The 57,671-nt window shown below is 70.8% G+C and carries 51 protein-coding genes and 1 tRNA gene (2 of these 52 cut by a window edge); 25 read left to right on the top strand and 27 right to left on the bottom strand.

From position 1 onward, the window contains the following. The 4 genes in view from egtD to egtA are tightly spaced (at most 52 nt apart) and all read right to left on the bottom strand, a layout consistent with a single transcriptional unit that may run on beyond the window. Positions 1-808: the 5' portion of an L-histidine N(alpha)-methyltransferase gene (gene egtD, locus E7742_RS02185; RefSeq protein WP_137797429.1), read on the bottom strand. It extends 164 nt beyond the left edge of the window; the window shows 808 of its 972 coding nt (coding positions 1-808); its start codon is at positions 806-808; its stop codon lies off the left edge, out of view. A gap of 52 nt (positions 809-860) precedes the next feature. Next, complete coding sequence (gene egtC / locus E7742_RS02180; protein WP_137797428.1) at positions 861-1,589, bottom strand: ergothioneine biosynthesis protein EgtC; 729 nt, start codon at positions 1,587-1,589, stop codon at positions 861-863. Next, positions 1,589-2,881, bottom strand: coding sequence for an ergothioneine biosynthesis protein EgtB (egtB, locus tag E7742_RS02175; protein WP_137797427.1), 1,293 nt, complete (start codon positions 2,879-2,881; stop codon positions 1,589-1,591). Before egtB ends, egtC begins: the two co-directional genes overlap by 1 nt. Beyond that, on the bottom strand, positions 2,878-4,095 hold the full coding sequence (gene egtA, locus E7742_RS02170) for an ergothioneine biosynthesis glutamate--cysteine ligase EgtA (RefSeq protein WP_137797426.1): 1,218 nt from the start codon (positions 4,093-4,095) through the stop codon (positions 2,878-2,880). The genes egtB and egtA overlap by 4 nt, the downstream gene beginning before the upstream one ends. Positions 4,096-4,182: 87 nt before the next feature. Between egtA and E7742_RS02165 the strand changes: the two genes are divergently transcribed. From E7742_RS02165 to nrfD, 8 genes are all read left to right on the top strand, one after another. Continuing rightward, complete coding sequence (locus E7742_RS02165) at positions 4,183-5,355, top strand: aminotransferase class V-fold PLP-dependent enzyme (protein ID WP_137797425.1); 1,173 nt, start codon at positions 4,183-4,185, stop codon at positions 5,353-5,355. A 137-nt stretch (positions 5,356-5,492) separates the two neighbouring features. Beyond that, positions 5,493-6,023: a hypothetical protein gene (locus tag E7742_RS02160; RefSeq protein ID WP_137797424.1), complete on the top strand. Its 531-nt coding sequence runs from the start codon at positions 5,493-5,495 to the stop codon at positions 6,021-6,023. A gap of 166 nt (positions 6,024-6,189) precedes the next feature. Continuing rightward, a complete protein-coding gene (locus E7742_RS02155) occupies positions 6,190-7,665 on the top strand; it encodes an FAD-dependent oxidoreductase (RefSeq protein ID WP_137797423.1) in 1,476 nt (491 codons plus the stop codon). A gap of 269 nt (positions 7,666-7,934) precedes the next feature. Further along, entirely contained in the window at positions 7,935-8,522 is a 588-nt protein-coding gene (locus tag E7742_RS02150; RefSeq protein WP_137797422.1) for a 50S ribosomal protein L25/general stress protein Ctc, read from the top strand. Between the two features lie 88 nt (positions 8,523-8,610). After that, positions 8,611-9,189 (top strand): aminoacyl-tRNA hydrolase, encoded by a 579-nt coding sequence (gene pth / locus E7742_RS02145; protein ID WP_137797421.1) that lies wholly within the window; start codon positions 8,611-8,613, stop codon positions 9,187-9,189. 90 nt (positions 9,190-9,279) lie between these two features. Continuing rightward, positions 9,280-12,522: a formate dehydrogenase gene (gene fdh / locus E7742_RS02135; protein WP_175420385.1), complete on the top strand. Its 3,243-nt coding sequence runs from the start codon at positions 9,280-9,282 to the stop codon at positions 12,520-12,522. A 2-nt stretch (positions 12,523-12,524) separates the two neighbouring features. Continuing rightward, a complete protein-coding gene (locus tag E7742_RS02130; RefSeq protein WP_137797418.1) occupies positions 12,525-13,472 on the top strand; it encodes a 4Fe-4S dicluster domain-containing protein in 948 nt (315 codons plus the stop codon). Continuing rightward, complete coding sequence (nrfD, locus tag E7742_RS02125; RefSeq protein WP_137797417.1) at positions 13,469-14,467, top strand: NrfD/PsrC family molybdoenzyme membrane anchor subunit; 999 nt, start codon at positions 13,469-13,471, stop codon at positions 14,465-14,467. The genes E7742_RS02130 and nrfD overlap by 4 nt, the downstream gene beginning before the upstream one ends. Here nrfD and selB read toward each other — a convergent pair. The 3 genes from selB to E7742_RS02110 all read right to left on the bottom strand — a co-directional run bounded on the left by selB (position 14,452) and on the right by E7742_RS02110 (position 17,637). Further along, positions 14,452-16,203, bottom strand: a complete 1,752-nt coding sequence (selB, locus tag E7742_RS02120) for a selenocysteine-specific translation elongation factor (protein WP_175420384.1) — start codon at positions 16,201-16,203, stop codon at positions 14,452-14,454. The genes nrfD and selB overlap by 16 nt on opposite strands. After that, entirely contained in the window at positions 16,203-17,456 is a 1,254-nt protein-coding gene (gene selA, locus E7742_RS02115) for an L-seryl-tRNA(Sec) selenium transferase (RefSeq protein ID WP_254699135.1), read from the bottom strand. Before selA ends, selB begins: the two co-directional genes overlap by 1 nt. Positions 17,457-17,541: 85 nt before the next feature. After that, positions 17,542-17,637: transfer RNA gene (locus E7742_RS02110), tRNA-Sec, on the bottom strand. Positions 17,638-17,661: 24 nt separating this feature from the next. Here E7742_RS02110 and selD point away from each other — a divergent pair. Next, positions 17,662-18,666, top strand: coding sequence for a selenide, water dikinase SelD (selD, locus tag E7742_RS02105; protein ID WP_137797414.1), 1,005 nt, complete (start codon positions 17,662-17,664; stop codon positions 18,664-18,666). Positions 18,667-18,809: 143 nt separating this feature from the next. Here selD and E7742_RS02100 read toward each other — a convergent pair whose 3' ends face one another. Next, complete coding sequence (locus tag E7742_RS02100; RefSeq protein WP_137797413.1) at positions 18,810-20,438, bottom strand: fatty acyl-AMP ligase; 1,629 nt, start codon at positions 20,436-20,438, stop codon at positions 18,810-18,812. Between the two features lie 264 nt (positions 20,439-20,702). Between E7742_RS02100 and E7742_RS02095 the strand changes: the two genes are divergently transcribed. From E7742_RS02095 to E7742_RS02075, 5 genes are all read left to right on the top strand, one after another. Continuing rightward, complete coding sequence (locus E7742_RS02095; RefSeq protein ID WP_441346903.1) at positions 20,703-22,310, top strand: peptide chain release factor 3; 1,608 nt, start codon at positions 20,703-20,705, stop codon at positions 22,308-22,310. Then, on the top strand, positions 22,307-22,975 hold the full coding sequence (gene pnuC, locus E7742_RS02090) for a nicotinamide riboside transporter PnuC (protein WP_137797411.1): 669 nt from the start codon (positions 22,307-22,309) through the stop codon (positions 22,973-22,975). Before E7742_RS02095 ends, pnuC begins: the two co-directional genes overlap by 4 nt. A gap of 28 nt (positions 22,976-23,003) precedes the next feature. After that, positions 23,004-23,879 carry an LLM class F420-dependent oxidoreductase gene (locus E7742_RS02085; protein WP_137797410.1) on the top strand — a complete coding sequence of 292 codons (876 nt, stop codon included), beginning with the start codon at positions 23,004-23,006 and terminating at the stop codon, positions 23,877-23,879. Between the two features lie 169 nt (positions 23,880-24,048). Continuing rightward, positions 24,049-24,387 carry a hypothetical protein gene (locus E7742_RS02080; RefSeq protein WP_137797409.1) on the top strand — a complete coding sequence of 113 codons (339 nt, stop codon included), beginning with the start codon at positions 24,049-24,051 and terminating at the stop codon, positions 24,385-24,387. Positions 24,388-24,661: 274 nt separating this feature from the next. Further along, complete coding sequence (locus tag E7742_RS02075; RefSeq protein WP_217497519.1) at positions 24,662-25,129, top strand: DUF4383 domain-containing protein; 468 nt, start codon at positions 24,662-24,664, stop codon at positions 25,127-25,129. Between the two features lie 70 nt (positions 25,130-25,199). Here the strand turns inward: E7742_RS02075 and E7742_RS02070 are convergent, their stop codons facing one another. The 5 genes from E7742_RS02070 to E7742_RS02050 all read right to left on the bottom strand — a co-directional run bounded on the left by E7742_RS02070 (position 25,200) and on the right by E7742_RS02050 (position 30,385). Beyond that, positions 25,200-26,255: an enoyl-CoA hydratase/isomerase family protein gene (locus E7742_RS02070; protein WP_137797408.1), complete on the bottom strand. Its 1,056-nt coding sequence runs from the start codon at positions 26,253-26,255 to the stop codon at positions 25,200-25,202. Positions 26,256-26,279: 24 nt separating this feature from the next. Then, positions 26,280-26,984: a pyridoxine/pyridoxamine 5'-phosphate oxidase gene (locus tag E7742_RS02065; protein WP_137797407.1), complete on the bottom strand. Its 705-nt coding sequence runs from the start codon at positions 26,982-26,984 to the stop codon at positions 26,280-26,282. A 47-nt stretch (positions 26,985-27,031) separates the two neighbouring features. Next, positions 27,032-27,526, bottom strand: a complete 495-nt coding sequence (locus E7742_RS02060) for a nuclear transport factor 2 family protein (RefSeq protein WP_137797406.1) — start codon at positions 27,524-27,526, stop codon at positions 27,032-27,034. Positions 27,527-27,659: 133 nt separating this feature from the next. Next, entirely contained in the window at positions 27,660-29,450 is a 1,791-nt protein-coding gene (locus E7742_RS02055; protein ID WP_137797405.1) for an ABC-F family ATP-binding cassette domain-containing protein, read from the bottom strand. Further along, positions 29,450-30,385 (bottom strand): 4-(cytidine 5'-diphospho)-2-C-methyl-D-erythritol kinase, encoded by a 936-nt coding sequence (locus tag E7742_RS02050; protein WP_137797404.1) that lies wholly within the window; start codon positions 30,383-30,385, stop codon positions 29,450-29,452. The genes E7742_RS02055 and E7742_RS02050 overlap by 1 nt, the downstream gene beginning before the upstream one ends. Before the next feature lie 138 nt (positions 30,386-30,523). Between E7742_RS02050 and E7742_RS02045 the strand changes: the two genes are divergently transcribed. Further along, complete coding sequence (locus tag E7742_RS02045) at positions 30,524-31,492, top strand: helix-turn-helix transcriptional regulator (protein WP_137797403.1); 969 nt, start codon at positions 30,524-30,526, stop codon at positions 31,490-31,492. Here the strand turns inward: E7742_RS02045 and E7742_RS02040 are convergent. After that, a complete protein-coding gene (locus E7742_RS02040) occupies positions 31,477-31,956 on the bottom strand; it encodes a nuclear transport factor 2 family protein (protein WP_137797402.1) in 480 nt (159 codons plus the stop codon). The two genes, E7742_RS02045 and E7742_RS02040, sit on opposite strands and share 16 nt — an antisense overlap. A 146-nt stretch (positions 31,957-32,102) precedes the next feature. Next, a complete protein-coding gene (gene cspE / locus E7742_RS02035; protein ID WP_137723532.1) occupies positions 32,103-32,306 on the bottom strand; it encodes a transcription antiterminator/RNA stability regulator CspE in 204 nt (67 codons plus the stop codon). Between the two features lie 338 nt (positions 32,307-32,644). On the opposite strand from cspE, the gene E7742_RS02030 reads away from it, so the two are divergent. The 3 genes from E7742_RS02030 to E7742_RS02020 are packed head-to-tail and all read left to right on the top strand — an operon-like array spanning position 32,645 to position 36,083. Continuing rightward, positions 32,645-32,854 (top strand): heavy-metal-associated domain-containing protein, encoded by a 210-nt coding sequence (locus E7742_RS02030; protein ID WP_137797401.1) that lies wholly within the window; start codon positions 32,645-32,647, stop codon positions 32,852-32,854. 8 nt (positions 32,855-32,862) lie between these two features. Beyond that, positions 32,863-33,822 carry a hypothetical protein gene (locus E7742_RS02025; protein ID WP_137797400.1) on the top strand — a complete coding sequence of 320 codons (960 nt, stop codon included), beginning with the start codon at positions 32,863-32,865 and terminating at the stop codon, positions 33,820-33,822. Further along, on the top strand, positions 33,822-36,083 hold the full coding sequence (locus E7742_RS02020; protein WP_137797399.1) for a heavy metal translocating P-type ATPase: 2,262 nt from the start codon (positions 33,822-33,824) through the stop codon (positions 36,081-36,083). The genes E7742_RS02025 and E7742_RS02020 overlap by 1 nt, the downstream gene beginning before the upstream one ends. A gap of 70 nt (positions 36,084-36,153) precedes the next feature. On the opposite strand, the gene E7742_RS02015 is transcribed toward E7742_RS02020, so the two are convergent. The 5 genes from E7742_RS02015 to E7742_RS01995 all read right to left on the bottom strand — a co-directional run bounded on the left by E7742_RS02015 (position 36,154) and on the right by E7742_RS01995 (position 41,868). Next, positions 36,154-37,755: an ABC transporter substrate-binding protein gene (locus tag E7742_RS02015; protein WP_137797398.1), complete on the bottom strand. Its 1,602-nt coding sequence runs from the start codon at positions 37,753-37,755 to the stop codon at positions 36,154-36,156. Positions 37,756-37,916: 161 nt separating this feature from the next. After that, the gene (gene lppU / locus E7742_RS02010) at positions 37,917-38,543 is read right to left on the bottom strand and encodes an LppU family putative lipoprotein (protein WP_441346902.1); all 627 of its coding nucleotides are present in this window, start codon (positions 38,541-38,543) and stop codon (positions 37,917-37,919) included. A gap of 132 nt (positions 38,544-38,675) precedes the next feature. Beyond that, positions 38,676-39,575, bottom strand: a complete 900-nt coding sequence (gene rsmA, locus E7742_RS02005) for a 16S rRNA (adenine(1518)-N(6)/adenine(1519)-N(6))-dimethyltransferase RsmA (RefSeq protein WP_137797397.1) — start codon at positions 39,573-39,575, stop codon at positions 38,676-38,678. Between the two features lie 29 nt (positions 39,576-39,604). Continuing rightward, entirely contained in the window at positions 39,605-40,732 is a 1,128-nt protein-coding gene (locus tag E7742_RS02000; RefSeq protein WP_137797396.1) for a resuscitation-promoting factor, read from the bottom strand. Between the two features lie 8 nt (positions 40,733-40,740). Beyond that, on the bottom strand, positions 40,741-41,868 hold the full coding sequence (locus tag E7742_RS01995) for a resuscitation-promoting factor (protein WP_137797395.1): 1,128 nt from the start codon (positions 41,866-41,868) through the stop codon (positions 40,741-40,743). Between the two features lie 225 nt (positions 41,869-42,093). On the opposite strand from E7742_RS01995, the gene E7742_RS01990 reads away from it, so the two are divergent. Next, complete coding sequence (locus E7742_RS01990; RefSeq protein WP_137797394.1) at positions 42,094-43,122, top strand: pirin family protein; 1,029 nt, start codon at positions 42,094-42,096, stop codon at positions 43,120-43,122. On the opposite strand, the gene E7742_RS01985 is transcribed toward E7742_RS01990, so the two are convergent. Beyond that, positions 43,105-43,944 carry a TatD family hydrolase gene (locus E7742_RS01985; protein ID WP_137797393.1) on the bottom strand — a complete coding sequence of 280 codons (840 nt, stop codon included), beginning with the start codon at positions 43,942-43,944 and terminating at the stop codon, positions 43,105-43,107. The genes E7742_RS01990 and E7742_RS01985 overlap by 18 nt on opposite strands. 20 nt (positions 43,945-43,964) lie before the next feature. On the opposite strand from E7742_RS01985, the gene metG reads away from it, so the two are divergent. The 3 genes from metG to E7742_RS01970 all read left to right on the top strand — a co-directional run bounded on the left by metG (position 43,965) and on the right by E7742_RS01970 (position 48,216). Continuing rightward, the gene (gene metG, locus E7742_RS01980) at positions 43,965-45,560 is read left to right on the top strand and encodes a methionine--tRNA ligase (RefSeq protein ID WP_137797392.1); all 1,596 of its coding nucleotides are present in this window, start codon (positions 43,965-43,967) and stop codon (positions 45,558-45,560) included. A 48-nt stretch (positions 45,561-45,608) separates the two neighbouring features. Next, positions 45,609-46,811, top strand: coding sequence for a DUF2786 domain-containing protein (locus E7742_RS01975; RefSeq protein WP_137797391.1), 1,203 nt, complete (start codon positions 45,609-45,611; stop codon positions 46,809-46,811). A gap of 88 nt (positions 46,812-46,899) precedes the next feature. Continuing rightward, a complete protein-coding gene (locus E7742_RS01970; RefSeq protein ID WP_137797390.1) occupies positions 46,900-48,216 on the top strand; it encodes an aminodeoxychorismate synthase component I in 1,317 nt (438 codons plus the stop codon). Here the strand turns inward: E7742_RS01970 and E7742_RS01965 are convergent. Continuing rightward, positions 48,137-52,198, bottom strand: coding sequence for an nSTAND1 domain-containing NTPase (locus E7742_RS01965; protein WP_254699133.1), 4,062 nt, complete (start codon positions 52,196-52,198; stop codon positions 48,137-48,139). The two genes, E7742_RS01970 and E7742_RS01965, sit on opposite strands and share 80 nt — an antisense overlap. Before the next feature lie 283 nt (positions 52,199-52,481). Here E7742_RS01965 and E7742_RS23105 point away from each other — a divergent pair, with 283 nt between their 5' ends. Then, on the top strand, positions 52,482-52,655 hold the full coding sequence (locus tag E7742_RS23105) for a hypothetical protein (RefSeq protein WP_175420383.1): 174 nt from the start codon (positions 52,482-52,484) through the stop codon (positions 52,653-52,655). A gap of 83 nt (positions 52,656-52,738) precedes the next feature. Here E7742_RS23105 and rsmI read toward each other — a convergent pair whose 3' ends face one another. Continuing rightward, the gene (gene rsmI / locus E7742_RS01960; protein ID WP_137797389.1) at positions 52,739-53,569 is read right to left on the bottom strand and encodes a 16S rRNA (cytidine(1402)-2'-O)-methyltransferase; all 831 of its coding nucleotides are present in this window, start codon (positions 53,567-53,569) and stop codon (positions 52,739-52,741) included. Between the two features lie 23 nt (positions 53,570-53,592). Between rsmI and E7742_RS01955 the strand changes: the two genes are divergently transcribed. Further along, complete coding sequence (locus tag E7742_RS01955) at positions 53,593-55,152, top strand: dolichyl-phosphate-mannose--protein mannosyltransferase (protein WP_137797388.1); 1,560 nt, start codon at positions 53,593-53,595, stop codon at positions 55,150-55,152. A 21-nt stretch (positions 55,153-55,173) separates the two neighbouring features. On the opposite strand, the gene E7742_RS01950 is transcribed toward E7742_RS01955, so the two are convergent. From E7742_RS01950 to E7742_RS01940, 3 genes are all read right to left on the bottom strand, one after another. Next, positions 55,174-55,602, bottom strand: coding sequence for a DoxX family protein (locus E7742_RS01950; RefSeq protein WP_137797387.1), 429 nt, complete (start codon positions 55,600-55,602; stop codon positions 55,174-55,176). 94 nt (positions 55,603-55,696) lie between these two features. After that, entirely contained in the window at positions 55,697-56,056 is a 360-nt protein-coding gene (locus E7742_RS01945; RefSeq protein WP_137797386.1) for a GntR family transcriptional regulator, read from the bottom strand. A 39-nt stretch (positions 56,057-56,095) separates the two neighbouring features. After that, a complete protein-coding gene (locus tag E7742_RS01940) occupies positions 56,096-56,782 on the bottom strand; it encodes an SDR family oxidoreductase (RefSeq protein ID WP_137797385.1) in 687 nt (228 codons plus the stop codon). Positions 56,783-56,853: 71 nt separating this feature from the next. On the opposite strand from E7742_RS01940, the gene arsC reads away from it, so the two are divergent. Then, positions 56,854-57,219 (top strand): arsenate reductase (glutaredoxin), encoded by a 366-nt coding sequence (gene arsC / locus E7742_RS01935; RefSeq protein ID WP_137797384.1) that lies wholly within the window; start codon positions 56,854-56,856, stop codon positions 57,217-57,219. Here arsC and E7742_RS01930 read toward each other — a convergent pair. After that, positions 57,216-57,671, bottom strand: partial view of an arginine deiminase gene (locus E7742_RS01930; protein WP_137797383.1) — the final stretch only. 783 nt of this gene lie beyond the right edge of the window; 456 of the gene's 1,239 nt are visible here — the last part of the coding sequence; its start codon lies beyond the right edge, outside the window; it ends in the stop codon at positions 57,216-57,218. The two genes, arsC and E7742_RS01930, sit on opposite strands and share 4 nt — an antisense overlap.

Below are 57,671 nucleotides of genomic sequence, written 5' to 3'. Positions count from 1 at the left end.
TCCCCAGATCCGCTATCCGGACGGACATCTCGGTGGTCGCCTCGAGCCGCATCTCGATCCACTCGTTGATCGGATCCCACAGGGCGACGTGCCGGAAGCGGTCGAGGTCGAAATCCGCTCCCAACTGTTTGTTCAACACCGACAGCACGTTGAGGTTGAACTGCGCGGTGACGCCCTCGGCGTCGTCGTACGCCGGCACCAGCACCGCCGGGTCGGTGACGAGCGCGACGCCCAGCAGCAGGTGCTCGCCGGGGTCGAGGACGTCGGCGATGCTCGCGAGAAACTCCCGCCGCTCGTCGGGCACCAGGTTGCCCAGCGTGCCACCCAGGAAGGCGATCATCCGGCGTCCGCCGCTCGGCAAGTGGTGCAGCGACTCCGTGAAGTCACCCACCACGCCGTGCACCTCGATTTCCGGGAACTCGCGGGCGATGCGGTTCGTGGCGTCCCGCAGCGCGCTCTCGGACACGTCCTGGGGTACGTAGCGTTCCAGCGTGCCCCGGGCGCCGAGTTCCTCGAGTAGCAGCCGGGTCTTCTCCGACGACCCGGAGCCGAGCTCCACCAGCACCTGGGGCTCGGCAATGACCGCGATCTCGCGGGCGTGCTCCTCGAGGAGGGACCGCTCGGTGCGGGTCGGGTAGTACTCGGGCAGCTGGGTGATCCGCTCGAACAGTTCGCTGCCGCGGGCGTCGTAGAACCACTTGGGCGGTAGCCGCTTGGGGCTCGACGTCAGTCCGGTGGCGACGTCCTCCCGCAGCGCCGCGGTCAACTGCTCGGGCGCGATGTGGATCTCCAGGGTCGGTGCGCTCATTCCACTCCCATCTCGAGGATCGTTCCGGGGGTACTTGCTCACGATCACGTCGTCACATCGGGGTGACGATCAGGTGGCCGGGCCGCGCCGTGACGATGTGCCCGTCCGGGATCTCCTTCCACTGATGGTTGCGGTCGTAGGGTTCGGAGCTCACGACGGCGCGGTCGTCGTCGACGAGCGTCGACAGTGCGTGGTCCCACGTGGTGGCCCACAACTGCCGGCCGTCGCCGAGCAGCAGGTTGAGCCGCGAGCCGGGTGCGAGGGCGTCGATCTGCGCCGTCACCTGCATCAGCGCCACCTCGGGACTGTTGTCCCGCAGAGCGTGGCGCACGGCCAGCCACAGGAACGCCGAGTCGGTGGGTGCCTCGAGGCCCAGCAGATCGACCACCGGGAGCGTCCGCGCCGCCTCGGCCACGGATTCGGGCCAACCGACGATCCGTCCGTTGTGGCTGAACGCCCAGTGCCCGGAGACGAACGGCGCACAGGCGCTGCGCTCGACGGGCATCCCGACTGTCGCCGATCGCACCGCGGCGAGGATCGCGTGCGAACGAACCTTCGACAGCATCTCGGGCAGTGCGGGGTCGGACCAGACCGGCATGGCGCTCCGGTACCGGGAGATCGTCGGCCCCCACCACGCGGCACCGAACCCGTCGGCGTTGACGGTGCCGCCGCCGCGCATGTCCCGCGGATCCCAGGACTGCCGCAGCAGCGAGAACTCCCCCGCCGTGATCACCTCCCGCACCGACCGGGTGGGGCCGATGTAGCCGAGGTGTCGGCACATCAGAGGTCCCTCGCGCAGCGGAATCCTGCGAAGATCTGCCGCCGGACGGGGTGGTCCCAGTTCCGGAACGTCCCTCGGCACGCAACCGGGTCGGTGCCGAACGAGCCGCCGCGCAGCACGCGGTAGTCGCCGCCGAAGAACACCTCGGAGTACTCACGGTAGGGAAACGCCCGGAATCCCGGGTAGCCGCTGAACGGCGACGACGTCCACTCCCACACGTCCCCGATCAGCTGCCGCACGCCGGACGGCGACGTACCGGCCGGGTAGGAGCCGACCGGCGCCGGCCCCAGGTGCCGCTGTCCCAGATTGGCGCGGGTGTGGTCCGGTTCGTCCTCGCCCCACGGGTACCGGCGCGACCTGCCGCTGGCGGGATGCCAGCGGGCCGCCTTCTCCCACTCCGCCTCGGTGGGAAGCCGTTTGCCCGCCCACCGCGCGTACGCCTGTGCCTCGAACCAGCACACGTGCATCACCGGCTCGTCCGGCGGCACGGGCTCGAGCACCCCGAATCGGCGCCGCCACCAGTTCCCGGACCCGTCACCGGTCCAGAACTGAGGTGCCTCGAGTCCGGCCTCCGTGCGATGCCGCCAGCCGCGCTCGTCCCACAGCTCGCGGCGCCGGTAGCCACCGTCGTCGATGAACTCGGCGTAGTCGGCGTTGCTCACCGGGACGGTGTCGATCGCGAAGGCGTCGACGAACACGGTGTGCGCGGGCCGCTCGTTGTCGAGGGCCCACGGGTCGTCGGACACCCCCATCGTGAACTCGCCCGCGGCGATGACGACTTCACGATCGCGCACGGGGCTGACGGCGACGGGCACCGGCGGCGCGCTCAGCACCGCCGGCCCGGTCCGCAGCTGGTGCGTCGCGAGCATCGTCTCGTCGTGTTGCTGTTCGTGCTGCGCGATCATGGCGAACGCGAAACCGTTCCGCTCGAGCGGGCTACCGCGGAACGTGCTCGCGTCCAGCACGTCCCACGACTTGTCCCGGACCTGCGCGACGTACCGCCGGGCCTCCGCGGGGCCCAGCAACGGAAGTGTCGGACGGGTCGACCGCGCGTGTTTGAACGCGTCGTACAGTTCGTCGATGTCGGCGCGAACCGGGTCACGCCCCCCGACGTCCCGGACGAGCCACAGTTCCTCCTGGTTCCCGATGTGGGCGAGGTCCCACACCAGCGGACTCATCAGCGGCGAGTGCTGAGCCACCAGGTCGCGCTCGTCGACGCAGTCGGTGAGCGCGTCGCTGCGCCGCCGGGCGCGCGCCAGCACGGTCTCGAGCTGTTCGCGAAGGCCGGTCACCAGCACCCCTCCGCCGGCTGCAGGCGGCTACGACATCGCCGTGCCGCCGCACCGAGTTGCTGCGCGAAGCCGGGGTCCGGCGTGTACTCGGCCGCGAGTTCGAGCAGTGCCACTGCCCCGTCGCGCAGGTCGTCGTTCGCGAGTCCGTCACGCGCCGCCTCGTGCCACCGGCCCCGTGTCGGTGCGGCGACGTCGATGGTCCCGGGCGCTCTCGACAACGCGTCGAGTGCTGCCACCGGCAGTCGCCAGCCGTCGCCCGGCTGCGCGTCCAGGTAGCGCACCTCGAGGTGCCCGACGGCCCGCACCGGCGGGAAGACCGTCGTGAGGTGATAGTCGAGGTCCGCCTCGGTGGGGCGCCGGCCGAGTTCGTCGTCGAGCGCGCCGTCGATCCAGTCCGCGAACGTCGCGTCCGGGGGTGCCGTCCAGCACGGCCCGTCCCGCCGGACGCACAGCAGCGGAACGTCGAGCACCCAGCGGGCGTAGTCCGCCACCGGATCGGCGAGTTCGTCACCGGGGCCCGCGGTTCGGGGCGGGTCCAGCTCGAGCCAGGTCCGCATCCGCTGCGACGCCCACTCCCCCGCCGGAATCCCGTACAGCCGGGGTGAGCACGCGAAGGCGGCGACGAGTGCGGGACCGATCGCGTGCAGCGTGTTCCACCGCCGAGCGACGTCTGCGGTGTCGGCCCCCGCATCGACGCTGACCTGCACGGCAGCGGTGTTGCACATCATGAGTCTGCCGTACGGGCCGATGCCGTCGAACCGCTCTTCCATGGCTCGGTAGCGGGGCAGCTCGAGCAGGCGGCGCGGGTCGCGGCGGGTGTCGGCCGCGTGCGCGTGGGTGGTGATCGACTGGGCTGCGAGAAGGGTGCGAAGGGTGCGTTCGTCGGACGCGAGGGCCTCGCACAGTGCGGCGGCATCGGCGTGCGGCGCACTCGAGATCTCGATCTGGCCGCCGGGCTCGACGGTGACGAGACCGCCCGCCGGCAACGGGCGGGCGGGAGAATCCGGGACGATCGATCGCGGAGCATGGGGGCCGAGAGCTGCGGCGACGGCGGCCAGCTCGGGACGAGCGGGTACGGGACCGGCGCCCGCGGTGAGCCATTCGAGCTCGGCACCGATCAGCTGGGGCGGACCCAGCTTGAAGCACACGCCACCTACGTACGACTCGGCTGCGGGACGCGAGCTGAAGCAGGTGGACTCGACTGCGACAACCATGCCATCCTCCCCTCGGGGGCGGTCGAGTGTCGTTGTCGAGACTAAGGCCCAGTCCCCGCCCTGGCTACCGCTCAGGAGGATTTGTCGATGCTCGATCTGGAACGGCTCCGCCACGACACCCCGGGCTGCCTCGAACGGGTGTTTCTCGACAGTGCGGGGTCTTCTCTGCCACCACAACCCGTGCTCGCCACCGTGATCGGACATCTGCGACGCGAGGCGGAAGTGGGCGGATACGTCGCCGCGGCCGAGCGTGCCGACGACCTGGCCGCCGTCCGGGAATCGCTCGCGCGGCTGATCGGCGCCACGCCGTCGGAGATCGCGCTCCTCGACAGCGCCACCCGGGCCTGGAGCGAATTCGTCACCGCACTCCGCTTCGAGCCCGGCGATCGGATCCTCATCTCCCAGGTGGAGTACGCCAGCAACGCGATCACCGCGCTGCGCCGCGCCGCGGCGACGGGTGCGACCGTCGAGGCCGTCCCCAGCGACCCGAGCGGGTCCATCGATCTCGAGGCCCTCGACCGGATGCTCGACGACCGCGTACGACTCGTCTCGCTCGTCCACGTCCCCACCAACGGCGGCCTGGTGAATCCCGTGCGGGAGGTGGTCGACGCCGCGCACCGGCACGGCGCCCTGGTCCTGCTGGACGCGTGCCAGTCGACGGGCCAGGTGCCGATCGACGTCGCGGCGCTCGGCGTCGACGCCCTGTCGGCGACGGGCCGGAAGTGGCTGCGCGGTCCGCGCGGAACCGGATTTCTCTACGTGCGTTCGGAACTCGCGAGCTCCCTGGAGCCGTCGGCCCTGGATCTGCACGGTGCCGAGTGGACCGCCCCGGACGCGTATCGGGCCGCACCGGATGCGACCCGGTTCGAACTGTGGGAGTGCGACGTGGCAGCCCGGCTCGGCCTGGGCGCCGCCGTCGACTACCTATTGGGCATCGGAATCGATTACGCGGCAAACGCTGTCGCGACTCGGGCGGAAGTCGTCCGCGCCGGACTGAGCACCCTGCCGGGGGTCGGCGTCCACGACCTCGGCAAGCAGAGGTGCGGCATCGTCACCTTCACGGTCGACGGCATCGACGCCGCCGACGTCCGAGAAGCCTTGGCGGACAAGCAGATCACGGTGACGGTGAGCGGTCGCTCGTCCACCCTGCTGGACATGACCGGGCGCGGACTCGACGCGGTGGTGCGGGCGTCACCGCACTACTTCGTCTCCGACACCGACATCGACCGATTCCTCGATGCCGTGGCGAAACTGCACTGAATGCACCACCCGCCCCTCCGGTAACGATTCGGACAACTCTTTCGCAAAGCTCACATATCACCTTCGACGCCACTGGTACCCATTTGTCCGGCATGTACCGACCAACCGGCATGTCATGAATGGGGAGGAATCGAGCAATGCGACGTACCAAGGCTGCCGTCATGGGGGCGGGCATCCTCGCGGCAGGGCTCCTGCTGGCCGGATGCAATGACGACGACACGGTCTCCGAGACCACCAGCACCACACCGTCGGCGACGACGACCGCGCCGAGCTCCACGACCACCGCACCGCCCAGCACCCCCGCCGACGCGGGAGACGATTCGGCGCCGTCCGGCGGCGGGACGGGAGGCGGCGCGAACTTCGGCGCCTCCTCGGGCACCGGCGGTGGCGGCGGTGGCACCGGAGGCGGCGGCCAGGCGCCCGCGGCTCCTGCCCCCGCTCCCGCACCGGCCCCGGGCGGCGAGGAGCAGGCACCTCCGCCGCCGGCGGAGGAGAAGCCCGAGGACGACGGGACAGCCAACGAGGGGAACCCGGACGAGAACGGCGGTGACGACGGGACGGACGATGGAACCGACACCGGCGGAACCGACGGCGACGGCGACGGCGGGACGGATGCCGGCGGGGACGACGACGGCGGCAACGACGATGGCGGCGACACGACGGGGTAGCCGACCACCGGTCCGACCGTGCGGTGCGCCCCGGCGCACCGCACGGCCCACCCGCGATTCACGATCTCGGTTCCCGCTGGGCGGGAACTGTGTGCCCCGACTCTCACAGCGCGTGTAGATGATCTGTGTCACACACTTGTTCGCGTAATCGTGAGAGGACGACCATATGGCCGAGGCCACCCCCATTCGCCCTGTTCCTGCCGATCAGATCACCGATTGGACCTATGAGGCCGACGTCGTCGTCGCCGGTTTCGGTGTCGCCGGTGCGGCCGCGGCGGTCGGCGCCGCGCAGGCCGGTGCCGACGTCCTCGTGCTCGAGCGTACGGGTGGCTGGGGCGGGGCCGCCGCGATGGCCGGCGGCTTCATCTACATGGGCGGCGGGACCCCGCTGCAGAAGGCGTGCGGGTTCGAGGACACCGTCGACAACATGAAGGCCTTCATGAAGGCCGCGCTGGGTCCGGGCACCGACGACGCGAAGATCGACGCCTACTGCGAGGGCAGCGTCGACCACTACCACTGGCTGGTCGACGAGTGCGGCGTCCCGTTCAAGATGAGCTTCTGGGGCGAGCCCGGCTGGGAGCCGCCGGGAGACGACGGCCTCCAGTACACGGGCGGGGAGAACGCGGCGCCGTTCAACGCCACCATCCCCCCGGCCCCGCGCGGCCACGTCCCGCAGATGGAGGACAAGCACGTCAGCTCCGAGAAGGGCGGCGGCTACATGCTCATGAAGCCGCTCACCGACAAGGCCGCCGAACTGGGCGTCAAGGCCGAGTACGACATGCGGGTGCAGGCCCTGATCGTCGACGCCGACGGCCGCGTGGTCGGCGTGACCGCCAAGCAGTACGGCAAGGACGTCACGGTGCGCGCCCGCACGGGCGTGGTGCTGGCGACCGGAAGCTTCGCCTACAACAACCAGATGCTCGAGTCGTACGCACCCAAGATGGTGAACCGCCCCGCCGCCTCGATCGAGGAGCACGACGGCCGCTCGATCCGCATGGCGCAGGCGCTGGGCGCCGACCTCGCGCACATGGACGCCGCGGAGGTCGCGTTCTTCTGCGATCCGCAGCTGTTCATCCGCGGCATCCTGGTCAACGGCCGCGGTCAGCGGTACATCAACGAGGACACGTACCCGGGCCGGGTCGGCCAGGCGACGCTGTACGAGAACCACAACGAGTGCTTCCTCGTCATCGACGAGGCCGCGTACGAGGAGGGCATGACCCGCCCGACGTCGAGCCCGCAGCTGCGTCACCAGCCGAAGTGGGTGGCCGAGACCGTCGAGGAGCTCGAGGCCGAGATGGGTCTGCCCGCGGGCGCCCTGCAGGCCACCGTCGACGTCTACAACCGGCACGCCGAGAACGGCGAGGATCCGCTGTTCGGCAAGAAGACCGAGTGGGTCAAGCCGATCGGCTCGCCGGTGGCCGCGATCGACCTGCGCGGCATGACCGGCGGCTTCACGCTCGGCGGACTGCGCACCAGCGTCGACTCCGAGGTCCTGCACGTCTCGGGCGAGCCGATCCCCGGTCTGTTCGCGGCCGGCCGCTGCACCTCCGGCGTGTGTGCGGGTGGCTACGCGTCCGGCACGTCGCTGGGCGACGGCAGCTTCTTCGGCCGGCGTGCCGGCATCAGCGCCGCCAAGAGCTGACGGCGCCGCGCCGGGGCTGCGCGCTCCGACTTCGGGCCCGGTCGACGCCGCCACGCGTCGACCGGGCCCGATTCACTTCCGCGTCGGCGTCCGGTAAGGTCTATCAAGTTGTCTCGGCGAGGGCGATTGCGAGCACCGCGCAGTCACCGTGATCGACGCGACTACGGCTTCGATAGAGCATGCGCTCCGGCCGTTCGTGTCCGTCCGCCCCTCGCCGCGACGAACGACTGTCAACGAATATCTCACGTGAGTTGTAGGAGCCGTTTCACATGTCTGACGAGAATCGCCTCGTAGCCGCAGTCCGCACCGAGTTCGGCAAGGGTGCCGCCCGCCGCGCACGTCGCGATGGCCAGGTCCCCGCCGTCCTGTACGGCCACGGCACCGAGCCGCAGCACCTGAACCTCCCGGCTCGCGACTTCGCCGCCATCCTCCGCGCGCACGGCACCAACGCCGTCGTCAACCTGGACATCGACGGCAAGGGCCAGCTGGCGCTGACCAAGTCGGTCGTCGTCCACCCGATCCGCCGGAACATCGAGCACGCCGACCTGCTCATCGTCCAGAAGGGCGAGACGGTCGCCGTCGAGGTCCCGATCGTCGTCACCGGTGCCGCAGCTCCCGGCGCGCTGGTCACCGAAGAGGTCACCACGATCAAGCTCGAGGTCGAGGCTCTCAACATCCCCGAGTCGGTCGAGATCTCGGTCGAGGGCGCAGCCGTCGGCACCCAGTTCCTGGCCGGCGCGGTGGCGCTGCCCAAGGGCGCGAAGCTGGCCGACGACGCCGAGCTGCTGCTCGTGAACGTCGTCGAGGCCCAGGTTGCGCCTTCTGCCGAGGAGACCGAGGCCGAAGCCGAGGCCTGATCAGCTCCACGCTGAGACGTCGTGCGGCGGCGCGTCGATCCCGTTCGGGTTCGGCGCGCCGCTGTCGTATGGAAAGGACACACCGGCAGTGAGTGACGCGACCGGCACCGCAGTGGTCGTCGGCCTCGGCAACCCGGGGCCGCAGTACGAGAAGACCCGCCACAACATCGGCTTCATGGTGGCCGACGTGCTCGCCGGGCGGGTGGGCGGAAAGTTCAGCGCGCACAAGCGCAGCGGCGCCGAGATCGTGCAGACCCGGCTGGTCGGCCGTCAGGTGATCCTGGCGAAGCCGCGGTCGTACATGAACCTCTCGGGCGGCGCGGTGTCCGGGCTGGCCCGGTTCTTCTCCGTGAAGCCGGAGAACATCGTCGTCGTCCACGACGAACTCGATCTGGACTTCGGCACCATCCGGCTCAAGCAGGGTGGCGGTGAGGGTGGTCACAACGGCCTGCGTTCGATCTCGCAGTCGCTCGGCACCAAGGACTACGTCCGCACCCGCGTGGGTATCGGCCGCCCTCCGGGCCGGCAGGACCCCGCCGACTTCGTGCTCAAGCCGTTCTCCACGGTCGAACGCAAGGAACTGGATCTGGTGTGCGAGGAGGCGGCCGACGCCGTCGAGCTCGTGCTGCAACTCGGCCTCGAGGCGGCGCAGAACCGGCTGCACTGACGGCCGACCTGCGCATCGGTTGCGAATCCCCGCCGGGTGACGTTGCATGGGTGAGACCACTCGATCGACGGAGCGGACAGGGAGCAGCCGATGAGTATTCGTGACTTCGCGCAGCGGTGGCCGGTGTGGCAGCAGATCACCGGGACCGATCCGCTCGGTCGTGGTGCGGCCGCCCAGTCCCGCCGCTCGCTCGAGATCACCCCCCGCACCGAATCTGCCGATCGGGTCGTCAAGAGCGTGTGCCCGTACTGCGCCGTCGGCTGCGGGCAGAAGATCTACGTCCGCGACGAGAAGGTCGTGCAGATCGAGGGCGATCCGGACAGCCCCATCTCGCGCGGGCGCCTGTGCCCCAAGGGCTCGGCCAGCAAGCAGCTCGTGACGAACCCCGACCGGGTCACCACCGTGCTGCACCGTCGCCCGTACGCGACCGAGTGGGAAGAAATCGACCTGGACACGGCCATGGAGATGGTCGCCGACCGGGTGCTCGAGTCGCGAGATCAGTTCTGGCAGTGGGAAGACGACGAGGGCCGACGGGTGCGGCGCACGTCCGGTGTCGCGAGCCTCGGCGGCGCGACGCTGGACAACGAAGAGAACTACCTCATGAAAAAGCTCTACACCGCGCTCGGCGCGATCGAGGTGGAGAACCAGGCCCGTATTTGACACTCCTCCACAGTTCCCGGTCTGGGAACCTCGTTCGGCCGTGGTGGTGCCACGAACTACCAGCAGGACCTCGTCAACGCGGACTGCATCGTCATCCAGGGGTCCAACATGGCGGAGTGCCACCCCGTCGGTTTCCAGTGGGTGATGGAAGCGAAGCTGCGGGGCGCCAAGGTCATTCACGTGGATCCGCGGTTCACCCGCACCAGCGCGGTCGCGGACCTGCACGTCCCGGTCCGCGCGGGCTCGGACATCGCGTTCCTGGGTGGGCTCATCAACTACGTGTTGGCCCACGACGCGTACTTCCACGACTACGTCGTGGCGTACACGAACGCGCCGATGATCGTCTCCGACGACTTCCGGGACACCGAGGATCTGGCGGGCCTGTTCTCCGGGTTCGACGTCGAGGGCCGGGAGTACGACACCAGCAGCTGGCAGTACCGGGACGGTGGGTCGCAGTCCCCCGCGGCCGGTGCGCGTGATGCCGAGTCCGGGGAGACCGAGGCGTCGGGCAGCGGCGGAGCGCTCACCGGAAGCGCGGACGAGGTGCCGCAGCGGGACGACTCGCTGCGGGACCCGCGATGCGTGTTCCAGGTGCTCAAGCGGCATTTCGAGCGGTACACGCCCGAGATGGTCGAGCAGGCGTGCGGTGTTCCGCGCGAGAGCTTCCTCGAGGTTGCCCGGGCGCTGACCGAGAACTCGGGCCGCGACCGGACGTCGGCGTTCTGCTACGCGGTGGGCTGGACCCAGCACACCGTCGGCGTGCAGTACATCCGCACGGCGTCGATCCTCCAGCTCCTGCTCGGCAACATCGGCCGACCCGGCGGCGGAATCATGGCGCTGCGCGGGCACGCGAGCATCCAGGGGTCGACGGACATCCCGACGCTGTACAACCTGCTGCCCGGGTACATCCCGATGCCGCACGCGCACAAGCACATCGACCTGGACTCCTTCGTCGGCGAAAACGCCGGCGCGAAGGGCTTCTGGGGCAACATGCGCGCGTACACGGTGAGCCTGCTCAAGTCGTGGTGGGGCGACGCGGCCACGGAAGAGAACGACTTCTGCTTCGACTACCTGCCGCGCCTGACCGGCACGCACGATTCGACGGACACCATCGAACGGCAGATCAACGAGGGCGGGGGCGGCTACTTCCTGGTCGGCGAGAATCCCGCCGTGGGTACGGCCAATGCCCGCATGCAGCGGGCGGGCCTGGCGAATCTCGACTGGCTGGTGGTGCGCGACCTCGCGATGATCGAGAGCGCGACGTTCTGGAAGGACGGGCCGGAGATCGAGACCGGCGAGATGCGGACCGAGGACATCGGTACCGAGATCTTCTTCTTCCCCGCCGCCAACCACGCCGAGAAGCAGGGCAGCTTCACCAACACCCAGCGGCTGCTCCAGTGGCACCGCAAGGCGCTCGATCCGCCGGGTGACGCCCGCAGCGACCTGTGGTTCTACTTCCACCTCGGTCGCATCCTCAAGGAGAAGGTCGCGGACTCGACCGACGAGCGTGATCGGCCGCTGCTCGATCTCGTGTGGGACTACCCGATGGAGCCCGGCACCGACGAGCCCGACGCGGTCGCGGTCCTGGCCGAGATCAACGGCACGGGCCCCGACGGTCAGCCGCTGTCGATGTACACCCAGTTGCGCGACGACGGATCGACCCGCTGCGGGTGCTGGATCTACTGCGGGGTGTACGGCGACGGCGTCAATCAGGCCGATCGTCGCCGGAGCCGGCACGAGCAGGGCCCGGTGGCGCCGGACTGGGGTTGGGCATGGCCGGCGAACCGGCGCGTGCTCTACAACCGCGCCTCGGCGGATCCCGACGGTAAGCCGTGGAGCGAACGCAAGGCGTTCGTGTGGTGGGATCCGGACGCGAACGACGGCGCCGGCCGCTGGACGGGCCACGACGTCCCGGACTTCGAGGCCGACAAGCCGCCGACGTACCGGGCGCCGGAAGGGGCGACGGCGGAGGATGCGATCAACGGCACCGAGCCGTTCATCATGCAGAACGACGGCCGGGCGTGGTTGTACGCGCCGGTGGGCCTGCTGGACGGTCCGATGCCGACGCACTACGAGCCACCGGAGTCGCCGCTGCCGAATCCGCTCTATCCGCAGCAGTCCAATCCTGCTCGGATGCCGCATCCGGGAAAGTTCAACCGCTACAACCCTGCTCACGGTGCGGCGGGCAGTGAGGTGTTCCCGTACATGTTCACCACGTACCGCCTCACCGAGCACCACACGGCGGGCGGGATGAGCCGCACGCTGCCGTACCTGTCGGAACTGCAGCCGGAGTTCTTCTGCGAGGTGAGCCCCGAGCTGGCGGCCGAGCGCGGTCTCGAGAACGGCGGGTGGGCGACGATCGTCACGGCTCGCACGGCGATCGAGGCTCGCGTCCTGGTCACCCAGCGGATGCAGCCGCTGGTGGTCGACGGTCGACGGCTCCACCAGATCGGTTTGCCGTACCACTGGGGACGGAACGGCATCAGCGTCGGCGACGGTGCCAACGAGTTGCTGCCACAGGCGCTGGACCCCAACGTGTCCATCCCGTCCACCAAGGCCACCAGCTGCGACATCCAGCCGGGCCGTCGGCCCCGGGGTCCCGCACTGCTGGAGTACGTGGCCGAATACCGGCGCCGCGCCGGCGTGACACCCGAGACAGGAACGGAGCTGTAACCGTGTCGGACAATCTGTCGAAACTGGGTCGAGCGTTCTTCGGCCCGGGCGACCCCGCGCGGGAAGCGGGGTACACCGACCCGCCGAGCCGCAAGGGTTTCTTCACCGACACCAGCGTGTGCATCGGGTGCAAGGCCTGCGAGGTCGCGTGCAAGGAGTGGAACGCCGTCCCCGAGGACGGACTCGAGCTGACCGGGATGTCGTACGACAACACCGGGGCGCTGGGCGCCTCGACCTGGCGGCACGTGGCCTTCGTGGAACAGCCGGTACCGCCCGAGCGACGGCGGGAGACCGTCGATCTGGGAATGCCGGGAACGTCGTTGCCCGGCGCCGACTCCGACGTCACCGAACGCACGGACTTCCGCTGGCTCATGGAGTCGGACGTGTGCAAGCACTGCACGCACGCGGCATGCCTGGACGTGTGTCCCACCGGCGCGCTGTTCCGGACCGAGTTCGGCACCGTCGTGGTGCAGAACGACATCTGCAACGGCTGCGGCTATTGCATCCCCGCCTGCCCGTACGGCGTGATCGACCGCCGCGACGGCCCCACCGGGGACCCGGCCGTGGGCCTGGCACAGAAGTGCACGCTCTGTTACGACCGGCTCTCGGGCGGGATGGAACCGGCGTGCGCGAAGGCGTGTCCCACGGATTCGATCCAGTTCGGCGATCTGGACGAGTTGCGCGAGCGCGCCGACCGCCGGCTTGCGCAACTGCAGGACGCGGGCGAGTCGACCGCCCAGCTGTACGGGCGCGACGAGGGCGACGGCGTCGGCGGCACCGGCGCGTTCTTCCTGCTGCTGGACGAGCCGGAGGTGTACGGGTTGCCGCCGGACCCGGTGGTGACCACGCGGGACCTGCCCGGGATGTGGCGGCAGGCCGCGCTCGCGGCTGCCACGCTGCTCGGCGGCGCGGTCGTCGCGTTCGCCGGCCGTCGAAAGGGACACCGATGACCGACCGTACCCGGACACGTCGCCGCGGACGGCGCGGGCGCGGCGAGCAGGCGATGGTGCCCGACGCCAAGTTCGAGAGCTACTACGGCCGCCCCATCGTGAAGGCGTCGCCGTGGCAGGCGGACATTCCCGCCTACCTCTTCCTCGGCGGGCTGGCCGGCGGTTCGTCGCTGCTGGCCGCCGGGGCGGATCTGACCGGGCGCCCGCACCAACGGCGTTCCGCCCGGGTGATCGCCCTCGGCGCCATCGTGGCGAGCATGTACGCGCTGATTCACGACCTGGGCCGCCCGGCCCGGTTCCATCACATGCTCCGCGTCGCCAAGCCGACGTCCCCGATGAGCATCGGCACGTGGATCCTGTCGCTGTACGGCCCGTTCAACGGCCTGGCCGCGGTCGGCGAGTTCGCGGACCTGCTCCCCCGCCCCATCCGGCAGGGCCCGCTGGGTCGGCTGCTGACGTTCGCGACCCGTCCCGCCGGGATCCTGGCGGCGGTCACCGCGCCCGCGGTGGCGTCGTACACCGCCGTGTTGCTCACCGACACCGCGACGCCCAGCTGGCACGAGGCCAAGCGCGAGTTGCCGTTCGTGTTCGTCGGCAGCGCGGCCGCGGCCGCGGGCGGGGCGGGCCTGCTGACGGCACCGCTCGCCGAGTCCGGGCCGGCCCGACGCCTCGCCGTCGGGGGCGCGGCGCTCGAACTGGCTGCGTCGCAGATCATGGAACGGAGCATGGGCATCACCGCTGAACCGCTGCGGACCGGGACCGCGGGTCGTCTGCACTCCGCGGCGACCGCCCTCACCGCGGGCGGCGCGGTGGGAGCGTTGCTCGGCCGACGCAGCCGCGCGGTGACGGCGCTGTCGGGACTGGCGCTGACAGCGGGATCGGCGTGCACGCGCTTCGCCGTCTTCCACGCCGGGCAGGCCTCGGCACGCGATCCTCGGTACACGGTGGTGCCGCAGCGCGAACGGCGCGCCGCTCACGCTCACGCCACGACGTGACCGTCCTCGCCCGCCCGGCGGGTACGCCCCTCGCGGGCGAGGAGCTCGAGCAGCGGCATGATCACCCGACGCGAGGTTCCCAGACGAGTCCGGGCTTCGCTGGGCGTGAAAGGTTCCGGTAGCTCCCGGAGCGCCTCGACGGCGGCGTCCACCGCTCCGGACCCGAGCCAGACACCCCCGCCGAGGGGAGTGACCAGTCCTGCCCGCGCACACGCCGCGAGTTCGCGGTGCCCGAGCCCCAGTTCGGCGAGGTCGCCCGCGCTGGGGGCGACGAAGGGCTCGTCCTCCCACCGCTGCTGCAGTCGGGCGGCCGCCTGCGCGACGGGCTCCGGAAGCCCGGCCTCGGCGTCGCGTCGCACGATCCGGCCGTCGTCCACCGTGAGGGCGCCGGCGTGCTCGAGCACCGCGGCCAGCAGCTGCGGGTCGGGCAGCGCGAGCGCTCGGCGCGCCGCCTCGCCGGGCAGTCCGGGCGCGAGCGGATGCGTGCGAGCGTGCTCGTCGACCAGCTTCCCCAGTCTCTCCGCCGCCGAGCGTGCCGTGTCGGGGTCGAGCAGCCAGTCGCCGGGGCCCGCCGTGTCGGGAACACCGGTCACACCCCACGCCCGCAGATCGCGGGCCCGCGCAAAACCGCGTCGGTGCAACTCCGAGCCGACGTCGGGGGTCGCCGCGGCCAGGACCTCGGCGCGCCGACGGGCATCGCCGCGCCGGCGAAGTTCGGGCGGAGCGGGATCGAGGACCACCGCACCCGACGGGATGAGCCCGGCGTCCGGATCGCGCAGGATCAGCCGGTCGCCGATCCGCAGCGGCAGCGGCTGCTCGAGCGACAACCGGGCGAACGCGTCGGTGAGCGGTCGGACGCGGGCGCCGACCGCAGCGGACCCGCAGTGCACGACGACGTGTTCCCGCAGCGTTCCGGGTGCCGTCAGCCGCACGTCCACCGTGGCGGTCTGGTACCACCGGTCGGGGGTGAGCAGCGCATCGCCGCGTGCGATGTCGGAGTTGGCGACGCCGCGCAGGTTCACCGCCACTCGGGCCGGCGCCGGCACCTCCGCGCGGTCCCGACCGAGCGACTGCAGGCCCCGCACCACCACGCGCGGCCCGTTCACGCCCACGCGCAGCGTGTCGCCGGTCCGCACGGTGCCGGCGCCCAGGGTGCCGGTCACCACGGTGCCCGCCCCGCCGATGGTGAACGAGCGGTCGACCCACAGCCGTACGTCCGCGTCGACGTCCGCCGGGGGGAGCTCGTTCCCGAGTCGTTCCAGCGCCGAACGCAATTCGTCCATCCCGGAGCCGGTGACGGCGGAGACCGCGACCGTCGGGATGTGCGCGAGCGACGTTCCGGCCAGCGCCGCCCGCGCTTCCTCGGCCGCCGGCTCGGGGTCGAGCAGGTCGCTGCGGGTGATCACGAGCACCCCGTGCCGGACGCCCAACGCGGCGAGCGCGTCCAGGTGCTCCTGGGACTGCGGCATCCAGCCGTCGTCGGCCGCGACCACGAACATCACCGCGGGCACCGGCCCGACGCCCGCCAGCATGTTCGGCACGAACCGTCGGTGCCCCGGCACGTCGACGAAGGCGACGGTCCGGCCGTTCGGGAGCGTCGTGGACGCGAAACCCAGATCGATCGTGAGACCACGGCGGCGTTCCTCGGCCCAGCGGTCCGGTTCCTCGCCGGTGAGCGCACGGATCAGCGTGGATTTGCCGTGATCGACGTGCCCGGCGGTCGCGACGACGAACATCACCGCGCCGCCAGGATCGCCCGATACAGGTCGTCGTCCGCGGACGGGCGGACGGTTCGCAGATCCAGCAGGCACCGGCCGTCGAGCACCCGGCCGAGCACGGCCGGACGGCCCGCGCGCAGCAGATCCGCGTACGCCACGGGCAGACTCACCGCGGCGCTCGGCAGGTCCACCCCGGGCGCTCCGCCGCCACCGACCGTGGCCGCCGAGGCGGCCGCCACCGCGTCGACGCCGGACGTACGCAGGCGGTCCGCCATCGTCTCGGCTCGCCGTCGCAGCTCCGCGACATCCGCGGAAAGAGCTGCGGCGGTGGGCGTTTGCGGACCACGCAGGGTCGCCTCGAACGCGGCCAGCGTCAGCTTGTCCACGCGCATCGCACGCGCGAGCGGGTGGCGTCGCAGCCGGTGCACCAGTTCCGCGCGTCCGCCGATCACCCCCGCCTGGGGTCCACCGAGGAGCTTGTCACCGCTCGCGGTCACGAGGTCGGCGCCGGCCCGCAGCGTCGAGGCCATGTCCGGCTCGTCGGGCAACACCGGGTGGCGCGCGAGCAGTCCCGAGCCGATGTCCACCACGAGCGGGCAGTCGAGGCCCGCGAGGTCGTGGACCGCCACGCTCGACGTGAAGCCGGTGATTCGGAAGTTCGAGGGATGCACCTTCAGGACGAACGCCGTCTCCGCGTCGATCGCGCGCACGTAGTCGTCGAGGTGCACCCGGTTGGTGGTACCCACCTCACGCAGTCGCGCGCCGGTCGATTCCAGCAGGTCCGGGAGCCGGAACCCGTCTCCGATCTCCACCATCTCGCCGCGCGCGATGACGATGTTGCGGCGCTCGCCGCCGAGAGCCGTGGCCGCCAGCGCCAGCGCCGCCGCGCCGTTGTTGACGATGTGGACGTCCTCGGCGTCGGGCACCGCCGACCGCAGGGCGTCCAACGCGCCGCGCCCGCGCTTGCCGCGCTGCCCGGACACCAGGTCCAGCTCGACATCGTTGGTGCCGGCAGCCAGTTCGAGTGCTCGGACCGCGGCCGCCGACAGCGGCGCCCGGCCGAGGTTGGTGTGCAGCAGCACCCCGGTGGCGTTGAGCACGGGAGTCAGCGTCACCGGCGTGGCGGGCAGGCCGCCGAGCACGACGTCGACGACGTCCCCCGGTGCCAGCAGCCCTTGCCGCACTTGCTGCTGGGCGGCGCGGACCCCCGCCTTGACGGTCTCGCGGCCCACCGTGTCGATCGCCTCGCGCAACCGCTCGTCCCGGAGCACCGCGTCGGTGGACGGGACGCGCCGGCGCGGATCGGCCTCGCGGGTCTGCTGCTCGGCTATCGCGGTACCTCACTTCTCATGGCTTTGGCGGAGGCGGACGGGAATCGAACCCGCCTGACCGAGATACTCGGCCACGTCGGTTTTGAAGACCGCGGAGACCACCAGGTGCCCATACGCCTCCGCTGAAAGACCTTAGGCTGCCTCCATGGGTTCCGCACAACACACCGACAGACTGACCTCCTACGCGCACGGCGGCGGATGCGCCTGCAAGATTCCGCCGGGAGCGCTCGAGTCGGTGGTGGCCGGTCTGGTCGCGGCCCCCGTCGCCGACCCCGCGGCCCCGCTGATCGTGGGACTCGACAACGGTGACGACGCGGCCGTCGTGCAGGTGCGGGGCGACCTCGCGGTGATCAGCACGGCGGACTTCTTCACGCCCGTCGTCGACGACCCGTACGACTGGGGGCGCATCGCCGCGGCCAACGCCCTGTCCGACGTCTACGCGATGGGCGGCACTCCGGTGGTGGCGATCAACCTGCTGGGGTGGCCGATCGACCGACTGCCCTACGAGGTGGCCGCGGAGGTGCTGCGCGGCGGCCGCGACGTCGCCGCCGCCGCGGGCTGCCACGTGGCCGGCGGGCACAGCGTCGACGACCCCGAACCCAAGTACGGCATGGCGGTGACCGGAACCGCCGACCCCGCTCGCCTGATGCGCAACGACGCCGGACGCGCCGGCATCCCGCTGTCGCTGACCAAGCCGCTGGGCATCGGTGTCCTCAACAGCCGCCACAAGAACACCGGAGAGGTGTTCCCGCAGGCGATCTCGGCGATGACCACGCTCAACGACCGGGCCTCCCGCGACGCCGTCGCGGCCGGGATCACGTGCGCGACGGACGTGACCGGCTTCGGTCTGCTGGGGCACCTGTTCAAGCTGGCCCGCGCCAGCGGGGTGTCCGCCGTCGTCGATGCCGCCGCGGTCGAGTACCTGGACGGCGCCCGCGACGCCCTCGCCGACGGCTTCGTCAGCGGCGGCACCCGGCGCAACCTCGACTGGGTCCGCCCGCATTTGGACGCCTCCGTGAGCGAGGACGAGCTGCTGCTGCTCGCCGACGCCCAGACGTCGGGCGGCCTGCTCGTCGCCGGCGAGATCCCCGGGGCGCCGGTGATCGGCGAGCTCGTGCCCGCCGGGGATGCGGTGCTGATGGTGCGGTGACGTCCGAGGGGTCTCGGCGTCGTCGGTGCTGCCGCGAGCCTTCTGTCGCTGTCGCAGGCCTTCTCCGTACGGAATCGTTCTGCGACAACGCCACACGCCGCGCGACAACCGTCCGCGGCGTCGTCACCGACGACGCGCCGATGTCACAGCAGCCCGAGAGAACTCGACCGCCGCAGCTTGCCGGAGGAGGTCTTGGGCAGCGATCCGGGACCCAGGACGGCGACCGTGCGCGGGCGCACCCCCACCTCCGCCACGACGGCGTGCGCCACCTCGTGTTCGATCCGCCGGACCTCGTCGGGGTCGTCGATTGCGTTGGTCTCCACCGCGACCGCGAAACTCTCCCGCTTGTCGCCCGCGTCGAGGCGGATCGCCGCGGCGTTGCCGGGGCGCACGCCGGCGACCGATCCGGCGGCGCGTTCGATGTCGGTGGGATAGATGTTGCGTCCGCCCATGATGATGACGTCCTTGACGCGGCCGCACACCACGACGAGATCGTCGTCGGTGAAGTAGCCGATGTCGCCGGTGTCGAGCCAGCCGTTCTCGTCCTGCGCCGGGACGGGACCGTCGACCGTGAGATACCCGGGCGTGACGGACTTTCCGCGCAACTGGATCACGCCGACGGCGCGGCGCGGCAACTCGAGTCCGTCGCGCGCGACCACCCGGCCCTCGATCCCCGGCACCAGCGGCCCGAGCGTCGCGAGGGCACGGGCGTTGGACCGGGTGGACCGGACCGCGAGCCCACCGGCCTCGAGCAGGTCCGGATCGACCCGGTCGAGCACCAGACCCTGTCCCGGTTCGGGCACCGACACCGCGAGGGTCACCTCCGCCATGCCGTACGTCGGGGCGAGCGCGAGCGGGTCGAGCCCGAACCAGGCGCCCGCGTCCGCGAGCGCGACCATGGTGTCGGGGTCGACCGGTTCGGCCCCGTTGAGCAGACAGCGCATCGACGACAGGTCGTACTCCCCCGACCGTGCCTGCGCGAGCCGGCGCGAGAGCAGCGAGTACGCGAAATTGGGTGCCGCGGTGATGGTTCCATGGTATTTGGCCATCAACTCGACCCACAGTAGCGGCGATTGCAGGAAGTCCAGCGGCGTGATGTGGACGGTGGTGGCGCCCACCTGCATGGGGACCGTGAGGAACCCGATCATCCCCATGTCGTGGAACAGCGGCAGCCAGCTGATCATCACATCGTGCTCGACGTCGACCTTGACCCGGTCGATCATCGCGTACGCGTTGGCATAGAAGTTGCCGTGCGTGAGCTGCACGGCTTTGGGCGAGCCGGTGGACCCGGACGTGAGCTGCTGCAGCGCGATGTCGGTTTCGGCCGTCTCGACCGGGGCGATGTCGTCGCCGGTGTGCATCGCTTCGATCGTGACGACGTCGATGCCGCGCTCCCGCAGCAGCGGCACCGCCGCGCCGAACGGGTCCCCGACGATCACGGCCTTCGCCGCGATCATCCGGATGATCGTCTCGGTGTCCTGCGCCCAGACCACCAGGTCGCTGCGTGGGGTGGGCTGGTGCAGCATCGTCACCGACCCTCCGCGCATCCAGACCGCTTGGCACGCGGGCGCGATGTCGGCCGGCATCCCCGCCAGCACCCCGATCGCGTCACCGGGGCCGATCCCGGAGGCCGCCAGCGCTCCGGCCATCCGCCGGGCGATCGCGTGCACCTCGCCCCAGCTCTGTCGACGGGGGGCGTCCGGTTCACCCGTGACGAGGGCCTGCGAACTGCTCGCGGCCGTCGCGTACATCTCGTCGGTGAACTTGCTCATGGACAGCTCCCTGCAGGCTCCTGCGGGTCCAGTCCGGACCCTACGACTGCGCGGTGCATCTCCGGAACCGATATCCGTAAGCGGTGCCGAGCTGTTACCCCAGTACAGGGCCCGAGTACGCTGGTAGCGGCCCCGATTCCGAATCTGAGAGGTTCACCGTTGACCAGCACGCCCGACTCGGCCGAGATCACCACCGCCGAGAAGGCGACCTCCCCCGGTGACCCCAGCTCCTCCGGAAACGCCGGTGCCGCCGCGCCCAAGAATTTGGCGGCCGAGGCGGGCCGACGCCGCACGTTCGCGGTCATCTCGCACCCCGACGCCGGTAAGTCGACGCTCACCGAGGCCCTCGCGCTGCACGCGAGGATGATCTCCGAGGCGGGCGCCGTGCACGGCAAGGCCGGCCGCAAGTCCACGGTCTCGGACTGGATGGAGATGGAGAAGGCGCGCGGCATCTCGGTGTCGTCGACGGCGCTGCAGTTCAACTACCACTCGGAGGAAACCCCCGAGGACCAGATCAACGTCGTCAACCTCGTCGACACCCCGGGTCACTCGGACTTCTCGGAGGACACCTACCGCGTCCTCACGGCCGTGGACGCCGCGGTAATGCTCATCGACGCCGCAAAGGGCCTCGAGCCGCAGACCCTCAAGCTGTTCCAGGTGTGCCGCCACCGCGGCATCCCGGTGATCACGGTGATCAACAAGTGGGACCGGCCCGGTCGCGAGCCGCTGGAGCTGCTCGACGAGATCGACGAACGTATCGGCCTCACCCCGACGCCGCTGTACTGGCCCGTGGGCATCGCGGGCGACTTCCGCGGTTTGCTCCGACGCGGGGAGGACGGCGCCCCGAGCGAGTACATCCGTTTCACCCGGACCGCGGGCGGCGCGAAGATCGCGCCCGAGGAGCGGCTGACACCGGACGACGCCCTCGCCCGCGAGGGCTCCGAGTGGGAGACCGCGGCCGAGGAGAGCGAACTGCTCTCCGCCACCGGTCAGGACCACGACCAGGAGATGTTCCTGGCCGGCCAGACGTCGCCGGTGATCTTCGCGTCCGCGATGCTCAACTTCGGCGTCCGCCAGATCCTCGACACGCTGGTCGCCCTCGCGCCCGCGCCGGGACCCCGCAAGGACGTGACCGACAAGCCGCGGGAGGTCACCGACCCCTTCAGCGCCGTGGTCTTCAAGGTGCAGGCGGGCATGGACACCGCCCACCGGGACCGGCTGGCGTTCATGCGCGTGGTCTCCGGCGTGTTCGAGCGCGGCATGGTCGTCACGCACGCGCAGACCGGTAAGCCGTTCGCCACCAAGTACGCGCTGACGGTGTTCGGCCGCGACCGCAACACCGTGGAGAACGCCTACCCGGGCGACATCGTCGGCCTGGTCAACGCCAACGCCCTCGCCCCCGGCCACACGCTCTACACCGACAAGAAGGTCGAGTTTCCGCCGATCCCGTCGTTCGCGCCGGAGCACTTCTCGGTGCTGCGCGCCGAGAGCGCGAGCAAGTACAAGCAGTTCCGCCGCGCCGTCGACCAGCTCGAATCCGAGGGTGTCGTGCAGATCCTGCGCAACGACGTCCGCGGCGACGCCTCGCCGGTCATGGCGGCCGTGGGCCCCATGCAGTTCGAGGTGGTGGCGGCGCGGATGAAGGCCGAGTTCAACGTCGAGGCGCGGATGGAACCGCTCGGCTACGCGCTCGCCCGGCGCACGGACGCGCAGTCCGCCGTCGAGCTGGGCCGCCAGCGCGGCGTCGAGGTGTTCACCCGCACCGACGGCGTCCTGCTGGCGCTGTTCAGCGACAAGTGGCGGCTGCAGTACATCCAGAAGGAGATGCCGGAGCTCACACTCGAGCCGCTCGTCGCCGCAGGCGATCAGTGAGTCTTCTGCAGACACTGTTCGACGCCGAACTCCACATCGGCGGCGCCACGATCCTGTGGCGCGAGATCATCGGCAACGCCTTCGGCATCGCGTCGGCGGTGGGCGGGATGCGCCGCGTGGTGTGGGCGTGGCCGGTGGGAATCATCGGCAACGCCCTGCTCTTCACGGTGTTCATGGGCGCGCTGTTCCACACTCCGCAGAATCTCGATCTGTACGGCCAGGCCGGACGCCAGCTGCTGTTCATCACGGTGAGCGCGTACGGCTGGACCCGCTGGCTGCAGTCGCGGCACGACTCCGGCGACGCGGTACTCCCCCACTGGGCGACGTCCCGCGCGCGCATCGGGATGCTCGCGACGATGGCGATCGGCACGGTCGTGTTCGCGAAGGTCTTCGAGATGCTCGGCTCGTGGGGGCCGTGGCCCGACGCGTGGATCTTCACCGGGTCGATCCTGGCGACGTACGGCATGGCCCGCGGGTGGACCGAGTTCTGGCTCATCTGGATCGGTGTCGACGCCGTCGGCGTGCCCCTGCTGTTCACCGGCGGCTACTACCCGTCGGCGCTGCTCTACCTCGTCTACGCCGGCTTCGTACTGTGGGGATTCACGGTGTGGCTGCGGATCCAGCGCCGCGCCGCGGGGGAGGTCGTCGCCGCACCCGTGGAATGATCCACCGACCGGTCCGGTTGCACCGGGCATGGCACAGGTCACACACGACACGGCGGATACCCCCACGTACGGACGATTCGGCGTCTGGCGGCACGCGCTCGGGCTGCAGCCCGAGGTGGGCGCCGAGATCGAACGGCTCGGTTTCGGTGCGATCTGGGCGGGTGGTTCGCCGCCCGCGGATCTCCAGGTGGTCGAGGACCTTATCGCAGGCACCGAGCAGATCACCGTCGCGACCGGCATCGTCAACATCTTCTCCGCGCCCGCCGACGAGATCGCGAAGTCGTACCACCGGATCGAGTCCCGGCATCCCGGACGCTTCGTCCTCGGCATCGGTGTGGGGCACCCGGAGGTGCCCGGTATGGGCGCCGAGAAGCCGTACGACGCCCTCGTCCGCTATCTCGACGTCCTCGACGACGCGGGCGTTCCGCGCGAGCGGCGGGTTCTGGCCGCACTCGGTCCCAAGGTGCTCGAACTCGCGGCTGCCCGCTCCGCCGGCGCGCACCCCTATCTGACGACGCCCGAGCACACACGGCAGGCGCGCGAGGTGATCGGTCCGGACGCACTCCTCGCGCCCGAGCAGAAGGTGGTGCTGAGCACCGATGCCGAGTCCGCCCGGGCGACCGGCCGTGAGGCGGTCGAGAACCCGTACCTGCACCTGCGCAACTATCGGCGCAACCTCGAACGCCTCGGCTTCCCCACCGCAGAACTCGACAACGGGGGCAGCGACCGCGTCATCGACGCGCTGGTGGCGCACGGGGACGTCGAGACGATCGCGAACCGGCTCACCGCACACCTGGATGCCGGCGCCGACCACGTCGCGATCCAGGTCCTCCCCATGGCGGGCGATCCGCTGCCGGCGTTGCGGGAGCTGGCGGAGGTGCTGCGACTCGGCCACGCCGAGTAGCCCGCGCGGATGGGCGTCCGTGCCCGTTCTCCTTCTGTCGCAGGGGAACACGGGGCACAGGGCGTGCCCCGTGCCGCCTCGGACGGGACCGCTCCGCACGATTCGGCCCACTCGTATCCGGGTAGTCGACGACACATGACGACATCCCGGATCGAGTCGGCCGAAGGCAGTGCTCTCGCGCGCACAGGGCATCTTCAACGTGGTGGGCGGCCTGTGGCCCCTGATACATCGGAGGAGCTTCGAGGCCGTCTTCGGCGCCAAGTACGATCGCTGGCTGCAGTACACCGTCGCCGGTCTCCTCACCGGGAACGGTGTGGTGCAGCTCCTCGCCGACGACACTCCGTCCGGACCCCGAGGCGCCCGTAATGTCGGAATCTCCACGGCGGTCACACTGCTCGCCGTCGACCTCGCCTACGCGCCGAGCGGACGAATCCGGAAGACCTACCTGCTGGACGCGGCGATGGAGGCCGGATGGCTGGCCGCGTGGGCGAGGCAACACCTCCGGTAACCGGTGGAATCGCGCCGAACCTCAGGGCGCACAACGCGATCGGCGAGACGCCGTTGTCGGAGCGACCCGGCTGGTGTGCGTATCACGTGACATTCGTCGACCGGGCCGCGCTCTCGACGCTACGCGGATCCCGCTGAGACGGGAAGTGCCGGTCGCGACCGCGTCGGCGGGAACGGACATTTCGCAAGAGGTTGTCCGCCGGGCGTTTTCCGGGGTGGCGTTCGGGGTATCCGTCGGTGCCAGGCTCGGACCCTTCAGCACGGAAGGTGTACCCATGACGAACAGTTCAGGCATGTTCACCCGCCCGAGGACGCCAGTGCAGCTCGCGGCACTGGTCGTCGGCGCGGTGTTCCTTCTCGTCGGAATACTCGGATTCATTCCCGGCATCACGACCGACTACGACATGCTCGAGTGGGCCGGACACGAATCGGGCGCGAAGCTTCTCGGCATCTTCGAGGTGTCCGTGCTCCACAACATCGTCCATCTCCTGTTCGGTGTCGTGGGCATCGCAGCGGCCCGCGCCGTGGCCAGTGCCAGGTGGTACCTGATCATCGGCGGCATCGTCTACCTGGTGTTGTGGCTCTACGGGCTGGTGATCGACAAGGACTCGGACGCCAATTTCGTCCCCCTCAACACCGCGGACAACTGGCTGCACCTCGTGCTCGGGGTCGTCATGATCGCGCTGGGCGTGGCGCTGACCCGACGGGCCACCGACTCGCCGCTGCGCGAGCCGCGGTACTAGGCGCGAGCCGCGGTCCCACGGGGCACCGCCGAGCGGAGCGAGAGCTGCTCGGCGGTGCCCGGCCGCGGGGTCAGCGGCTGTGTGAGGCCTGGGATTCCACGACATCCGCGGTGATCTCGGTGAACAGTGCCTCGATCGCCTCGGAGTCGATGTCGTCGATCGCCGGCGGATTCCACGACGGGCTGCGGTCCTTGTCGACGAGAACGGCCCGCACCCCCTCGATGAAGTCGGCATTGCGGGTGACCTCGGCGCCGAGGACCAGTTCCAGGTCGAGGCACTGCTCGAGCGTCAGGTCGGCGCCCCGCCGAATCAGCTCGGCGGTGATCCACAGGCTGCTGGGGGCCAGCGTCGTGAGGGCCTCGCGGGTCTGCTTCGACCATTCGTCGTCCGCGGTGAGCCGCTCGACCATGTCGGTGACGGTGCCGGTACCGAAGACCCGGTCGATCTCGCCGCGGCGCTCCTCCAGTTCGGAGGCGGGCGCCGTGGTGGTGTGGCGCGCGAGCACCGCGTCGAGGTCGTCCCCGCTCATGGACCGGATGTCCCCGGCGAGAGCGTCGAGCTTGTCGCTCGGGACGAAGTGGGTGGCCAGCCCGCAGGCGACGGCGTCGGCGGCGGACGCCCGGGCGCCCGTGAGCCCCAGGTACATCCCCGTCGCTCCCGTCAGCCGGGGCAGGAAGTAGCTGGCACCCACGTCGGGGAAGAAGCCGATCGCCGTCTCCGGCATCGCCAGCACGGCATTCTCCGTCACCACCCGTACGGTGCCGTGCACCGAGATGCCCAGTCCGCCGCCCATCGCGTGACCGTCGATCAGGGCGACGTACGGCTTGGGGTAGTTGGCGATGAGCGCGTTGAGTTTGTACTCGGCCGCGAAGAAGCCGTGGACCGCGTTGTGGTCACGGTCGAGGGCGGACTGCCGCACCGACTTGATGTCACCGCCGGCGCAGAAGGCCCGGTCCGATGAGCTGGTCACCAGCACCGCCACGACGGCGTCGTCTTCGCGCCACTTCTCCAACGCAGCATACATGTCGCGAATCATGCTGCCGTCCAAGGCATTGAGCGCCCTCGGGCGATCGAGCACGATCTCTGCGACGTTTCCGTGCACATGGGTCTCGATGAACGACGCCACCGCGACTCCTTCCTGTCGAACTGTTCACGGCCACAACGCGTCGATGCACCAGGCGGCCGCCTCCGAGGGAGGGCGGCGCCGGTAGCGGACACGCAGGTGCCGTCGGCCCGGATCTGCATGCCAGAACTCGACTGTCGCCGGAACCAGACACCAAGCCTGCCAGGTTGCCGAAACGAACGATCGGTCGCCCTCCACCTCCGCTGTCGCCGCCCGGACGGCCCCGTCGTATTCGTCGACGTCGGTGAGGATCTCGCTCTGCCGGCTCGCGGCGGCGACCGCGCGGGCGGTCACCGAGCGGTCGCGGAAGTCGCGGGCGCTGACGTCGGCGCCGCCGCGTTCGGCGACGCCGCGCACCCGGATCTGGCGGCCCTGTTCGCGCCAGTAGAACGTGAGCGCGGCACCGGGGTGCGCCTCGAGCTGACGCGCCTTGGGCGAACGAAGATCGCTCGAGAACCACCACCCGTGCTCGGTGACGTCCTTGAGCAGAAGTGTGCGAGCGTCGGGTTCCCCGGCTGCGTCGACCGTCGAGAGGGTTGCGACCTGCGGTTCGACGACGCCGCTCGCGACCGCCTCCCCGAGCCACGACACGAACAACGTGACGGGATCCGGCGGCAGGCCGGGCTCCCCGGGCATCGGCAGGCCACTCGCCGGCGTCGCCGTCCTCGCACCCGGAACGGCACGGATCCACGCTCGGGTGTCGGGGTACTCGGCACGGGGCGGAACGGTCACCGACCGACCCTATCGGCCACTGTTGCGCCTCGCCGGACAGCCGTCCGTCACGGGGCCACCCCGGGCACACCGTGCTGCGGGGACCCGATCAGCGCCCACCGGTTGGAGGTGAGCCGGAAGCTGGGCACGTCGGCCAACGAGTACACCGACTCGTAGGTCCGCTCGTACGCGGTGTGCGCGATCCGCCACCGTCCCGTGGCGTCGCGCACATAGCGGTCCTGGTAGAACGCCGCGCCGTGCATCATCATCCGGTCCGCCGGCACGACGACGGTGTCGGAGAGGTACCAGATTCCCGTGGCGGTGTCGCCGTCCACGTCGATCTCGGGGTGCCCGCAGTGGTGCTCGGTGATGACGTGGGGCCCGAGCGTGTCCTGCAGGAACGACACGAACGCGTCCCGGGAGTCGAACCGCAGGTGCTCGGCGTAGGTGGCCGTGGCGTCCGGCAGCAGTGTGTCCGCGAAATCCACCCACGACTTCGTGTCGAGCGCACGGACGTACCGGTACTTGAGCCGACTGATCTCGGCTATCGCCTCCAGATCCACGATGCCCGCCCTCCACCCCGCGCGTAAGGTACACGTGCAGGCTAACCGCCCCGCACCCGATTGGGTGGAGTAGTGCGATTATCGTTGCACGGCAGCGACACCGGAGCGATTCGGTGGATTCGGTCGGCGCCCGTCAGTCGAGTTCGGCAGCGAGTTCCATCCACTGTTCCTCCGCGGCTTCCTTCTCTGCCACGACCTGCTTGAGTTCGGCGTCGAGCGTCATCAACCTCGCCGGGTCGGTGGCGGCCTCCGCCAACTGGGCGTGCAGCTTCGCCTCACGCTCGTCGAGCTTGGCCACCGTGCGTTCGAGACGGGACAGCTCCTTGCGGGCAGCCCGATCCGCGGCGCCGTCGCGCGCCGTCCTGGGCGCGGCGGCCCCGGCGCTCGACGCCACCGATTGCGCCACGTTCTCGGGCTGCTGCGCGAGGACCGCACGCCGGCGCAGGTACTCCTCGATGCCGCCGGGCAGGTTGGTGAGCTTGCCGTCCCCGAACAGCGCCCACGTCGAGTCGCAGATCCGCTCGATCAGGTAGCGGTCGTGGGAGATCACCACCATCGTTCCGGCCCACCCGTCGAGGAGGTCCTCGAGCTGCTGGAGGGTGTCGATGTCGAGGTCGTTGGTGGGCTCGTCGAGCAACAGGACGTTGGGCTCTGCCATCAGCACGCGCGTGAGCTGCAGTCGGCGGCGCTCGCCGCCGGACAGGTCCCCGACGGGCGTCCGCTGCCGGGCCGGCGCGAACCCGAGCCGCTCGGCGAGCTGGCCTGCCGAGACCTCCTTGTCGCCCAGCGTGATCCGCTCGGCGACGTCCTTGACGGCCTCGAGAACGCGCATGTCGGTCGGGAGGTCGTCGAGTTCCTGACGCAGCCATCCGATCTTGACGGTCTGGCCCTGGATGCGCTTGCCCTCGGCCGGCTCGAGCTCACCTGCGAGCGTGCGGAGGAGCGTCGTCTTGCCGGAGCCGTTCACGCCGACCAGACCGACCCGCTCCCCCGGAGCCAGCCGCCACGTCAGGTCGTGGACCAGTTCCCGGCCGTCCGGCGTGGTGAGCTTCGCATCTTCGAGTTCGATGACGACACGGCCCAGGCGGCGCTTCGCGAACGAGGCGAGCGCAATGCTGTCCCGGGGTGCGGGCACGTCGGCGATGAGCGCCTCGGCCGCCTCCACCCGGTACTTGGGCTTGGACGTGCGGGCCTGCGGGCCGCGGCGCAGCCACGCCAGTTCCTTGCGCGCCAGGTTCTGTCGCCGCTCCTCGGCGGCGTCGGCCTGGCGGGACCGCTCGGCGCGCGCGAAGATCCAGTCGTTGTAGCCGCCCTCGTAGCTCTCGACCTTGCCGCCCACCACTTCCCACGTACGGGTCGCGACGGTGTCGAGGAACCAGCGGTCGTGGGTGACGACGACGAGCGCCGAACGTCGTGAGACCAGGTGCTCGGCGAGCCACTGCACACCCTCGACGTCGAGGTGGTTGGTGGGCTCGTCGAGGACCAGCAGATCGAGATCCTGCACCAGCGCGGCGGCCAGGGCCACGCGGCGGCGTTCACCGCCCGAGAGTCCGTCCACCCCGGCGTCGAGACCGAGGTTGTCGATACCGATACCCGCGAGGATCCCGCGAATCCGCGCGTCACCGGCCCATTCGTGGTCCGCGACACCCAGCGGGCCCAGGACCACGTCGCCGACGGTCGATCCCTCCGGCAGCACACCGCGCTGCGTCACGACCGCCATCCGCAGTCCGCCGACACGGCTCACCCGTCCCGAATCGGGTTCCTCGATCCCGGCGAGCACCTCCAGCATCGTCGTCTTGCCGCCGCCGTTGAGGCCGACGACGCCGATGCGATCGCCTTCCTGCACGCCGAGCGAGACGGAGTCGAGCAGCGGCTTGATGCCGAAGGACTTCGAAACCTGTTCGAGATTGATCAAATTCGCCATCAGTGGCTGCCCTCCGGCTCGTGGTCGATCACGCGTGCGCCGGGCACCGGCCCGCTCGCGACGCGTACGGTGCGGCAGACTCCCGCACCCGAGAGTTCCGCACCCACGGCGACGGCGGACTCGGCGTCCGAGCACAGGAACGCGCACGTGGGACCCGAACCCGACACGATGCCCGCCAGCGCCCCCGCGGTCACGCCGGCCCGCAGGGTGCGGCGCAGTCCGGGCGCCAGCGACAGCGCCGCCGACTGGAGATCGTTGCCGAGCAGTGGGGCGAGGGCGTCCGCGTCACCCGAGGCGAGCGCGTGCATGAGGTCGGCCTCGTCACCGACGCGCGGCGGGTGTCCCTCGGCGCGCAGCCGGTCGAGTTCGCGGAACACCGTCGGCGTCGACAACCCGCCCTTCGCGAGCGCGAGCACCCAGTGGAAACTGTTGCGGGACAGGACGGGCAGCAGCTTCTCCCCGCGTCCGGTCCCGACCGCGGTACCGCCGTGGAGACTGAAGGGGACGTCGCTGCCGAGCCGGGCGGCGAAGGCGGCGAGGCTGCCGCGGTCGAGGCCCAACTGCCACAGCTCGTCGAGCGCCACCAGCGCGGCGGCCGCGTCCGCGCTCCCGCCGGCCATGCCGCCCGCGACCGGGATGCCCTTGACGATGGAGATCTCGACGTCGGGCGCGATCCCCGCCTCGGCGGCGAGCATCTCCGCTGCCTTCCACACCAGGTTGGCGCTGTCGGTGGGAACCGCGTCGGCGCCCTCGCCGCGCACCCGCACGGTGAGCGTCTCGGCGGGAACGACGGACACGTCGTCGGTGAGCGACAGCGCCTGGAAGACGGTTCTCAGCTCGTGGTAGCCGTCCTCGCGCAGATCACCGACCGCCAGGTGCAGGTTGACCTTGGACGGTGCCCGGACGGTGACGGGGCGAGGAACGACGGACAGCACAGGTTCCCACAATAGGCGGTGCGCCCGAGGTGGCGAAAACGCACCTCAGACGGCACATCCCCGGGGCAGGGACCGGACGGCGACACCACGAACCATTGCGGACACCCGGCGTCCGCAATCGGTGAGATGCTCTGAGGCATGCGGGAAACTTCGGCACGGCTGCTCCGGCTGCTCTCCCTGCTCCAGACCCGGCGGGACTGGTCCGGGGTGGAGTTGGCCGAGCGCCTGGACATCACTCCGCGCACGGTCCGGCGGGACGTCGACAAGTTGCGCGGGCTGGGCTACCCCGTCGACGCGACCGTGGGCGTGGGCGGCGGCTACCGCCTCGGTGCGGGCGCGGAGATGCCGCCCCTGCTCCTCGACGACGACGAGGTGCTCGCCGTGGCGCTCGGACTGCAGTCCGGGGCGACGGGGTCGGTCGTCGGGATCGGTGATTCGTCGGTGCGGGCGCTGACGAAGTTGCGGCAGGTGATGCCGTCGCGGCTGCGCCATCGGCTCGAAGCCCTGCAGGTGGACGTGGTGCCCCGCGAACCGGCACGCAGCGCCGTCGACGCGCGGGTGCTGTCGGCGATCGCGTCGGTGTGCCACGCCCACGAGCGGCTTCGCTTCGACTACCGCGCGCACGACGGCAGCGAGAGCCGACGCGAGGTGGAGCCGTACCGGCTGGTGCGGTCGGGCTGGCGGTGGTACCTCGTCGCGTGGGACACGCAGCGCGACGACTGGCGGTCGTTCCGCGTCGACCGCATGGACCCCAAGATCCCGACCGGGCCGCGCTTCGCACCGCGCGAGCTTCCACCCGGAGGCGCCGCGGAGTTCGTCGCGCGCGGCGTCGATCGCGCGGTGACCCGGGTCCGCGCACGCGTACTGCTGCACGCGCCGATCGAGGACATCGCACCGATGGTCGACGCGGCGTGGGGAACCCTCGAGGACGGGCCCGACGACCACTGCGTCGTGGCCCTCGGCGGCGAGTCGCTGCGGTCGATCGCCCGCTGGCTCAGCGCTTTCGACGTCGACTTCACCGTGCTGGATCCACCCGAACTGCGGGAGGAGTGCCGGCAGGCGGCGCAGCGCCACGCCGTGCTGGTCCGCCGTTACGGCGACGCCTGACCCGGCACCGGCATCCAGCCGCCGCCGGTGTCGTTGCGGATCCAGTCGACCTCGATCCGCCGGTCCGCGATGGCCCACCGGCCGTCACGACGCTCGAAACGGTCGAGATACCGCAGCCAGACGACCAGGAAGTTGCGGGTCGGGTTGCCGGCGTCGGCCGCGCTGGTGTGCTGCGCCATCGCGTACGTCTCCGCCTCGGCGGTGTCGCCGTCCAGTTCGATCAATTGGTTGCCCGCGAAGTGGAAGGTGCGGTCGAACAGGCCGAACCCGCCCGGGTCGGCGAGGAACTGCATGAACTCGTCCAGCCCACCCTGGTAGAACGGCGCGTAGTCGTTGTGCGCGTCCTCGAAGAAGCATCCGCGCACCAGGTCCCAGTCGCGTCGGTCGACGCCCCGGAAGTAGCGGAGCAGCACGTCGCCGATCTCCGCTCGGTCACCGAGTGCGCGGACGTCCTGAGGTGTCACCTGGGCCTCCCTGTCGTCGAGTGTTGCCGAACCCTAACGCCGAGAAGCGCAGGCGGAAAGACGAATCGACGGCGAGCCGGGCCGGATACGCGAAACGGGGCCCCGCTCTGTCGAGCGGGGCCCCGTTCACATCACGTCAGCGGATGTCAGATGGCGGTGACGTCCGTGGCCTGCGGGCCCTTGTTGCCCTGGCCGATCTCGAAGCGAACGCGCTGGTTCTCCTCGAGGGTGCGGAAGCCGTTGGTCTGGATGGCCGAGTAGTGGACGAAGACGTCGGCGCTGCCGTCGTCGGGCGCGATGAAGCCGAAGCCCTTTTCAGCGTTGAACCACTTCACGGTGCCTTCTGCCATGTTTCTTTCTCTCTCTTACGAAGTGCAAAACTCGGGAAACTCCAGGTCAGGGGTTCCCGGGCCGATGTCACACGGCGGCTTCTTCGATTCCCGAGGAGAGAATCCATCCGCCCGCAACTTAAGGATTTGCGAGCGTGGACTAACACAAACACAAAAACTACGACCGAGACCCAGTCAACCACATGTGAGCGCGAAGCGCCCCAGGACCCTCGTCACACCCGCGGGGAGTGGTGCACGTCTCACGCGACCGCTTGCCAACACATACCCCCCAGGGGTACCTTTCGAAGTGTTGAGCCAGTACCCACACGGGGTACTGGTAACTACACTGGGAGGCAGACATGAGCACCGCCGAATACACCGTCACCGGAATGACCTGCGGGCACTGCGTCGCCTCGGTCAAGGAAGAGGTCGGCGCCATCGACGGTGTCTCCGATGTGGCCGTGGACCTGCAGTCGGGCCGCCTCACCGTCACGTCCGCCACCCCGCTCCCCGAGTCCGCGGTCACCGCGGCCGTCGAGGAAGCGGGCTACACGGCACAGCCGATCTGAGGAATCCGATGCGCACGTCCACCACGCTCATCGCCTACACCGGGGGGCTCGCGGTCGTCTTCGCCGCCGCCCTCGGCGTGGGCGCCGTCACGGGAAGTCCGATCGACATGACGAGCACACACACCGACAGCCACGCGACCGCGGACCCCTCCGCGGGGTCCTCCGCGCAGCCCGGGGCAGGGTCCGTAGCAGGGTCCGTACCCGCGGGGCTGCAGGTCGCACAGGACGGCTACACCCTCGGCGAAATCAGCGCACCGGCACGCGCCGGGGAATCCGGCCGGCTGAGCTTCAGCATCCGGGACGCCTCCGGCGATCCGGTCCGCGCATACGACGAGTTGCACGAGAAGCAACTGCACCTGATCGTCGTCCGCTCCGACACCAGCGAATTCCGGCACGTGCACCCCACGCTCGGCTCCGACGGCCGGTGGTCCATCGACTGGATCTGGCCCACCGGTGGCACCTACCGCGTCTTCGCCGACTTCCAGGCGTCCGGCGCGCCCGGGCAACTCACCCTCGGCCGGAACGTCGACGTCGCCGGCGACCTGCAGCCGGCTCCATTGCCGCCGCCGTCGCGCACCACCACGGTGGACGGCTACACCGTCACCCTGACCGGCGACCTCACCACCACCGGTGGCCCGCTGACACTGCGGGTGTCCCGCGACGGCGTCCCCGTCACCGATCTGGACCCCTACCTGGGGGCGTACGGTCATCTGGTGGCGCTGCGCACCGGCGACCTGGCCTACCTGCACGTCCACCCCGAGGGTGCCCCGGGCGACGGCGTCACCACGCCCGGCCCCGACATCTCGTTCCACGCCCAGGCGCCGAGCGGCGGCACGTACCGGCTGTTCCTCGATTTCCGGCACGAGGGAACCGTCCGCACCGCGGAGTTCACCGTGCCGGTGGGCCCGGAAGACGCGCCTGCGCCCGGGTCCGCCCCCGCCCACGACGGTCACGAAGGAGGACACTGATGACTGCCGCCGATCTCACCACCGGCCGTAGCGACACCATCGAACTCGCGATCGGCGGAATGACGTGCGCCTCGTGCGCCGCGCGGGTGGAGAAGAAACTCAACAAGATCGACGGAGTCACGGCCACCGTCAACTACGCGACCGAGAAGGCGAAGGTTGCCTTCGACGACACGGTCAGCACCGACGACCTGGTCGCGGCCGTCGAGAACGCCGGCTACACCGCGACCCTGCCCACACCCCCGTCCGCCGGCGGCGCCGACACCGCCGCCGAGGATCCGCGGGACCGCGAACTGGCGGCCCTGCGCACCCGGCTGATCGTGTCGGCGGTGCTGTCGATCCCGGTGATCGCGATGGCGATGATTCCGGCCCTGCAGTTCACCAACTGGCAGTGGCTTTCGCTCACGCTGGCCGCCCCGGTCATCGTGTGGGCCGGCCTGCCGTTCCACCGCGCAGCGTGGACCAACCTGCGGCACGGCACCGCGACGATGGACACGCTGATCTCGCTCGGTACGTCGGCGGCGTTCGCGTGGTCGCTGTACGCGCTGTTCTTCGGCAGTGCCGGCGAGCCCGGGATGACGCACGCGTTCGAGCTGACGATCAACCGGATGGACGGCGCCGCCAACATCTATCTCGAAGTCGCGGCCGGCGTCATCACGTTCGTGCTGGCCGGCCGGTACTTCGAGGCCAAGTCGAAGCGAACCGCCGGTGCGGCGCTGCGCGCGCTCCTCGAACTCGGGGCCAAGGAAGTCTCGGTCCTGCGCGACGGCGTCGAATCCCGCATCCCGGCAGACCGGTTGCGGGTCGACGACCTGTTCGTCGTCCGCCCCGGGGAGAAGGTCGCCACCGACGGCGTCGTCGTCGAGGGCAGCTCGGCCGTGGACATGAGCATGCTCACCGGCGAATCGGTACCCGTCGAGGTGGGAGTGGGCGACGACGTCGTCGGCGCCACCGTCAACGCCGGTGGCCGCCTCGTCGTGCGGGCCCGGAGGGTCGGTAGCGACACCCAGCTCGCCCAGATGGCCGCCCTGGTCGAGGACGCCCAGAACGGCAAGGCGGAGGTCCAGCGCCTCGCCGACCGCATCGCCGGTGTCTTCGTCCCGATCGCGATCGCGATCGCGGTGGCCGCACTGGGTTACTGGATCGGAACCGGCAACCCCCTGCAGGTGGCGTTCACCGCCGCCGTCGCGGTGCTGATCATCGCGTGCCCGTGCGCGCTGGGCCTGGCCACTCCGACGGCGCTGCTGGTCGGCACCGGCCGCGGCGCCCAGCTGGGTGTGCTGATCAAGGGACCGGAAGTGCTCGAGACGACCCGCGGCGTCGACACCATCGTGCTCGACAAGACCGGCACCGTCACCACCGGCCGGATGACGCTGGTCGACCTCGTCACCGCCGAGAACGTCGACCGCGACGAGGCGCTGCGCCTGGTGGGCGCGCTCGAGAACGCGTCCGAGCATCCGATCGCGCAGGCCGTCGCCGCCGGCGCCGCGGACCGCGTCGGGAGCCTGCCCGCGGTTGCGGATTTCGTGAACGTCGAGGGCAAGGGCGTCCAGGGCGTCGTCGACGGCCACGCGGTGGTCGCCGGGCGCGAGAGCCTGCTCGCGGACTGGTCGCTGCGCCTGCCCGACGAGCTCGCCCGGGCGAAGCAGGAAGCCGAGAAGCTGGGCCGTACCGCGATCGCGGCCGGCTGGGACGGGCAGGCGCGGGCGGTGTTCGTGGTGGCCGACGCGGTCAAGGACACCAGCGCCGACGCCGTGCGCCGCTTCCAGGCGCTCGGGCTCACCCCGGTGCTGCTGACCGGCGACAACGAGACCGTGGCCCGCACCGTCGCGGCGCAGGTCGGCATCGACACCGTGATCGCCGAGGTGCTTCCCGGCGACAAGGTGGAGGCGATCAAGGACCTGCAGTCGCGCGGCAAGGTCGTCGCGATGGTCGGTGACGGCGTCAACGACGCGGCCGCGCTGGCCCAGGCCGATCTGGGCCTGGCGATGGGCACCGGCACCGACGTCGCGATCGAGGCCGCCGACATCACGCTGGTCCGCGGCGATCTACGCTCGGCCGCCGACGCGATCGAGTTGTCCCGCAAGACCCTGCGCACCATCAAGGGCAACCTGTTCTGGGCGTTCGCCTACAACGCGGCCGCGATTCCGTTGGCCGCGGCGGGGCTGCTGAACCCCATGCTGGCCGGTGCGGCGATGGCGTTCTCGAGCGTGTTCGTCGTCAGCAACAGCCTGCGGCTGCGGCGGTTCCGCCCGTCGGCGTGAGTCGACGCCCGAGGGCCCGGCGACCACACGGCCGCCGGGCCCTCGTCACGTGTCACCGTGTCGTCGGCGGTCAGATGCGACCCGCCTTGTCCAGCAGCATGATTCCCGTCGCGGTGGGTACGACGCCCCGGACGTTCTGCTGCCAGGCGACGTAGATCATCACCGAGCTGACCGGCACACTGGGGACGGTCTCGTTCCACAGCGTCTGGATCTCGGAGATCACGCCGCGGATCTGGTCGTCACCATCGGCGGCCTGCAGCTTGCCGAGCAACGCGTCCATCTGCGGATTCGAGTACCCGGCGAAGTTGGACGTGGACGTGCCCGACAGCGTGGTCTGCAGACCCAGGAACGGAATCGCCTCGTACAGCCCGATGCCGGCGTGCGCCATGTCGTAGTCGTGCTGGACGTACACCTGCTTGACGATGTCACCGGCGTTGTTGGCGTTGGTGATGTTCACCGTGAAGCCCACCGCCTGCAGCAGGGACTGCACCGCCAGGCCGATCGCCGCCTCCGTGGGCTCCTGCAGCACGATGTAGTTCAGCGTGCCGTCGTAGCCGTCGGCCTTCGCCTCGTCGAGCAGCTTGCGGGCGGCGTCCGGATCGTAGGGCAGGCCCGCGGTGTCGCCGGCCCAGCGGGACCGCTCGTCGAACATCGCCTTGCCCGGCAGCCCCAGTCCGTCGTCGCCGCGCTGGCCCACCAGCTCGGGATCGATCGCGAGCGCGATCGCCTTGCGGACCCGCACGTCCGCGCCCGGGCGGCCCTCGCGGTTGTTCACCAACTCGGCGCCGCCGCTGTTGAGGATGCTGAACGAGCCCGGGTAGTCGGCGTCGACGGCGTCGTAGATCGCCTGCGGGTTGCCGCGCATGAACGCGATGTCGATGCCCTTGGTGTTGAGCGACTCGAGGTTCTCGCGGGAGCCGCTCAGCGCGATGAACCGGATCCGCTCCGCCTCGGGCTTGCCGTTCCAGTAGTCCGCACGCGCGGTGAGCACCCGCTCCTCGTTGGGCGCGTACCGCTCGAGTACGAACGGGCCGGCACCGATCGGCTTGAACGCCTCACCATCCCCCGCACCGGGGGCGACGATCATGCCGTGGCCCAGCGCGAGCATCGACGGGAACGTCGGCCACTGCTTGCGCAGGCGGAACTCGACGGTCTGCGGGTCGACCGCGGTGCTGGACTCGACGGCGTCGACCCACACCGCGGCGCCGTTGCCCCGGTTGGTGTTGTAGCGGTTGATGCTCGCCACCACCGCGTTCGCGTCGAGGGGCGTGCCGTCGCTGAACGTGACACCGGGACGCAGTTTCAGCGTCCACACCATCGCGCTGCCGTCGGCCGACAACGACTGCGCCAGCCGCGGCTCGAACTCCCCGGACTTGTCGTCGTACCTCAGCAGGACGTCGTAGACGGCCGCCAACTCGTCACCGCCGCTGCCGCCGCGAGCCGCGGTCTTCGCCGGATCGAGAGTGGCCGCGAGCGCCTGCACACTGAACGTCAACTGCGGGACCGGACTGGGCGTGCCGTCCTGATCGCCCACGAGTCCGACCGCCGGCGGGGTGCGGGTCTCGCCGGAGTCGCCGCCACCGCCGTCCGAGTTCGCACAGCCCGCCAGGACCAGCGCACTCGCGACCACCGCCGCGACGAGCCCCTTGCCGAATACCGATCTGCTGCCCACACACCCTCCCACGCCGAAATGCCTGTGACCTGTGACACAGGTTGGCGTGAGGGTAGGGCCGCGGCGTTATGCGTGGAACGCCCGGTCTCATTGAGCGGGAAAGGGGACGGCCCGCGGGGTGCTCCCCGCGGGCCGCTCGACGCGAAATCCGTTGCGTCCGACTACAGCGGGCGCACCGTTTCCGTGCACACCGTGAATTCGCGCTCGTCGTGGACGAAGCCGCCCTCGGAGCACTGCTCGTAGTCCGCGACGCCCTCGAGGATCTCCACGACACGTTCGATCCCGGAAGCGTCCCGGTCGTTGCAGTCCACGCGCTGCGGCTCGTCCTCGCTGTCGTCCGGGATGCTCATGCACCCGCCGACGACCCAGTCCACGTCGAGACACAACGCGCCGCGCTCGTTGCCCCAGGCCGTCTCGTAGTACACCTGGTCGGCGTCCGACGGGCACTGCGCGTTCTTCGCGGCCTTGGCGATCACCTTGTAGTTGGAATCGGCACTGCCACACAGCGCCTCGGCGATGGTCGCCGCGTCCGAGGTGCCACCGAGCCGCACGCAGTCACCGATCTCGACGTCGATGTCCACCCGGCCACCCCGGTCCGAGCCCTGCTGACCGGCCACCGAGGTGGGGGCGCTCTCCGAGGACGTGGTCGACGACGTCTCCGAGGACGTGGTCGAGGCGTCCGCCGCGACGGGTGCGCCTTCCACGGACTCGCCGCCGCAGCCGGCCAGCAGAGCCGTCGCCGCGACCACGGCGCCCACACCCATCGATCGCCTCATCAATGCCCACATGCGCTTGCTCACAACAGATTTCCTCGAATAGTGCCCACGGAAGCGGCTTCCGGACGATCACCCGAAGCGGCGACCGCGAGCATCATTGTGGTCGAGAATCCCGACCGAGACCAATCCGGACGGTCGGCGCGGCTACTCCGAGCCCGGCACGGCCGCCAGTCGCACGAACGCGGCGGCGTCGAGTTTCTCGCCCCGCGTCGACGGCTCGATCCCGGCCGCGACCAGCCGACGCTCGGCCTCGACGGGCGAACCGGCCCAGCCGGCGAGGGCGGCCCGCAGCGTCTTGCGTCGCTGGGCGAACGCGGCGTCCACGACCGCGAACACCCGACGCCGGTGCTCGGCGTCCATCGGCCACGGCTCGTCGGTGTACCGGTCGACGCGCACCAGCCCGGACTCCACCTGCGGCACCGGCCAGAACACCGCCCGACCGACGGCGCCCGCCCGCTTGACCGTCCCGAAGAAGTTCGCCTTCACGCTCGGCACGCCGTACACCTTGTTTCCCGGCGCCGCGGCCAGCCGGTCGGCAACCTCGGCCTGCACCATCACGAGCGCCGTTCGCAGACTCGGGAACTCGGCGAACAGGTGCAGCAGCACCGGCACGGCCACGTTGTACGGCAGGTTCGCCACGAGCGCGGTCGGCTCCCCCGGAACGTCGCCGGGCATCACGCGCATCGCGTCGGCGCCGACCACCGTCAGCCGGTCGGCCAGCTCGGGTGCCCGGTCGGCGACCGTCTCGGGCAGGCGCGCGGCCAGCCGCGGATCGATCTCGACGGCCACGACCCGGTCGACGACGTCGAGCAACGCCAGCGTCAGCGAGCCGAGCCCGGGGCCGACCTCGAGGACCGTGTCGTCGCGACCGACACCGGCCGACGTCACGATGCGCCGCACCGTGTTGGCGTCGTGCACGAAGTTCTGCCCGAGCTGCTTGGTGGGGCGCACCCCGAACTCTTCGGCGAGGGCACGGACCTCGGCCGGCCCCAGGAGGGCGGCCTGTCCACGAGGCTGGGCGAGGGGCGGTACGGCGTCTGACACCTGAAGAACCTAACGCACGCGGCGGACGGTCAGCGCAGGCCCAGCTTGCCGCTGCACGACGGCCACGCGCCCCAGCCCTGGGTCTGCTGCGTACGCGAGGCGATCGCGATCTGCTCCTCGCGGGTGGCGAGGTCGGCGCGGGGCGCGTACCGGAGTCCGCCCTGGCGCTCCCACGTGTTCTGGTCGAACTGGACGCCGCCGTAGAACCCGTTGCCGGAGTTGATGGCCCAGTTTCCGGTGGCCTCGCACTGCGCGAGTGCGTCCCACGTCGCGCCGTTCTGCACGGGCGGCACCTCGGTGCCCGGCTTGGCGCCGACGCGGACGACCTTGGGCCGGGCCGGCGTGGTGACGGTGGTCGCGACGGGCCTGCGGCCGGTCTCGACGCCGTTGACGAGCGTGACCTCGTACGTGACGTCGGCGACCCCGGCGCCGCCGGGGTTCTCGACGACCGTCCGGCTCATGTTCATCGTCGGGTCCTCGACACGCTGCTCGGGCGGCGCGACCGGTTCGGTGAGCACCCGGGTCTCGGTCCGGCCGCGCGTGACGGTGACCTCCATGCCGTCGGCGAGCGGGGCGTCGGCGGCCGGGACGACGGTGTCGGCCTGTTCGAGCGGTGTGCCGTGCGCGGCGAGGAACTCGCCGACCGTGGGCGCGGCGAGCCGGACCTCGGCCGGGGCGGACGCGCCGTCGACCAACGTCACCGTGCGGGGGCTCAGGACGTCGAGATCGGAGCCCTCGAGCGGCAGGCGCTGCGACCTGTTGGCGGAGACGTGCACGTCGCCGGCCAGCCGGAACTGGTTCAGGGCCTCGTCGACCGTGAGCGCGGTCGTCCACACCGTGCGCTGCTGACCGTCCACCGTGAGCGCGACCTCGCGGCCGCGACGCAGGACCACGGTGTCGCCGTCGTGCAGTCCCGAATCCGCGGCGGGTGCGACCACGTCGTGCTCGCCGAGGGAGTAGCCCGCCGCCGACAGCGCACCGTCGACGCTCGACGACATCGTGCCGACGGTGATCAGCTCACCGTCCACGTCGACCGTGACGGTCTTGTGCTGCGTGACGGCGACGCCCCCGCCGACGGTGAGGGTCGCCAGCGTGGCGGCGACCACCCCGTACATGAGCGGTGACCGACTCGTGTTGATCTTCGACAGCGGCGACATGCGATTCCTTACCGGAGACCCAACTTGCTCGTACACGACGGCCAGGCACCCCAGCCCTGCGCCGCCTGCACCTTCTCGGCGACCGCGATCTGCTGCTCCCGCGAGGCCAGGTCGGCCCGCGCCGCGTACTGCGTGCCGCCGTACGCGGCCCACGTGCTCTGCGTGAACTGGAGGCCGCCGTAGAAACCGTTGCCGGAGTTGATCGCCCAGTTGCCGGTCGCCTCGCACTGCACCAGCGAGTCCCACACGGACCCGTTCGCCACCGACGGCGCCGACGCCTTGGGCTTGGTGCCGACCCGGACGACGGACGGGGACGCGTCCCGGACCACCGCCGCCGACAGTTCCTCGCGGTGCGTCTCGACGCCGTTGATCGTCGTGACCGACACCGTGACGGTCCGCTCGCCGGCCGCGCCGGGCTTCTCGACCGTGGTCTTGTCCTGCTCGAGCTCGGGGTCGTCCACGCGCTGCTCGGGCGCCGGGATCGGGTGGGTCTCGGTCCGCGTCTCCGTCCGGTTGCGCGTCACCACGATCTCGAGGCCGTCGGTCAGTGGCGTCTCGGGCGCAGGCTCCACCGAATCGGCCTGCTCGAGCGTCGCGTTCGTCGCGGCCAGGAACTCGCCCACGGTGGGCGCGGCGGCCCGCGTCTCGCGTGCCGGAGCACCCCCGTCGGACACCTTCACGGTCTTGGCGTTCACGACGTCGAACTCGATGCCCTCGAGCGGGATGCGCTGCCCGCGCGAGGCGGAGACGTACGCGTCGCCGGCGAGGCTGAGCTGACGAACCGCGTCGTCCACCGTGAGCGCGGTCGACCACACCGTGCGGCGTTCGCCGTCCACCGTCAGCACGATCTCGCGGGCGCGTCGCAGGACGACGGTGTCCCCGTCGTCGAGCGTGGCGTCGGCGCTCGGCGCGACCGCGTCGTGCTCACCGATCGGGTACCCGGCACTGTCCAGCACCGAGCCGACGTCCGACCGCAGCGTGCTGAGCGAGATCGTCTCGCCGTCGACGTCGAGCGTGACGGTCTTGTGCTGGGCGATCACCAGGCCACCCCCCACCAGGAGCGTCGCGAAGAGCGCGGCCACCACCGCATAGAGGAGCGGTGACCTGGCGGTGTTGATCCGAGCAAAAGGCGACACGAGCAATCCTGGGGCCGACGGCAGTTTCGATCACAGCACGGTAACGGCGGGTGTGGGATCTGGCAACTGAACGGTCTCGATCTGCACATATGCTGCGACAACGGTGTCGGCAATGCCGCAGGTCAGTCACGGATAGGTCACGACGGCGAGGCGGACGAGAGTCACGTCACTCTCGGACGGGAAGCCACGACGGCCCGTGCCCGCATGCATGGAAGGCTGGAAGGCATGAGCAACGTCGAAGCCCACCCCGCCGAGATCGAGTGCGAGCACGGCCCCGACGAGCCCGTCGCGGGCCGGCCACTCCTCGAGACCATCACCTCCCGCGAGGTGCCGCTCGGTGGGCCGCGGGCCATGCCGGTGCGGCGCACACTGCCGCAGCGGCAGCGATCCCTGATCGGTGCGTGGTGCTTCGCCGACCACTACGGCCCCGACGACGTCACGGTCACCGGCGGCATGGACGTCGCCCCGCACCCGCACACCGGGCTGCAGACGGTGAGCTGGCTGTTCACCGGCGAGATCGAACACCGCGACAGCAAGGGCGTCCACGCGACCGTCCGGCCCGGCGAGGTCAACCTCATGACGGGTGGCCACGGCATCTGCCACTCCGAGGTCTCGACGCCGGAGACCACGATCCTGCACGGGGTCCAGCTGTGGGTGGCGCTACCGGACGCGGCCCGCGACACCCCGCGCAACTTCGAGCACTACGTGCCGCCGGTGGTCACCCTCCCCGGCGCGTCGCTGCGGGTCTTCCTCGGCGCGCTCGCCGGATCGTCGTCCCCGGTCCACACCTTCACTCCCCTGCTGGGCGCCGAACTGACGCTCGAGCCGCGGGCCGAGGTGCGCCTGGCCGTGGACCCGGCGTTCGAGCACGGGGTGCTGGTCGATCTCGGCGCGGTACGGATGGCCGCGTCCGACGCCGAGCACCTCGATCTGGACCGGGCCGACCTGGGCTACGCCGGGACCGGGGTGTCGACGCTGACGCTGACCAACCGCACCGACGAACCCGCCCGCGTCGTGCTGCTCGGGGGCGAGCCGTTCGGCGAGGAGATCCTCATGTGGTGGAACTTCGTGGGCCGCGACCACGACGAGATCGCGGCGTTCCGGGACGCCTGGGAAGCCGAATCGGACCGGTTCGGGAGTGTCGAGGGCTACTCCGGGACGGTCCGGCGGCTGCCCGCACCGCCGCTGCCGAATGCGCGGATCCGCCCCCGCCGCACTCCGCCGTCGACCCGACCCTCAGACGCGGCTCGGTAGCCGGTAGACGCGCTCGGCCGTCGCGGTCGACGCCTTGGCCAGCTCGGCGGGATCGTCCCCGCGCACGTCCGCGAGCGCTCGCAATGTGTACGGCAGGCAGTAGGACTCGTTGGGAGCGCCACGGAACGGGTGCGGGGTGAGGAAGGGCGCGTCGGTCTCGACGAGCAACTGGTCGGCGGGAACCAGGATCGCGGCCTCGCGCAGGGCCTTCGCGTTCTTGAAGCTCACGGTGCCGGAGAAGCTCAGCACGTATCCGGCGTCGACACAGGCACGCGCCATCGTCGCGTCGGACGAGAAGCAGTGGAAGATCACCGTCTCGGGGGCGCCCTCGGCGTCCAGGACGCGCAACAGATCGGTGTCGGCCTCGCGGTTGTGGATCATCAGCGGCTTCCCGAGACGCTTCGCGAGATCGATGTGCCAGCGGAAGCCCTCCTCCTGTTCCGCCGGTGTCGCGCAGCCGTCGAGCTTGCCCGGCCAGTACAGGTCCAGACCGGTCTCACCCACCGCGACCACCCGCGGGTCCGCCGCCAGGCGCTCGATCTCCGCCCTGGTCACGTCGTCGAGGGAGTTCGCCCGGGTCGGGTGGATCGCCACCGCGGCGAAGACGCGCTCGTCCCAGTGGGCGGCCTCGACCGCGAACTGCGCCGCCGCCAGATCGTCGGCCACCGTGACCACCCGCTCGACCCCGACGGACGCCGCACGGTCGACGATTCGGCGCACGCTCGCAGCGTCGGCGGCGCCGCACGCGTCGAGGTGCGTGTGGGCGTCGACGAGCGGAGACAACGGCTCGGGCAGGTCCGGCGCGGGACGATCTTTGCTCACGTCGATAGAGTAGGCGCACCATGACTGTGCCTTCCTCGCCCAACCAGCAGCCTGCACCGACGGACCGGCCACCGTTCTATCTGACGACGGCGATCGCGTACCCGAACGGCGTCCCGCACATCGGTCACGCCTACGAGTACATCTCGTCGGACGCGATCGCGCGTTTCAAGCGCCTGGACGGGTTCGACGTGTACTTCATGACCGGCACCGACGAGCACGGCCTGAAGATGCAGCAGACGGCAGCCAAGGAAGGTATCGACGTCCGCGCTCTGGCGACCCGCAACTCGGACGTGTTCCAGGCCATGGACAAGGTGCTGAACATCTCGTACGACCGGTTCATCCGGACCACGGATGCCGACCACCTCGAGGCCAGCAAGGCGATCTGGGAGCGGATGGTCGCGGCCGGCGACATCTACCTCGACACCTATTCGGGCTGGTACTCGGTCCGTGACGAGGCGTTCCACGCGGAGGACGAGACCACGGTGCTCGAGGACGGCTCCCGCATCGCCACCGAGACGGGCACGCCGGTCGAGTGGACCGAGGAGTCCAACTACACGTTCCGACTCTCGAAGTACCAGGATCGGCTGCTGGCGCTGTACGAGGAGAACCCGGACTTCATCGCGCCGGCGACGCGCCGCAACGAGATCCTCAGCTTCGTCAAGAGCGGCCTCAAGGACCTGTCGATCTCCCGCACCACGTTCGACTGGGGTGTGCCCGTGCCGGGCGACCCCGCGCACGTCATGTACGTGTGGGTGGACGCGCTCACCAACTACCTCACCGGTGCGGGCTTCCCCGACACCGAGTCGGAGGCCTTCCGCAAGTACTGGCCCGCGAGCCTGCACATCATCGGCAAGGACATCACGCGCTTCCACACCGTGTACTGGCCGGCGTTCCTCATGTCGGCGGGCATCGAACTGCCGAAGCGAGTGTTCGTGCACGGCTTCCTGTTCAACAAGGGCGAGAAGATGTCGAAGTCGGTCGGCAACGTCGTCGACCCGCTGGCGATGGTGGAGCAGTACGGCCTCGACGCGGTCCGCTTCTTCCTGCTGCGCGAGATCTCGTACGGCCAGGACGGCAGCTACAGCCACGAGGCGATCGTCACCCGCATGAACACGGACCTGGCGAACGAGCTCGGCAACCTCGCCCAGCGGTCGCTGTCCATGGTCGCGAAGAACTGCGACGCGCAGGTCCCCACGCCGGGCGAGCTCACCGACGACGATCGGGCGCTGCTGGCCAAGGCCGACGCGCTGCTCGCCAAGGTGCGCGCCGAGTTCGACGTGCAGGCGCTCCATCTCGCACTCGAGGCGATCTGGCAGGTACTCGGCGACACCAACCGCTACTTCTCCGCGCAGGAGCCGTGGGTGCTGCGCAAGACCGACCCGGCCCGGATGGCGACGGTGCTGTACGTGACGCTCGAGGTGGTGCGGATCGTCGGAATCCTGGTCCAGCCGGTGATGCCGGGCTCCGCCGACAAGATCCTCGACCTGCTCGGTCAGGACGCCGACGCCCGAACCTTCGCCGACCTCGGCACCCGGATCGCGGCGGGCACCCCACTGCCCAAGCCCGTGGGCGTCTTCCCGCGCTACGTCGAGGAAACGACCGACGACCAGGCCTGACGGCGTCGCTCCCGAAAGTTGTCGGTCCCCTCGGGCACACTCGCACGCATGGGGAGCAATAGAACATACTTTCGAACACGCGATCGGCTGTCGGGCGACTGCGTGCCGCCCCGGCAGCGGTCGGCGGCCGGGCTCATGACGGCGCTGGCCGACGCGTACGAACGCGGATGGCAGCCCGCCGACGTCATGCACGTCACCCGACGCGCGCTCGGTGCCGGTACGGCGCCGACGGCCGCCGCCGCGGTGCTCTTCCAGGCGCGGGCCGCGGGATCCGACGGGCGCGCCCCGCGGGACTGGCGGGCCCAACTCGCCCGGATCGCGGACAGCGAGCCCGACGCGGCGCAGTTCGCGGCCGGGCTGCCGAGGCGGTGCGACCCCGATGACTTCGCCGCAGCGTTGGAGACGGCCGGCTGGCGGATCGGGGTCCGCGAATGGGTCGACCTCACGGTGCTGTGGCTCGAGTTCCCGCGGCTCAACCAGTTGTGCGAGCCGCCGTCGGCGTGGCCGCTCGTGCGGGTGCACCACCACGACCGTCCGAGCGAGGAGACCGCCGATCCCAAGGTGCTCGGGCGCATCCGCGGGCTTCTCGCGAAGGCCGAGGCCACCGACTTCGTCGAGGAGGCCGAAACTTTCACGGCCAAGGCTCAGGACCTCATGACCCGGTACTCGATCAGTACCGCGATCCTGCACGGCACCGGACCGGCGTCGACCGCGGTACAGAGCCGTCGAATGCACCTCGACAGCCCCTACGTCCGCGAGAAGGTCCACCTGCTGACGGCGATCGGCGAGGCCAACCGGGTCCGGACGGTGTGGTTCGACCGGTTCGCGATCGCCACGGTCGTCGGGAGCCCGGTCGACCTCGAGCAGGTGGATCTGCTGTTCACGTCCCTGCTGGTGCAGGCCACGCGCGCGATGCACGCGGCCGGTGCCCACGACCAGGCGGCCCCGTCCCGGTCCGCGTCGTTCCGGAAGGCGTTCCTGTTCGGTTTCGCCGTGCGGATCGGCCAGCGACTCAAGGAGGCCGACAGCCGTGCCACCGCCGAGGCCGCCGTGGACGCCGACGTGCGCATCGACGACCTGCTGCCGGTCCTGGCGGCTCGGTCCGCGGCCGTCGACGCGGAGTTCGATCGACTGTTCCCGACCACACGGGCGTCGCGGAGCCGAAACGTCGACGCCGACGGCTGGCACGCGGGTCGGTCCGCCGCCGACGACGCCTCGCTCTCGCCGGACAAGCGGGCGATCCCACGATGAGGTCGGCACCGCGGTTCGGTTGTGGGACGGCCCCACGCGGGCGCGGACCGCTGGCTGCGCCGTACCGCCGTCATGGAAAGCTGGAGCAATGCGGAGCGAGCGACTCGGAGGCGGCGGCAGCGCCGCCGACGTGTTCCGCGCACTGGCTCGGCGGGCTCGGTCGCGGCAGCTTCCCCCGCCGGCCGGCCTGATCGGGCGCTGGTTCGACAGCGCCGCGGTGCTCGCCCCGAGCGTGCGTGCGCTCCCCTGCCCGCCGGACCAGGCGTTCACACTCCCCGCCACCCGCGAACCCGGCTCGCGTGAAACCGGCCCACGTGAAACCGCGCCCGGCGGGCCGGCGGTCGGGGGCGGCTGGATCGGCTACCGGGCGTACCCGGACCGGCGCGGGGCGCTGCCGGAGGCGGCCGGTGGTTGGACCGACGATGTCGTGCGCCTGGACGAGTCGGGCTGCTGGTGGTTCGAAAGTCTCCGCGACGCCCCCTGCCCCGACGACCTCGCCGAGGCGGTGCGCCGCCCGGACGCCGAGCCGCGGCCGTGGCACATCGACTGGGCCGAGCCGGACCGCCGCGCACATCGTCGCGGTGTGGAGCTGTGCCTCGACGCGATCACGCGCGGCAACGTCTACCAGGCGTGCGTGTGCGCGCGGTTCGGCGGTACGGGCTCGGGCCGCCCCGTCGACTTCTTCGCGGACGCGGTGGAGCGGACCCGGCCCAGCCGGGCCGCGTTCGTCCAGGGCGCCTGGGGTGCGGTGGCGTCGCTGTCCCCGGAACTGTTCCTGTCCCGGAGGGCCGGCACCGTCACGTCGAGCCCGATCAAGGGCACTCTTCCGCTCGACGCCGATCCGACCCTCCTGCGCGACTCCGTCAAAGACGTGGCCGAGAACGTCATGATCGTCGATCTCGTCCGCAACGATCTGGGGCGCGTGGCCGAGCCGGGGTCCGTGCACGTCACCGACCTGCTCCGCGTCAAGCCGGCCCCGGGCGTGTGGCATCTGGTCTCCACCGTGACCGCGCGCGTCGCCGGATCCGTGGACACGGCCGCACTGATGGACGCGGCCTTCCCTCCGGCGTCGGTCACCGGGTGCCCCAAGCACTCCGCGCGGCACCTGCTCTCGTCGTGGGAACCGGAGCCCCGCGGCGTCTACTGCGGCACCGTCGGCATGCACAGTCCCCTCGCGGGGCTCGAACTCAACGTCGCGATCCGCACTGTCGAGTTCGACGCGACCGGCCACGTGGGCCTCGGGGTGGGGGGCGGCATCACGATCGATTCCGATCCCGACGCCGAGTGGCAGGAGTGCCTCGACAAGGCCCGCAGCATCGTCACGCTCAGGGCGACGGGCAGGCGTCCCGGCCCGCCTCGGGCATCTCGAAATGCGCAGGCCGATCCTGTGTCAGCTCCGACGTAGCGGCGCAGACCCGGTTCGCGACCGCCTCCGCGTCGAGCCGCCACGTCCGCAGCACGCCGTCGCCGCCGGCCGCGACCACCGTGTCGGTCCGCGGCAGGAACGCGACCTGCCACCGTCCCGTACCGATGGTCGTCAGCGGTCCACCGACGGTCTCGGCGCCGTCCTCGACGTTCCACAGCCGGACGGTGCCGTCGTCGCTGCCGCTGACGACCTGGGAGCCGTCGCCGTCGAACGCGACGCTGTACACGGTGCCGGTGTGCCCCCGCATCGGTTCCGGGCGCGCGGTGAAGCCGCCGTCGGTGTCGCGGTCCCACACGATGAGGGTGTGGTCGTCGCTGGCCGTGACCAGCACGGACCCGTCCGGGCTGAAGGCCAGCGCGTTGACACCGCCCTCGTGTCCGACGCCGCTCATCGCGCGCGGTGTCGGGGCCCCCGGATCGGTGACGTCCCACGCGTGGATGTCCCCGTCCGCGCTCACCACCACCAGGAGGTCGCCGGACGGGCTGAACTGCGCACTGCGGATCAGGTTGTGCGGACCGGTCAGGCTCGGACCCACCGGGACGGGGGCCGCCGGATCCTCGATGTTCCACAGCGCGATTCGGAAGTCGTCGTCCCCGATCGCAAGCGTCCGCCCGTCCGGGCTGAACGCCATCTCCCACGTGAAACGCGTGGCCGTGGTGATCGGCGCACCCAGCGGCACCGGCCGGCCCGGGTCCCGCACGTCCCACAGCTGGACCGGGCCACCCGAGGTCCGGGTGGTCGCCAGAATCCCGCCGTCCGGAGACAGGGCCGCGACGTTGGCGCCGCCCAGCGGCCGCGGCGCGTCGATGGAGCCGACCTGCGTGAATCGCCCCGCCGCGTCGACCGACCACAGCCGTACCGCCGAGTCGTAGCCGGCGGTGACCAGCAGGGAACCGTCCCGATCGAGCGCCGGCAGCGTCATCGACGAGTCCGAGACCGGCACCGTTCCGGGCGCGAGCGTCCAGACGCGGACGAGCGAGTCCTGCCCGCCCGTGACGATCGTCGACCCGTCCGGTGAGAGCGCGAGCGCGGGCACCCCGCCGCCGTTGCCGCTGAGCGCCGGCTTCACCTCGTGCAGGGCCCGGGTCACCGGGTCCACCGACCACAGCTTCGCGGTGCCGTCCCAGGACGCGCTGGCGAGGGTGCCGCCGTCGGGCGCGAACGCGATGGTCCAGATGCCCCCGGTGTGCGCCTGGACCGGGGCGTCGATCAGCCGGACCGCGGTCAGGTCGGTCGCGTCGAAGATCCGGATCAGCCCGTCGTCGCTGCTGGCGGCCAGGCTGCGGCCGTCGGGACTGAACGCCACCGAGTGCACGACGTCGTCGAACCCAGTGAGCGGAGCACCCAGCGAAACGGGGCGGCCCGGGTCGGCGATGTCCCACACCCGGACGGTCCGGTCGTCGCTCGCCGTCGCCAGGACCGTGTCGCCGTGGAAGGACACCGTCCGGACCGCACCGGCGTGTCCGCGCAACGACCACGACGGGAACCGGCCGCTGTCCGGGGCGGAGGTGTCGAACAATGTCACAGTGCCGTCGTCGTGCGGGACCGCGAGCAGGCGGCCCTCGGGGCTGAACCGCACGTTGTGCACGGCGCCGGGGGCGGCGCGGACGCCGTCGAGCAGTGCCCGGGGCGCGGTGGGATCGGAGACGTCCCAGATCCAGATCAAGCCGTCGCCGCTGCCCCCGGCGAGCAGGTGGCCGTCCGGGCTGAACGACACCGAGGCCATGTACTGCTCGGAGCCGCCCAGCACGGCACCGGTGGGGACGGGACTCGACGGGTCGGTGAAGTCCCACAGCCTCACCGTCCGGTCGTCGCTCGCGGTCGCGAGCATCCTCCCGTCCGCCGAGAACGCCACCCCGTAGACGGGCCCGGTGTGCCCGGTCAGCGAGCGGGAGATGGGGGTGTTCTCGGTGGCGACCAGGCGGGAGAACGCGTCATCGCTACCGGGCCGCATCTGCCACGCCGCGAGCGACAACTGGGCGGATGTGGTCGGATCACTCTCGCGCAGGGCGTCGGCCAGCGCGACGACCTGGCGGAACTGCGCGGTGGCGCGCTCGCTCTCGGCCCGCGACTTCGCGGCGAGCGCCATCGCCCCCATCACCACCGCGACGAGGGTCGAGAAGGCGAGAGCCGTCATCACGGTTCGCTTCATCCGCGCCTGCCGGCGGACCTGCCGCTCGGACGCAGCGAGGAAGTCCGCGGCGGCCGGGGTCAGCGACGCCGCGACCGCCCGGACCCCGTTCCGGTCGGGGTCCGCGTTGTCCGCGCGGGTCGCGGCGTGCTCGGCGAGCAGATCCAGACGCCCCCGGTGGTACAGGAGGCTGCTGTTGCGAGCGGAGTCGTCCCAGTGCGCGGCGTCGGTCTCGATCTGCTGCCGCAGCGCCGAGTACGAGCGGTCCTCCTGGATCCAGCTCGCCAAGCGCGGCCACGTCGCGATCACCGCATCGTGGATCAGCTCCACCGAATCCCCGTCGACCACCAGCACGCGGGCGTTGACGAAATGTTCGATCACCCGGCGCCCGGCACCGGCGTCATCACCCTCGAACGCGACGAGCTGGGCGAACGTGCGCCGGATCTTGACGTCGGTGCCCGTGTTGGTGACGTACACCAGGTGCACGAACATCGCCCGCGCGAGGACGCGCCCACGTTCGTCGAGCTGCTCCCACGCCCGCTCGGCGGCCGCAGCGATCGAGCCCAGCACACCGCCCGTCGCCCGATAGTTCGCTATCGTCAGCTGGCCGCCGCGGCGCCGCTCCCACATCGTGTCGAGCAGGTGCGAGACCAGCGGCAGCACGGTGCCGCTGCCCTCGGACGCATCGGGCGAGGAGGCGGTGAGGACGCCCAGATCGTTGAGGATCAGGTCGACCAACCCCGGCTCGAGCTTGAGGCCGATCATCCGGGCCGGCTGCGTGATGACCTCGAGCACGTCCTCACGCAGCAGTGGCGAGACGGCCTTGCTGCGCTGCTCGAGCGCGCGGGCGAGCACCGGATACGACAGCGCCTGCGCGTAGAAGTCGGAGCGCATCGTGGCCACCACCGACGTCGTCTCCGACGGCTCGTGGCCCGGCAACGTGGTCGCCGCCCAATCGAGGACCGTGAGGAAACGCGCACGCTCGTCCGCATCGGTGCACTGGGTGAAGAGCTCCTCGATCTGGTCGACGACGAGCACCAGCTGATGCGCACCCATCCGCTCCGCCGCCCGGCGCAGCGCACGGTCGATCCGCTCGTGGTCCGGGGCGGCGACGCAGTCGGCCAGCTCCGGCACCGCCGCGGCCAGGACGGTCGACGGGTGGGCACCGGGCGCGAAGACCACCGGCGCGAACGGCGGCCGACCCTCGTTGCCGCGGTCGAGGCCGCGTAGTTCCGGGATGAGGCCGGCCTGCACCAGCGACGACTTGCCGACGCCGGACGCCCCCGTCACGACCACGACGCCGTGCCCCTGCGCCGCCAGCACCGTGCTGACGAGCGCGCTCACGCTGTGCCGGCGGCCGAAGAACAGCCGCTCGTCCGTCTCGCGATAGGGCGCCAGTCCCCGGTAGGGACGGACGCCCGCCGGCAGGACGGGGACGATCGACTCGGCGCTGCCGCCCGCGGTCCGCGCGGCCGGGACGGCGTTGGCGCTGCGCCACCACGCCTCCCACTGCCGCATCGAGAACAGCCCGTCGACCGGCGGCTGGGCGTGCAGCGCGCGGGCCATCCGGATGAGTACCGCCAGGACCGGACGCACCGAGTCGAACGCCGCGGGAATCCGCTTGCCCGAGCGCCAGTCGCTCACCCGCTGCACCGAGGCGGGCTTGTCGCCCCCCATGGACCGGGTGAGGGCGGCGGCGTCGGAGACCACCTTCTTCAGCGGCGGTCCGCCCGCCGTCGCGAAGAGCAGACGCAGATGGTCGGCGAAGAACAGGCGCGCCGACGGGCCGGCCTGCGCCTCGCCGCTCAGCTGCTCGCTCTCGCCCGTCACGTCCCCACCCGCTCCCTCTCGACCCCGAAACACCCCTCGATTCCGCCGCCTGCAGGGCGCGGAACGCCGCAGGAAATCCGCTGCGGATTAATTCCTCACCGGCCGCGAACTGCGATGATAGCCCCATCGGCAGACCCTACGGTTTCTCGGCGCCACCGAGCGGGGCAAAGTCGACATCGACGCACAACGGCCCTGAAGGCCGACGGCGCCGTGCCTGTGGGGGCTGAAGCAAGACGAGGGGTAGTCCCGGCCGGCACGTGCCAACGGAGGAGGAGCGCACACGATGATCGAACGCGCGGCCAAGGTGACGGCGAAGGTGCCGCCGACCCTGCTGGCCGCTCTGGTCATCGCGGCGACCGTCGGGTTGTTGCTGCTGTTGGGTGCCGCCCCCGCCGATGCGGCCGCTGACCCGTCGGGTGGGGCTTCGATCTCGCTCGGAGTCCTCCCCCGCGGGTGAGCCGCTCGTCCGTCGGGGGCCGGCGGGGGCGCAAACCCTCATTCGTCTCGAACCACCCGTTCGAGGCGCGTTCGGTGATGCCGTCAGTCGCGGCGCGCCGCGAGCACGGTCTCGTACAACTCCCGCTTGGATACGCCCTCGCCGGCAACCTGCGCGCACGCATCCTTGAGTCGGACGCCGTCGGCGACCAGCCGCTCGACCTCCTCGACCAGATCCTCCGGATCCGCGGCGACCGGCTGTGCGCCCTCGAGGACCACGGTGATCTCGCCGCGCGCCCCGTCGACCGCCCAGGCCGCCAGCTCGGCCAGCGTGCCGCGGCGGACCTCCTCGTAGGTTTTCGTCAGCTCCCGGCAGACCGCCGCCCGCCGCTCCCCGCCCAGCACTTCCACCGCGTCCTCCAGGCACGCCGCCAGCCGGTGCGGTGCCTCGAAGAACACACACGCGCGCGGCTCCGTGCGCAACGTCTCGAACCACGCGCGCCGCTGGCCCGATTTCCGCGGGGGGAAGCCGTCGAAGCAGAAGCGTTCGACCGGCAGCCCCGACAACGCCAGCGCCGTGGTCACGGCCGAGGGCCCAGGCAGACACGTGACCGGCAGGTCCTTGTCGACGCAGGCGGCGACGAGCCGGTAGCCGGGGTCGCTCACCGACGGCATCCCGGCGTCGGTGACCAGAAGCACGGTGCGCCCCTCCTCGATGTCGGCGACGAGGGCGGGCAGCCGGTTGACCTCGACCTGGTCGTAGAAGCTCACGACCCGACCGGTGATCGTCACGCCCAGCGCGGCGGCGAGCGACTTCGTCCGGCGCGTGTCCTCCGCCGCGACCACGTCGGCGGATCCGAGCGCCGCGCGGAGCCGGTCGGAGGCGTCACCGATGTCCCCCATCGGAGTTGCGGCAAGGACGAGACGACCAATCATGGGTGACAGCCTACGATCGACTCGTGACCCAGCTGACGGACGAGCGCCCCGTGCCGTCGTCCGGCAGTGCCCGACCGGTGAGCCCGGCGCCTCTGGCACCCGCGGACGACTTCGGCCCCACCGACCGCAGACGCGGCTGGGTCGTGACGGCGATCGTGACGGCACTGGCTGCGATCACCCGGTTCACGATGCTGGGCTACCCCACGGACGCCGGGACGCCGGTCTTCGACGAGAAGCACTACGTGCCGCAGGGCTGGCAGGTCCTCACCGGCGGCGGCCTCGAGGACAACCCGGGCTACGGGCTGGTGGTGCACCCACCCGTGGGCAAGCAACTGATCGCGATCGGTGAGGCGCTGTTCGGTTACAACGCGTGGGGCTGGCGGTTCGCGTCGGCGGTCGCCGGGACGTTGCTGGTGCTGCTGGTGCTGCGCATCGTCCGGCGCATGACGCGGTCGACGCTGATCGGCGCGATCGCCGGCATCCTCCTGATCGTCGACGGGGTCACGTTCGTCTCGTCGCGGCTCGGGATGCTCGACATCTTCCTGGCACTGTTCACCGTCGCGGCCCTCGGCTGTCTCGTCGTCGACCGCGACCAGGTACGCGCGCGGATGGCCCGCGTGCGGGCGGAGGGCCGGATCGGGGTCTCCGATCTCGGTCCCCGACTCGGCGTGCGGTGGTGGCGGTTCGGCGCCGGCATCATGCTCGGGCTGGCGTGCGGAACCAAGTGGTCCGGGATGTACGTCATCGCGTTCTTCGGTCTGCTGTGCGTCGGCTTCGACGTCGCAGCCCGCCGCGCCTACGGGGTGCGCCGGCCGTGGGTCGGTACCGCGGTGCGGGACATCGGTCCGTCCCTGTACGCACTCGTCGTCGTGCCGCTCGGTGTGTATCTCGCGACGTACGCGGCCTGGTTCGCGAGCGAGACGGGGGTGGACCGGCACGCGGCCGGCAACCAGATCGGCACCGGCGGCCCGTTCGCCTTCGTGCCGGACGCGCTGCGATCGTTGTGGTACTACAGCACCAAGGTGCTCGAGTTCCATTCCGGGCTGACCAATTCGGCGGGCAACCACCACCCGTGGGAATCGAAGCCGTGGACATGGCCGATGGGCCTGCGTCCGATGCTGTACTACTTCGCCGAGGGCGATCACGTCTCGGGCTGCGGCGGCCCCACCTGCGTCAAGGCGGTGATGCTGATCGGCACACCGGCGATGTGGTGGCTGGCCGTGCCGGTGCTCGGGTGGGCGCTGTGGCGCACGTTCGTCAGCCGCGACTGGCGGTACGCGACGGTGCTCACCGGGTACGCCGCCGCCCTGCTGCCGTGGTTCGTGACGCTGGACCGGCAGATGTACTACTTCTACGCGGTCGCGCTGGCGCCGTTCTTCGTGATGGCGATCGCGCTGGTCCTCGGGGAACTGCTCGGCGCGGCGAAGGCGTCGGCCGAGCGGCGCGGCACCGGATTGCTCGCGGTGTGCCTGTACGTGGGGCTCGTGGTGGCCAACTTCGTGTGGCTGTGGCCGATCCTGACGGCCGTGCCGATCACCCCGGAGATGTGGCAGAAGGAGCTGTGGCTGCCCAGCTGGCGCTGAGCAGCCACTGCCGAACTCGTCTCAGGCCGCGGACAGCACCCGCGAGTTCTTGCCGACGAACGCATCGACGCTGAACCGGCCGGCGCCGACGCCCGCGATCAGCAGCGACGCGACACCGAGGGCGAGCACCAGCTCGTAGCCGCCCTCCCCGACGAAGATTCCGTTGCCGACGTGGACGAGGAAGAACGCGCCGAGCATGTCGAGGAACAGCAGGACCCCCGCGATCCGAGTCGCGAACCCGATCACCAACGCGATACCGCCCACCAGTTCGATGGTCGCGGCTGCGATGGCCGAGACGTCGGCCAGGGGAATGTCCATGCCGGTGAACGCGGCCTGGGTGCCGTCGATCCCCCAGTCGAAGAACTTCTGCCAACCGTGCGCGATGAAGATCACGCCGATACCGATGCGGGCGACGAGCAAGGTGGCGTCACGGAATGCCGTGGAGTTCATGAGCTGTCCTCGGTGGTGGGAGACGGGGTGCGCGGGGTCCGCGGTCGTGATGCCCCACTCTGACACGTTCAAGTTGAAGCGTCAACCAAACTGCTCACGCGCCCTTCAGCGCGGTTCCGACGAACGTCGCCGCGTCCTCGTCGGAGATCCCCAGGCGCCGGACCGTGGCGACGTATTCGGAGGCCGCCTGCTGCGCCTTCGCGCGAGTTGGATCGCCCGAAGCGGCGACGAACGATCCGAGCCTGCCCCGCGTCTCGATCACACCGAGTTGTTCGAGCTCCCGATAGGTGCGCGCCACCGTGTTGGGCGCGATCCCCAGGTCGGCGGCCAGCTTGCGGACCGTGGGAATCTTCGTTCCCGCCACCAGTTCCTCACTGCGCACGAGCCCCAGGATCTGCACCCGCAGTTGCTCGAACGGCGGCACCGCCGAGTCGTGGTCGATCTCGATCTCCACAGACGCCCCTTCCTCCTGCAGCCGCGCGAAGCCGTGGAATCACGGTAACGCGGCGACGGCGTCCTGAATCGGAATCGAACCTTCCGTCAACATCAGCGTGCGGTGCACCGCGTGGGGCGGCTGACCCTCCTGGCCCGACGCCAACAACGCCGCGATCACCGCGGCGACGTCCGCGCGGGGCACGGTCCCCCGCTCGAGCGGCGGCTCGGTCAGCGTCACCTCGCCCGTCGGTTCGTCGTCGGTGAGGCCGCCGGGTCGCAGAATCGTCCAGTCCAGGTTGTCGCGTGCCCGCAGATCGTCCTCGGCCGCGGTCTTGGCGGTCAGGTAGGCGGCGAACACCTCGTCGGTGTCCGGCGGGATCGGCTCCCCGGCCCCGAAGGAACTGATCTGCACGAACCGCCGGACCCCGGCCCGCTCGGCCGCGTCCGCGAGCAGCACGGACGCACCCCGATCCACACTGTCCTTCCGCTCGACGCCGCTGCCCGGCCCGGCGCCGGCGGCGAACACCACGGCGTCGGCACCGCGCAACACCTCCGCCATCTCGTCGACGGAGGCCTGCTCCAGATCCACGAGCACCGGAAGGGCCCCGAGCGCCCGTACCGGTCCCTCGTGATCAGGATTGCGGATCAGCGCGACGGCCCGGTCCCCCGAGGCGGTCAACAGCTTGGTCAGGTGCCGGGCGATCTTGCCGTGGCCGCCGGCGATGACGACGCGTCGTTCGGTCATCGGTGCTCTCCTCACAATCGATTCGACATGACGTGCACGCTTCCACCATTGTCCCCGTGCACAATGTCTGCATGGCAGGCACGAACGAGACCGCGACAACCGCGACGATCTACCACAATCCCCGGTGCAGCACCTCGCGAAACACCCTGAAACTCATCGAGGAGGCGGGCCTCGAGCCGACCGTCGTCAAGTACCTCGAGACGCCGCCCACCCGGGACGAGCTGAGCACGCTGCTGAGCGACGCCGGCCTGCGGCCCAGCGAGGCCGTGCGCAGGAAGGAGGCGCGGTTCCGGGAGCTGGGACTGGCCACGGCGTCCGAGGACGAACTGCTCGACGCGATGGTGGCCGAGCCGATCCTCATCGAGCGCCCCATCGTGGTGACCGACCGCGGCACCGTTCTGGCCCGCCCGTACGAGAAGGTGCGCGAGATCCTCTAACTTCCCGGGTCGGGCAGCGGATCGCGGGCGATCGGGCACGACATGCACCGCGGTCCGCCCCGACCCGAACCCAGCTCCGAACCGGCGATGCGCAACACCTCGATGCCCGACGCCTCCATCCGCGCGTTGGTCTCGACGTTGCGTTCGTACGCCACCACGACCCCGGGCGCGAGTGCGAGCGTGTTGTTCCCGTCGTCCCACTGCTCCCGTTCGGCGACGACGTGGTCGAGGCCGGTGTCGATCACCCGGAGCTTGCCGATACCCATCGCGGTGGCGGCTGCCTCGAGGAACGGTTCCGGCCCCCCGATCCCCACGACACCGTCCTCCCGGCGGATCGTGTACGCCGACAAGGTGTCCCGCACGGCGGGATACATCACCACGGCGTCGGTGTCGACCATCGTGAGCACGGTGTCGAGGTGCATCGACGCCCGCCGCTGCTCGATCGGCACGGC

Source organism: Rhodococcus sp. SGAir0479 (assembly GCF_005484805.1).
Classification (GTDB): Bacteria; Actinomycetota; Actinomycetes; order Mycobacteriales; family Mycobacteriaceae; genus Prescottella.
The sequence above is the reverse complement of the archived record's forward strand: the minus strand, read 5'-3'. Positions and strand labels throughout refer to the sequence as shown.

Bases quoted from the DNA above. Each gene is read 5' to 3' on its own strand.
- E7742_RS01950 (WP_137797387.1), bottom strand. From the start codon at position 55,602: ATGAACTCCACGGCATTCCGTGACGCCACCTTGCTCGTCGCCCGCATC.
- E7742_RS02000 (WP_137797396.1), bottom strand. From the start codon at position 40,732: ATGTCGCCGCTGTCGAAGATCAACACGAGTCGGTCACCGCTCATGTAC.
- arsC (WP_137797384.1), top strand. From the start codon at position 56,854: ATGGCAGGCACGAACGAGACCGCGACAACCGCGACGATCTACCACAAT.
- E7742_RS02165 (WP_137797425.1), top strand. From the start codon at position 4,183: ATGCTCGATCTGGAACGGCTCCGCCACGACACCCCGGGCTGCCTCGAA.
- E7742_RS02020 (WP_137797399.1), top strand. From the start codon at position 33,822: ATGACTGCCGCCGATCTCACCACCGGCCGTAGCGACACCATCGAACTC.
- E7742_RS02075 (WP_217497519.1), top strand. From the start codon at position 24,662: ATGACGAACAGTTCAGGCATGTTCACCCGCCCGAGGACGCCAGTGCAG.
- metG (WP_137797392.1), top strand. From the start codon at position 43,965: ATGACTGTGCCTTCCTCGCCCAACCAGCAGCCTGCACCGACGGACCGG.
- E7742_RS01940 (WP_137797385.1), bottom strand. From the start codon at position 56,782: ATGACCGAACGACGCGTCGTCATCGCCGGCGGCCACGGCAAGATCGCC.
- E7742_RS02085 (WP_137797410.1), top strand. From the start codon at position 23,004: ATGGCACAGGTCACACACGACACGGCGGATACCCCCACGTACGGACGA.
- E7742_RS02045 (WP_137797403.1), top strand. From the start codon at position 30,524: ATGCGGGAAACTTCGGCACGGCTGCTCCGGCTGCTCTCCCTGCTCCAG.
- E7742_RS02160 (WP_137797424.1), top strand. From the start codon at position 5,493: ATGCGACGTACCAAGGCTGCCGTCATGGGGGCGGGCATCCTCGCGGCA.
- E7742_RS01975 (WP_137797391.1), top strand. From the start codon at position 45,609: ATGGGGAGCAATAGAACATACTTTCGAACACGCGATCGGCTGTCGGGC.
- E7742_RS02100 (WP_137797413.1), bottom strand. From the start codon at position 20,438: ATGAGCAAGTTCACCGACGAGATGTACGCGACGGCCGCGAGCAGTTCG.
- selB (WP_175420384.1), bottom strand. From the start codon at position 16,203: ATGTTCGTCGTCGCGACCGCCGGGCACGTCGATCACGGCAAATCCACG.
- egtA (WP_137797426.1), bottom strand. From the start codon at position 4,095: ATGGTTGTCGCAGTCGAGTCCACCTGCTTCAGCTCGCGTCCCGCAGCC.
- E7742_RS02025 (WP_137797400.1), top strand. From the start codon at position 32,863: ATGCGCACGTCCACCACGCTCATCGCCTACACCGGGGGGCTCGCGGTC.
- E7742_RS01970 (WP_137797390.1), top strand. From the start codon at position 46,900: ATGCGGAGCGAGCGACTCGGAGGCGGCGGCAGCGCCGCCGACGTGTTC.
- E7742_RS23105 (WP_175420383.1), top strand. From the start codon at position 52,482: ATGATCGAACGCGCGGCCAAGGTGACGGCGAAGGTGCCGCCGACCCTG.
- selD (WP_137797414.1), top strand. From the start codon at position 17,662: ATGGGTTCCGCACAACACACCGACAGACTGACCTCCTACGCGCACGGC.
- lppU (WP_441346902.1), bottom strand. From the start codon at position 38,543: ATGTGGGCATTGATGAGGCGATCGATGGGTGTGGGCGCCGTGGTCGCG.
- E7742_RS01990 (WP_137797394.1), top strand. From the start codon at position 42,094: ATGAGCAACGTCGAAGCCCACCCCGCCGAGATCGAGTGCGAGCACGGC.
- E7742_RS02055 (WP_137797405.1), bottom strand. From the start codon at position 29,450: ATGGCGAATTTGATCAATCTCGAACAGGTTTCGAAGTCCTTCGGCATC.
- E7742_RS02155 (WP_137797423.1), top strand. From the start codon at position 6,190: ATGGCCGAGGCCACCCCCATTCGCCCTGTTCCTGCCGATCAGATCACC.
- E7742_RS02030 (WP_137797401.1), top strand. From the start codon at position 32,645: ATGAGCACCGCCGAATACACCGTCACCGGAATGACCTGCGGGCACTGC.
- egtC (WP_137797428.1), bottom strand. From the start codon at position 1,589: ATGTGCCGACACCTCGGCTACATCGGCCCCACCCGGTCGGTGCGGGAG.
- cspE (WP_137723532.1), bottom strand. From the start codon at position 32,306: ATGGCAGAAGGCACCGTGAAGTGGTTCAACGCTGAAAAGGGCTTCGGC.
- rsmI (WP_137797389.1), bottom strand. From the start codon at position 53,569: ATGATTGGTCGTCTCGTCCTTGCCGCAACTCCGATGGGGGACATCGGT.
- nrfD (WP_137797417.1), top strand. From the start codon at position 13,469: ATGACCGACCGTACCCGGACACGTCGCCGCGGACGGCGCGGGCGCGGC.
- E7742_RS02150 (WP_137797422.1), top strand. From the start codon at position 7,935: ATGTCTGACGAGAATCGCCTCGTAGCCGCAGTCCGCACCGAGTTCGGC.